The following is a 57,671-nucleotide window of genomic DNA, read 5'->3' on the forward strand; positions in this document are numbered from 1 at the left end:
GTGTTGGTGTTGGTGTTGGTGTTGGTGTTGGTGTTGGTGTTGGTGTTGGTGTTGGTGTTGGTGTTGGTGTTGGTGTTGGTGTTGGTGTTGGTGTTGGTGTTGGTGTTGGTGCTACTATCTGTGTTCGTGCTCATGTTGGTGTTCGTGCTCATGTTGGTGTTCGTGCTCATGTTGGTGTTTGTGCTGCTGTTGGTGTTTGTGCTGCTGTTGGTGTGCGTGCTCGTGTTGGTGTTCGTGCTGCTGTTGCTGCTGCTACCGCTGCCGTTGTGTCATTGTTGCCCATGACAGCAAAAAGACCGCCCTCTCCGTACCTGCCAGAGAGAGCGGCCTATCATTCTACCACTCTGCGAACGAGCCGTCGTCGTACGCAAGGCGAGGTGTATCCCAGTCGCCTGCGTAGCCGCGTTCAATGAGCGCTTCTTCATTAATTTCGATCCCAAGGCCAGGCCCTTGCGGGATCGCGACATGGCCGTCGATGACTTCAAACGGCATCTTCAAGTAGCCTTCGCCGAGATCCCATTTCTCCGCCATCGACGGATGCTCTTGGATCAAGAAGTTCGGCGTGCAAGCGTCGAGCTGCAAGCAGGCTGCAAGCGAGATCGGTCCAAGCGGATTATGCGGCGCGATGGAAGCGTAGTAAGTCTCCGCCATAGCGGCGATTTTACGTCCTTCGAAGATCCCGCCGGCATGGCACAGATCCGGCTGCACGATGGCAATCGCGCCTTTCTCCAACGCTTCACGGAAACCCCAGCGTGTGAACAACCGCTCCCCCGTTGCGATCGGAATGCTTGTCGATTGGGCAACACGCAGGAGCGAGTCTACATTCTCAGGCAAGCAAGGCTCTTCGATAAACATCGGATAATAAGGCTCGAGTGCTGCGGCAAGGCGAATCGCCATAGCCGGGCTGACCCGGCCGTGGAAGTCGATCGCGATGTCTACGCCGCTGCCCACGGCTTCGCGGGCCGCAATGAACTTGTTCACTTGGCTTTCCACGAAAGCCAGCGAATCGACTTGCCGCACCGGAGCGTCTACACCTGTCTTGATCGCATTGAAGCCGGACTCCACTCTGCGCTTCGCATTCGCTGCGAACACCTCAGGCGTCTCCCCGTGGCAATGGCAGTACATGCGGATTTTATCGCGTACTCTGCCGCCGAGCATTTCATAGACAGGCATGTTGTAGAACTTGCCTTTAATATCCCATAGCGCCTGCTCGATCCCGCTTATCGCACTGACGAGGACAGGACCGCCGCGATAGAACGTTCCCCGGTACATGACCTGCCAGTGATGCTCAATACGAAGCGGATCTTCGCCGACCAGGTAACGTTTCAACTCTTCAATGGCTGTAGCTACGGTAAGGGCACGACCTTCGACGATCGGCTCGCCCCAGCCGACAATGCCTTCATCCGTCTCGATCTTCAGAAACAACCAGCGAGGTTTCACATGATAGAGCTTCAAATCTGTTATTTTCACAGCTTCCTATCTCCTTTTCGTCCTATACTGGTTTCATTGAGCAGCTAGAAACTAATTGTTGCCCTTCTCTGCCCAGACCGGGAGCAATGCGCCGCCGTCCATAAACATGGTCGTTCCCGTCATATAACCCGCGCTGTCGGAAGCTAGGAATACAGCCGCTTCGCCGACTTCAGCGGGCGTACAGAACCTTCCCATCGGAATACGAGATGAGACCGATGCAATCGCCTTCTGAATGCGCTCATTGCCATCACCCCAGCCATTGTTCGTGTAGCCCGGCGCGATGCCGACAACCCGAATGCCATGAGGGGATAAGTCGAGAGCCATATTCTTCGTCAGCTTGTTCACAGCTGCCTTAGCCGCGGCATAGACGGTGGAGTTCGCCCATGTTCCTTCGGCATGGTTGGAGCTGATTTGAATGATAACGCCCCGCGTGCCGTTCTTGACCATCAGACGTGCCGCCTGCTGTGAGCAGAAATAGAGTCCCTTCAAATCGGTATTGAACACCTCATCGAACAGCTCCGGCGGCGTTTCAAGGAAAGGCTTCATCCGCGTGATGCCTGAATTGTTGACATGCACATCCAACCTATCGAAACGGCTGTTAAATTGCTCGAACAACGATTCGACGCCTTCGAGCGTGGAGATATTCGCCTGTACGGCTTCCGCCTTCACGCCGAGGGCATTAATCTCACGCACGACTTCCTGTGCCATCTCCGCGCTTGTATTGTAATTGACACACACATCATATCCGGATCGTGCAAAAGCAAGCGCAATGCCTCTGCCGATCCCCCGACCTGAGCCTGTTACCAGAGCAACTTTGCGATCCACTAAGTAAGTCCCCTACCCTTTCAAACCTGTGAAAGAAACACCCTTCTCGATGAGTTTCTGACAGGAAGTAATGATTAACATAAGCGGTATCGTCGCGATAACTAAGCTGGACATAATGACGTTGGACCCCATGCTTTGCCGCTGCTGGAAGTCATTAAGTGCAACGGTGAACGTCCAGACGTCTTGCGTCCGAGCAACAACAAGCGGCCAAAGGAATTCATTCCATACCGCAATAAACGTCATAACGGCAACAACCGTAAAAATCGGGGCCGACATCGGTACAATGATTCTCCAGAAAATCTTAAACTCGGAGGCGCCGTCGATGCGTCCCGCCTGCAGCAGTTCGCCCGGCAGTTGTTCGAAGAATCCTTTGAACAAGAAGATAACGATCCCCCACGCCGTATGCGGCAATATAATCCCCCACAGTGAGTTGACCAGATGGAGTTTATCCATCGTTAAATAAAGCGGAACGAGGATTGCGATTTCCGGAATCATAATCGTAGCAACGAAGAACAGCGTCAACCACGTACCCACTTTGCTCCGAACTAGATGTGCAAGCGCATAGCCTGCCGTTCCGCCGATCAGCAATTGCAGGATAATGGTTGACCCGGTTACAATCACGCTGTTCAATAGGAAATGCGGGAACCCGAAATTGGCGCCTTTGCTTTCGTCACCGGATTTTTTCCAAAGCACGATGTAATTGTCGAACAGCCTTTTCCAGTCCTTCACCTCAGAGATGGTGAGCACTTTACCTTTCACAACTTTCGATTCCGTAAGCCATTTCAGCGCGTTTGTCGCGTGAACCGGCAATTCCGCTGCAATTTCAGTGGAGCCCTTATAAGCGCCGCCGTCACCTTTGAAATCGAACGTTGTTAATTTCCCGTCACGAATTTTGGCCAGCTTGTTCTTCATAACCGCATGCGTAGCCACCATGGTCGGAACGATCTGCGGCCGTCCAACCGTAAAGTTATAAGCGGGCATCGATGCTTGATAAACGATGACGCCATCTTTCACGCCCGTTACCTTCATCGCGCCGACTGCTTCATTCTGCATTCGTTTCCAAGTGAACCAAATAGCCTCCATGGCATCCAGCTCATACTCTTCAGGCTTCGAAATATCCGCGCCATCGTAATTGAGCGTTACACTTACGGTTTTTGGCACCTCGGGAACCCATTTAGGCGGAAAGCTATAAATGGAAATGTTATCCTTCATTGATGAACTGATCATCCAGACAAGCGGAACAATCGAAGCTAGAATAAAAAAAATGGCAACTGAGTAGGAGACGATTTTGACGGATAATCCGCCTTTCTCCCTAATGCGTCCGCGTCCAGCCATGAGATACTCCTTTCCGGATCCTCTAAATGAGATGAATGCTGAGTTGACTGGAAGTCTCCTCAAACCAATCATCTTAATCCCTGTTGGACAATTTAAGCTGCAAGTAAGTGATCAGCGCGATGATTACGAACATAACGAGTGAGATCGAACCCGCAACCCCGAATCGGAATTCCTTAAAGGAGCTGTTGAACACGAGCATCGCCAGTGTCCGCGTGCTGTTCGCCGGTCCGCCGCCAGTCATAATGTACATCGGGTCAAACGTTAGGAATACACCGCTTATAAACGATATAAACTGAATCCCAATTACGAACTTCAAGCTTGGAAATACAATCGCGGTCATTCTGCGCCAAGGTCCGGCACCATCAATCTTGGCTGCCTCAACGTTCTCGCTCGGAATACCCTGAAGCGCCGAATAGTATATGAGCATCCCCATTCCGGTTGCAAACACGCCTGGCAGCACAATCGACCATTTGGACATAGCGGGATCGTTAAGCCAGCCATATGGACCAAGTCCGATGAAGCTAAGCAGGTAGTTCAATAACCCGTAATCCGGATTATAAAGCCATTTCCAAAGCAGGTAGCCTGCTACAGACGGAACGGCAGTTGGGAGCAAGTACAACGAACGCATCGTTTTGCTGGCAAATTTAACTTCGTTTAACAAGACCGCTTGGACAATCGGCACCCAGAAAGTAAGTACAAAATAAATAAAAAAGAAAGCAAAGGTGTTCCGGAGTGCGTTCCAGAACTCCGTTGAATGCCATAAATACTTATAATTATCCAGCCAGACAAACTTGCCTGGCGGGTTAATGACCTTGTAATCAAAGAAACCCATATATACGGCTTGCAGCAGCGGGTAATATTTAAATACCAAGAAACACACGATAGCAGGCGTCAGAAAAAAGATAGGCGTCCACGATATTTTAAAACGATAGGGCGTTCTCAATTGCACTTGCGGCTGCTGCTGGGTGGCTGTTTTCATCGCTTCCGCTTCCTTTCGGAATTGCAGGCGGAGCAGCTTGCGGCTTGGTTAGCCCGCTCACTGCCTCCGCCTGCGTCATATTATTTCTTCAAGGCTGCGTTGTAAGCATCTACAACCTCTTTTTGCGCTGCATCTTGTGCTTCTTGAAGCAGTTGTTTCGGATCGGATTTCTCATCCGTCAACGCTTTTTGAACCGCTTTTACAACATAAGGAGTAAGACGCTCTTTCAAGAAGTACTCCAGGTGAGTGTCGGAAGCTGCTTTGTTTACAGCTGCAACGAGCTCAGGCGAGATATCTTTGGCAAATTGGGAAGGATCCACGTCGTTACGAACCGACAGCAGGTTCGGGAACATACCGTTGTCTTGTTGGAATTTGAGAACTTTCTCAGCTACTTCTTTGGAGTTCATGTACGTGATGTATTTCCAAGCTGCATCTTGTTTTTCTTTGGATGTTTTAGGGTTAATGATCCAGTAAGCGCCGCCGATTTGACCTGGGCCTTTGCCGCCTGGGCCTACAGGATACGGAGCGAAACCTACATCATTCAGATCCATACCTTGTGCAACATAATCTCCGAATCCGCCGGATGCCGCATTGGACATCGCTGCACGGCCTTGGAAGATATCATTCATGTTGTCTTGGTAGCTTTGGAGAACGTTGTTTTGAACGATTTTGTGCGTCCATTTCAAATCTTTGTAGAATTGAAGAGCTTTAACGGAAGGATCTTCTGTGAATGCCAGTTGTACAGTGCCATCCGGATTCACGTGAGTCAGGTCACCGCCGGCTTGCCATACATAGTACTCAAACCACCAGTCAGCCCATTCCATACCAAGCAATGTGATACCGTATTGTTTCTTATCTACATTCGTCAGCTTCTTACCGAACTCAACCAGTTGATCCCAGTTTGCCGGAGGCGTATCACGGTCGAGTCCTGCTGCTTCGAACATTTTTTTGTTCCAGAAGAGACCTGTTACATACATATCGTGCGGCAAGCCATATACTTTACCGTCGATTGTGCCTGCTTGCATCGAGGATGGGATGAATTTATCTTTGTCCGCGTAGCTGTCCCAGTATGGCGTCAGATCCAGTGCAAGACCTTGGCCAACCCAGTCAGCAATGATCGGGAAGTGAGCTGCGTGGTAAGCATCCGGACCGTTACCGCCGGCCATTGCCGTTACGAATACTTCACGGTCATTCGTGCCTTGCGGCATCAATTCGTGTTTGACTTTAATGCCAGGGTTAGCTGTTTCAAAATCCGCGAAAATTTCTTCTTTAAGCGCTTTTTGCGTGTCTTCCGGTGTAGGTTGGTCCCAAACCGTCAGTTCCACGGTTGCGCCGGTATCTGTTGTAGCTGCTTCGTCCGTTGCAGCGTTATTCGTGCTGTCGTTTGTTGCTTCCGTCGTCGTATTCGTCGACTCTGTGTTCGTGCTGGTACTCGTGTTGTCTGCCGTTTTGTTGTTGTTATTCCCGCCCCCACAAGCTGAAACAATTAGCATCAAGACCATGACACAAGCTAAAACCGTCCATTTTCTAAGCCGTTTTGCGTTGTTCAATTGACTGCCTCCCTTGAATGATTTCGTCTACAAATGAAGTATATCTCCTAATTGATAGCGCTTTCTATGTAATATCCGAACATCCTATTAGCAAAATATTAACTTTTATCAAATAATTCAGAATGGCTAATAAAGGAAAAGTTCGGAAGTTGTCGAATACACGAGGTAAGCGCTGTCAGTGCCTGGAGGGATATTCCTTGAAGCAGATGTGGACTTTCTTTCAAAGCCTTAATAACCAATTCCGCAGCAAAATGATATTATCCTTCTTCATCGTCATCAGTCTTACGGCTTTTATTATGGGCTATTCGTACTACCGCATTATGAGCAATGAGCTCGAAGCCTCCACCTTGCAAGGGCTTGAGAAGCTGACGGAACAAACGGTCGATACCCTCGACCTCCATTTCAAAACGATCGGCAATATCGGCTACAGCTATTTCAGCGATACGTCGCTGCAGAAATTTCTAGATGCTCCTCTCAACTTTGATATCCAGCAGTATTACCGCAACAAGCTCGCCTCCCAGAAAGTACAAAACCCACTCATATCTTTCCTAGCCATCACCGACCTGAAGGGTGAGCAAATCAGCAGTTATTACTACTATAACGCCAGCGTAAGAACGCTTCTTGATCGGGAACAGGCGTTATTGAACAAGAAAGCGCTCGATCAGGATGGATTCCCCTTCTGGAGCGTGTCCTATACGACGATCAGCACAACCGTAACCCCTGTCAAAACAATCAGTTACATCCAGCTGCTCAAACGAATTACGATGAATGCCCAGCATCCCATCGGCTACATCAAGATCGATATGGACCCCCGCGTGCTGGAGAAGACTTTACTCGGCCTGCAAAGCGACGACGGCAGCACCTACTATATTGCGGATACGAGCGGCACGATTATTTTCTCCCGCAATGAGGACGAGATCGGCAAATCGATTGCCGGCACCCCATTATTCACCGGCTACCAGGAAGCACAGGTGAATAAGAAATATATGGATTTCCGGTTCGAGGACGACGATGAGAACACCAATATCGGCTTCTATCGCAAGCTTAGCGTCAGCGATTGGGTCGTCATCGGCAGCGTGCCGCTTGACCGCATTTTGCAGAAGGTGGATACGTTCCGAAATACACTCATTCTCATCGCTGCCATCAGCTTCCTGATCGCAATGCTGCTCGGTTCCATCATTGCCGCCAGTGTTACGCGTCCGCTTAAGGAATTGAATAAGAAGATGAAACTCGTAGAGATGGGCGACTTTCAAGCATTCATTGAGGTTAAAGGCGCGGATGAGCTCTCTACCATTCAGCACAGCTTCAATAAGATGACATCCGAAATAAGCACGCTTATTTCCAAGGTGTATGAAACGGAGCTGCTGAAGAAAGAAGCGGAGATCAAAGCGCTGCAAACGCAAATCAATCCTCACTTCCTGTACAACACCCTCAGCACCATCGACAGCATCTCTTCTATTCATGGTGATGAGCGAATCTCCTATATCTGTCTGGCACTTGGCAAGATGCTCCGATACAACTTGAACGGCGGGAACATTGCCACGATCCGGGAAGAAATGGATCACTTAAACCAATATCTATCGATTTACAAAATCCGCTTTCCCGAGAAGTTCCACTATGAGATCCATACCGATGAGCAAATCGACTCGTTTATTCTGCCGAAGTTTCTTATTCAGCCTCTTGTAGAGAATGCGATTATCCACGGACTGGAACAGAAGGTGGGCTACAAATTTGTCCGCGTTTCACTCATGAGCCTCGATGAGCATTCGCTGCAAATTATCGTCGAAGATAACGGCGTCGGCATGGAACCGGCAATTATAGAACTGTTTCATCGCAAGCTGAGCGATCCGAATGACATCATGTCCCGCCAGGTTTCCTCTCGAACGATGATCGGACTCGCCAACGTCTTTAAACGGATTCAAATGTATTATGATACGGACCCTCAGGTTGTCATCGACAGCAAGCCGGGATCGGGAACACGGATTTATTTTGTATTGCCAAAGCAAACGGCAGGAGGCGGTACCGATGAAAGTATTGATCGTAGATGATGAGCCGTTGCTTCGAGAAGGATTAATTCGCAAAATCGCCTGGGAGCCGCTAGGCTTACAGCTTGCAGGTGAGGCTGGGGACGGCTTCGAAGCCATGTTTCAGCTGGCGAACTGTCAGCCGGACATCGTCCTGACCGATGTTCGCATGCCGGGGATGGACGGGCTGCAGTTCATCAACTCTGCACGGGTGAATTTCCCGCGGACGAAATTCGTGATCATCAGCGGGTTTGATGAGTTCGAATATGTGCGCGAAGCGCTTCTCTATAATGTAAGAGACTATCTGCTTAAGCCGATCGACAAAGAGAAGCTGAACGTGCTGCTCGAAGGGATTTGCGAGGAGCTGCGGAAAGAACAGCAGGAAGCGGTTGATCGCAGCAAGCTGAGCGAGCTAAGCGATATGATACGCCAGAGTAATCTGCAGCCGCTCGACTTCCAATTGACTCATCTAATCTCGGAGCAGGAGCCCCGCTGGGACGGGATTCCCATGAGTCTCATGCAATGCACTTCCTTCGTCGGCGCATCGGTCAAGATCGTGTACCGCAACGAATCGTCCCGCTTTCAAGAGAATGAAGAGCCGCTTGCGAGGTTCGCGATTCAGAATATTATCGAGAACACACTCGCCGCTGAGGCCGGTATTCAATTTCTGGCATTCAAGCATGCTTACCACTCCGAGGAGATCGTTGTTTTCCTCGGTTCGCAGAGCGAGCTAGAGCTGCAAGGGCTGATCGAAACCTACCATCAAACCGTAGAGTGGATCAAACAACATCTCGGTCTTGTGATCTCAATTGGCCTTGGCGGCATCAAGCAAGAGATGACGCAGCTTCGCCTCTCCTGCATGGAAGCGCGCAAGGTGCTGCAGAATCGCCTGCTCTTCGGCAACGGCAACGTCTATACCGAGATTGAACCTGCCTCCTCGGTCGCCTCCGCCTACCCGCGCGTCTTCGTTCAAGCAGAACGCGGTCTCAGCGCGATGCTCGAGGACGGAAGGCATCAGGAGTTTCTGGATTATGCGGGCCAGCTGTTCCGCACGCTCGCCGAAACATCCGGCGCCAGATACGAGCAAGTGGAGTATCTCTACACGGATATCATTCATCTGCTGCGCAAGCATGCGGCCAAGACCGCGACTGATCTGCCCAATTGGAACTTGGGCACGCCAATTGCCAGCTTAGATAATCTCCGAAGCTGGAAGGATATTATCGACATTATCGAGCAGCAACTGCAGCGTCTCAGCGGCATGCTGAACCGGGGAACCGATCAATCCTGCGACGAAATAATCGAGAGCGTTAAACAATACATCGAGGTTCATTATGCGGAGGAGCTGTCCTTGCAGTGGGTGGGGGAAACGTATTTCATTCATCCGAACTATTTCTCCAAACGCTTCAAGACGGTTGTCGGCATCAGCTTCAATGACTATTTAACCAAGGTGCGAATTGAGCGCTCCAAGGAACTGCTGCGGACGACAACGCTCAAAATCGCCCGGATCTCGCAGCTCGTCGGCTACGAAGATCAGAACTACTTCTGCAACGTGTTTAAGAAAATAACCGGAACCAGTCCTTCGGTGTTCCGAAGCTAGCAGGACAATAAAAAGCATCGTCTCTTCTCACGAAGAAACGATGCTTCTTTGTTACCTGCGATATCTAGCGGCTGCGCAGCTTCGAGAGCAGACGCAAAATTTCGATATACAACCAGACAAGCGTCACGATCAAGCCGAATGCGCCGTACCATTCCATGTACTTCGGTGCCCCGCGTTCCGCCCCCTGCTCAATGAAATCGAAGTCGAGCACAAGATTAAGCGCAGCGATAATGACGATCACAAGCGAAATACCAATTCCGATCAAGCTGTTGTCATGCAAGTACGGCACCGTTACACCGAACATCCCAAGCACGATGCTGACGAGATAAACCAGCGCGATGCCTGCAGTCGCCGCGAACACGCCAAGCTTGAAGTTCTCAGTCGCTTTGATGATTCTTGTTTTGTACGCGAACAGCAGCGCGATGAACACACACATCGTAATTAACGCGGCTTGCAGCGTAATCCCGTTAAATCTTCCTTCAAAGCTGGCCGAAAGCGCGCCTAGGAAAGCACCTTCCAGCGCGGCATAGACCGGTACGAGATAGCGCGCCGTTGTCGGTTTGAAGCTGATCACGAGTGCCAGGATCAATCCGCCTATTGCTCCGCCAATCGCAAAACCCGTAACATTCTGACCATTGAAATACATCGACCATGTGGCGAACGCGGCCCCAAGCAGAATGGCTAGCGTAATAAAAGCTTTGTTTACCGTACCTTCGATCGTCATGCGATCAGCACCGATATAGTGGCCTGATTTCTCGAAGGACTTGTCGTTCAAAGTAGGATTACCGCTTCGACCTAGCAAGATCAATCACCTCATCCATAGATTTACACCTATTATAGCATTCTCACTATTATTCGGCATTAATCCAGCTTACGTCTTTATCTTTTAAATAAGCATGCCATTCCTTCGGCGCTTCCACGTCGCTGACGATGATATCGACATCTTTGACATCCGCGATTTTGTAGAATTGCATGGCACCGAATTTGGAGTGATCGGATAAAATAATGCTCTGCTTCGCATGGCTCATCAGCTGTTTCGCCAATTGACCACGCTCGGCATCGAAGCTCGAAATCCCCTTCTCGATCATAATCCCGTCTATCGAAATAAAGGCTTTGTCCGCGTAGAAATGCTCTACCATTCGTTCCGTCAAGGACCCGCTCACTCTAGAGTGTTTAGCATTCACTTTGCCGCCGAGAAAATAGATTTCGCCGGAGAAGAAGCCTTTATTCTGGTAATCAATAAGCAGATACATGATTGGGGCGGAGAGGGTGATTACCGTAATATTTTTACGATTGAGCAAATAATGAACCATCTGCAGCGTCGTTGAACCGTCCTCGATGAAAATAATATCGTTATCTTCCACTAGCGAAGCAGCAGCGCGTCCGATCCGCTTCTTCTCTTCCGCTCGAATGACCTCGCGTTTCAGGTGAGTAGGCTCTTCACGGGTTAAATTGATCTTCACCGCGCCGCCATACACACGCTTCAGTTTGTTCTGCTCCTCTAATTCTTCCATGTAGCGGCGTATCGTCTCTGAGGATACTTTCAACTGATCCACTAAATCCAATGTCCGTACTTTACCTTCAAGGTTCAGTGCATTTAAGATATAGTCCTTACGTTCCTCACCGATCAACGACATCTGTACGGGCCTCCTCTGTCCGAACGCTAATTATCTATTTCCATTATAGGAGATTGCCGAAAAGCTTGTCAGCAGGATTACAGCCAGAAGCGTCTCCGCTCGACAGCATCGATTAAACGTTCCATATCCGCAGCATGAACATCACCGATATTGCCGATTCGGAACGTATCTGCGGCTGTAATTTTACCCGGATAAAGCACGAAACCTTCTTCCTTCATCTCCTTGTAGAAACGCTCGAATGTGAACGATTCCGATTCCGGAAAACGGAACGACGTAATAATTGGCGAATGATGGTGAGCAGGCAGCAGCGTTTGGAAACCAAGCCGCTCCATCCCCTGAACGAGCATTCGCTGATTCGTTTCATAACGCAGCTGACGCGCTTTCACGCCGCCTTCATCCTCAAGCTCCAGCAAGGCTTCATGGAAAGCATGCACGACATGAGTTGGGGAAGTAAACCGCCATTTGCCGTTGTGCCGCTCCATGGAATCCCATTGATCATACAAATCCAGCGACAGCGACCGGGCAATCCCTTTGCACTGCTCAAGCTGCTCCTTGACTGCGATGACAAACCCAAATCCCGGTACCCCTTGAATACACTTGTTGCAGCTGCTGATTAAGAAGTCGATGCCCAGCTCCTGCACATCCATCTCAATGCCGCCAAACGTACTCATGGCATCGACGATCAGCACTTTGCCGTGACGTTTCACTGTGCCGGCAATGTCCGCAAGCGGATTTAACATCCCGGTAGTCGTTTCGCCATGCACCATAGCAACATGAGTGATGGAATCGTCTGCAGCCAGCACTTCATCCAGATGACGAGGGTCAGCAGGCTCTGTTTCACCAAAATCAAGCACAACCGTCTCAATGCCCAAAATGTTTGCCATCTGGACGATCCGCTGTCCATACGCGCCATTCACCAGCACGGCCAGCTTGCCAGCCTGCGGAATGACCGAACCGATGACCGATTCCACGCAATACGTTCCGCTTCCTTGCAGCAATACACTCGTATAGGATTCAGGTTGTTTTGTTGCCAATTGGACTAACTTCGCTCGAATGTCTTGGACCAAATCATTATACTCTTTGTCCCATGTACACCAGTCCCGCAGCATCGCCGCTTTGACTCGTTTGGTCGTGCTGAGCGGACCTGGTGTTAGGAGCAAATACGGGTTGTCCGGAATGTTTGTGTAGGTCATGGTTTGTCCCCCTGCTCCAATCGAGCATTGATTAATGCAATAACGGTGTCCAGCTCGCCGATGGAATCGATGACGTAATGCGCGCCGGCCGCCCGATATTTCTGTTCAACGGCAAGGAGCTTCTCGCTTAATTCATCCGGAGGGCATGCAGCCACTTCAGCTTCCGTCATGCCTAGCTCGCTGCTGCCTTTCAATATCCCTACCGTCCAAACGCCTGCATGGACACCTTCTTGAATATCGCTGATCGTATCGCCTGCTTTGACCATATGTTTCATCGGATAAAGATCCATACGAATGGCATTTTCATAGATCATCCACGGATACGGACGTCCAGCAGGTACATCGTCAGGCGTCACGAGACAATCCGGGGCATACCCTCTCTTATTGGCTTCTGCCGCTACAACCTTCATCATTTCGAACGTGTAGCCCGTTGTGGATCCGATCTTGATTCCTTGATTACGCAATCGTTCCATAAGCTCAAGCACACCCGGAATAGGCTCTGCATAGTTCGCCAGAATGGAGAAAAGAATGCGTTCGAAATCGGTATACATCTCATTCACATCGGCTTCATTTGGGATTCTGCCGTATTTGTCTTCCCACAGCCCCGCGATACGTTCCATCTCGCATAACGTTCTCAAATGATCGATTTTGAGCATCCCCATCGGCTTACGAGCTTCATCCATTGTAATTTCGATGCCCTTATTTGCGAATACTTCTATGAAAACCGCTACCGGCGCAAAACAGCCATAATCAACCGTAGTCCCTGCCCAATCCAAAATTACACCTTTAATCGTCATTATCCTAATTGCCTCCTTTAATTGTGAACCTGCCATGCTTCGGACTGTCTTCTTATCCGTTTAACCGCCAGTTCATAGAGCGAGCGGACAACGATGTTCGTCAGGACGATCAAGGTAGACATGGCAGCCGCAGCAGCGATGTCCCCGGCATCATCCATGTTAACGATGGAAACGGAAGCCAGATTCGTATCAGCGGATCTTAGGAAGATCACGGCAGATACGGTTACCATGGCATTAACGAAATAGTAGATCGCATTCTCGAGAATGACCGGCAGCGACAACGGTACCGTTACGCGCAGGAAGGTGCGGTAGAACGGAACTCGCATCGATTCCGAGACAAGCTCGAACTCTTTATCCAGCTTCTTCAGAGAAGCTGTTGCCGTAATGAACGGCACGGAATAGAAGTGAACGATATTAGCGAGTACAATAATCGCCAGTGTGCCATAGATGCCGCCAAGCGGATTGCTCGGATTGTTAAAGAAGAAGATATAAGCGAGACCCACAACCATGCCGGGCAAAGCAACAGGCAGGATGGAGAGGAAGTATCCGGCTTCTCGGATGAGCTTCAATTCCTTGGACTTCTCGATAAAATAAGCGAAAACAAAGGTAACGAGCGTACCGATGACAGCGGTGAAGAAAGCGGCTTTCAAGCTGTTCATATACGGTCCAAGTCCGCCTGCTGCAACTCTTGAAAAGTCGTAATGTTTCAATCCGAGACTCAGGTCATACGGCCAAACCTTGACGCATGAAGCGTACACCATCGTTACAAGCGGAATGAGAATGCCTAATGAAACGACAATGTTGAATACCGTAAACGTGATGTCTCGCGGTCGTTTCTTCTCTATGCGGTATGGTGTGGATTTGGCTGACAGCATCGAACGCTGCTTGCGGTCGACGATTCGATTCACCACGAACGCAATTACAGCCGGGACGGTGAGCAGGATGCCGACTGCCGCTCCCATGGACATATTTTGCTGACCTATGACCTGTTTATAGATGTCTGTTGCCAGTACATTGAACGAGCCGCCAACCGCCTGTGGAGCTCCAAAATCCGTAAAGGAAGCTGTGAAACAGACGAACACGGCGCTGATCAAGCCATATTTGACCGATGGTAACGTAACCGTGAAGAACCTTCTCAGCTTACTTGCTCCCATCGATTCTGCAGCTTCATAGAGACGGAAGTCGGTAATCGAAAGTGCCGTTAAGAAAATCATGTAGGCTTGAGGGAAGATATAGATAACCTCGGAGATGATAATCCCTACCGGGCCGTACAAATGAATGTTGATCCCCGGCAGATGACCGAATAAACCGGTTGTGATTACACCTTGATTCCCAAACAAATACGTCAAAGCAATACCATGCATAATGGTTGGTTCGAATAGCGGAAGCAAGGCCGCGTATTTGAAGAAACCTTTCCCCCACACTGCGGTTCTCGATATGCCAAAGGCATAGAAAAAGGCAAGCGTACCCGCGATAATCGTAGAAACGATAGAGATAAAGATCGTGTTCGTTAAGGATTGAGACAGTGCCGGTGTCGTGAAATAATGAACGAAATTATCAAGTCCGTTAAATTGACCATCCCGATTGAAGAAAGCTTTGCTGAACAGCGTGCAAAGCGGAAATAATACAATCACCATTAAGATGAATACGACACTCACGATGAAGATGCGGCGTATCCATTGCTCACGGTCTCTCATCCGAACACCAACTTTTCAGGCTGGAAGTGGATGCATTTATTCGCGGGCAATTCAAGTGAAACACTCGCGTTTCGAGTTAGCTGCATGTGAGCGGCGGCTTGTGACGATATGTCTACGAGCATCGTTTGTGCTGCAATTGTACCGCCTTGGAATTCCTGCTGCTCAACCTGCACGGTTAGGCGATAGAAGGAACCGCGAAATTCAATATGTCGCACAATGGCAGGAATTCCGCCTAAGGCAGGCAACGCGTGAATATGAACATGCTCGGGACGAATAGCCAAACCGCCTTGTGCGGCCGCAGCTTTCCCATGATTCATGAAATTAATCGCGCCGATAAAATGTGCGACAAACGGGGAGGCCGGCACATCGTAAACCTCTTGCGGCGTTCCAACCTGTTTGATCTCGGCATTGTTCATCACCACGATGCGGTCTGCCATCGTTAATGCTTCTTCTTGATCATGGGTAACCATGACTGTTGTAATGCCGAGTTTCTCTTGCAGCTCGCAGATTTGCTCTCGCAGCTTCTCACGAACCTTAGCGTCAAGCGCGGAAAGCGGTTCATCCAGAAGCAGAAAGTCGGGAGACAAAACAATCGCCCGAGCCAGCGCAATTCGCTGCTGCTGTCCGCCTGACAGCTGAGCCGGATAACGATCGCCCATATGCGCCAGATCGACGAGATCCAGCACATGTCTGACTTTCTCATCGATTTCCTTCTTGGCTAACTTCTTGCCTTGCAAGCCATACGCCACGTTCTGATAAGCCGTCAAATTCGGAAATAATGCATAGGATTGAAAAACCATTCCGAAATTGCGTTTCGCCGGAGGGAGCTTCGTGATCTCCTTGCCACCTACCAGGACACTGCCTTCAGTGGGACTTTCGAGACCCGCGATGATGCGCAATAGGGTTGTTTTGCCGCAACCGCTGGGCCCTAGCAAACAAATAAATTCACCCTTTTGAATCGTGAGATTGATATCCTTGAGTGCGGTAAACGAGCCGAACTGTTTATGAATATGTCGCAGTGACAGGTAAGCTTGTGACATAAGAGCCTCCCTTTATTTGACTTACACCTTTATTGTACAGTCTCATTGTTATCTCAGGGTTAAAAACACGTTAATAATGTGTTATTTATTTGTTTTAATTGTTTTTAGTTGGTTTTTGGTAAAGGAAAAGCTGCTCGGCAGCATACCCGCGCAGCTTCTTCCTTTTGACTACTAGTAGAGGGTCGGTCTATTACTCCGTTTTCGGTTCGCTCTTCGCGTTATAACGTTTATCCCACTCCGCCAAGATGTTGTCTCTGTTTTTTGCCGATTTATAGAAGTCATTCTTAATCAGCTGCTTCACCGGATCCTGCGAATACCCTTCAGGAATAACCGTTGTATCGGCTTTCGTTGCAAGGATCGCGTAGTTCTTGTTGTATTCCTTCATAGCATCGTCTGTAATGGCCCAATCCAAGAAATTCTTCGCCGTTTGCTTGATTGTTGCTTTCTTCATCAACGCATTCGCTTCAACATCCCAGCCTGAACCTTCTTTCGGGAACACAACCTCGACCGGTGATCCATTCTTCTTCTCTTCAATACCGCGGTAGCCGAAGGAAATACCGATTGGATACTCGCCTGTTCCTGCCATCTTTGCAGGCTTCGAGCCGGAATGCACATACATGGCAATGTTGTCGTTCAGCTTATCCATATACGACCATGCATCGTCTTGACCTTTCAATTGAACGAGGCCGGATACTGTAAGGAAACCTGTTCCGGAAGAAGATGGGTTTGGCATGGTGATCAGACCTTTATACTCAGGTTTAATCAAATCCTCATAGGATTGTGGAATGGGCAGGTTCTTCTTCTCAAGTTCCGTCTTGTTGACTACGAATGCGGTTTCCCAAGCATCGATGCCAACCCAGTGTGCCGGTTCATTCTTGTCTTTAAAATCCGGTTGGATGCGCTCCACACCTGCCGGCGAGTAACCTTCCAGCATTTCATTCTGATCAAGCACGAGCAAGCTTGTTGCTGCAACGCCCCAAACGACGTCAGCCTGCGGGTTGTCTTTCTCTGCCAGCAGTTTCGCTGTAATAACGCCTGTCGAATCACGGACAATGTTCAATTTCACATCCGGGTATTTCTCTTTGAAGGTTACCAGGTATGCGTTAATTTGGTCATCTTCAAGCGCGGTATAGATCGTCAAATCTTTGCTCTCTGTGTCTACGCCGCCGTTTGTCCCCTCGTTTGCCCCAGCAGATGTTTGCTCTGTATTTGCTTCCGGTTTTGCTTGTCCGCAAGCTGCCATAATGGAGATTGTCATCAGTGTTAACACGATAAGTGCGATAAACCTTTTCATTATTCGTTTTCACTCCTTGTTTGGTTCCGCTCGGTTTGACCAAGCTTCGATACTCTAAATATAGGGGCCAATTGTAATTTCAATATTAAATACAAGTTAAGAAATTGTTTTTGTTTATATATTAGTTGTTTTTAGTTGGGTTTTGGGGCGGAATGGATGCCGATCCATCGTATTGATGGCTAAAGCCATGCGGACGCTCTCCCACCACTTTATCTTGATCACACCTGCGCCTGCTCTTATTCTAAACAGCATCATGCAGCCATTAATCGCATATAAAAACGATGTCCTTCTGCTGGTTTATATTGGTTTTGGTTGTAGTTGTTGATGTTGAGCTGCGCGGGCCGAGCGAGTTGCACGAGCTGAACGGGCGCGCGGGCCGAACGTTCGAACTCGAACCCCGTGTGCCGCGGTAATCTAACGAATTGCTCTGCAGCGTTAGAGAACTGCCTAATTTCGAGGTGACCGTGATTCTAACGAACCGTACAGGCCTTATTCGGCCAAATTTCGGCGCTCCGAGAATCTAACGAACCGTACAGGTCTTATATTGGGAAAAACAGCTCCCGCTCACTCAAAAACCATCAAATAAGACCCCTACGGTTCGTTAGAATTTTTTGGGGGCTAATTTGGAGCAAATAAGACCTCTACGGTTCGTTAGAGCATTTCGCATTCGCATTTCGCATTTCGCATTTCGCATTTCGCATTTTGCATTTTCGCATTTCGCATCCCACATTCCACGTTCCACCTTCCACACATTCAGCGTCCATCATTCACACATTCGGTAACTTACATTCCACATTCCACTCTCCACAACCCACCTTCCACATAGCCCACATCCATCATTTCACACATTCGATAACTCACATCCCATACCGCACTCCACTTTCCTCGCATTCAACATCCCACTCTGCACTCCACGTACCACGTTCCACACAGCCCGCATCCATCACTTCACACATTCAATAACTCACCTCCCATTCCGCACCCCACCTTCCTCGCATTCAACATCCCACTCCACACTCCACAACCCACCTTCCACAGCCCGCATCCATCACTTCACAGATTCAGTAACTCACATCCCATACCGCATTCCACTTCCCTCGCCTTCCACAATCCACGTTCCACCTTCCACATGTTCCGCAATTCTAACGAACCGTACAGGCCTTATTTTGCCAAATTTCGGGGCTCCGAGAATCTAACGAACCGTACAGGCCTTATATTGGAAAAAACAGCTCCCAATCACCTGAAAACCATCAAATAAGCCCCCTACGGTTCGTTAGAATTTTCGGGGGGCTATTTTGAGGTAAATAAGACCTCTACGGTTCGTTAGAGCATTTTCCCAATAGGCAATCCTATCCAAAATGACAAAAAGAACCTCTCGCGCTCAAATGAAGCGCAAGAGGTTCTTTTCAGTTACACAATCGACCCTTAAAGCATCGGGATCGCCAGCTGGAAGTGGATATAGCCCTCTACCATATTCACATCGATGGTGCCTTTGTAATACTCGACACGTTCTTTAACGACAGCCAGCCCCAGCCCGCTGTGCTCCCCGCCGACTTTCGTGCTGAACCCTGTCCCGAACATTTGACTGACGCGTGCGGGATCGAAATCTTCATGCACCAGATTAGCAACGGAGAAGTACAGCATGCCTGCTTCCGACCAGCCTTTCACGATGACATGCCGCAGCTCCGGAGCCAGTCTGCTTACTTCGTCGAAGGCGTTGTCGATGAGGTTACCGATGATTTTCACGATATCCACCGATTTAACGCCAAGCGACAAACCGTCGAGGCCCGTAAAATGATGGTCGAATAAAATCTTCGTTCTCATCGCTTGTGCCATTTTTGCCTGAATCAATGCAGCGACAGCAGGATGGCCGATACGAATAATATCATTCACTTCATTGATCTCTTCGATGAGCTCCTCCATATATCGCAGCTGTTCTTCCTTCTTCCCCCTGGACAGGAGGGCATACATCGTTTGAACATGATTCAAGAAATCATGCCGCTGGCTGCGAATCTCCGTAAACATGACATCCATATTCTGAATGTACAGCTCTTGCGTGGAACGCACCGCGTTTTCCTTGCTCTTGCCGATAAACCGGAATACGAGATACATGCACAAAATGCTGAATATCGTAAACAGCACGACGAGCAGTGCTAGCCGAACTAACTGCATATTCAGTGTTTGCTCGATCGAGCTATAATCAGAGTCGATTACGATGACATAAGGAACGTCCCGCTGCACTTCCGCCACTCGCGCCTTGGCCTCGATATAAACGAAGGTTTTGAGAATGGTTTTACCCTGCCACTTCTCCAGAACGCTTACCGGCTTGTTCGTTTGAACGGCCTTCGTAAAGCTGTCCATGTCATCGGCGTGTTTGATCTCATAACTGCCAAATAGTACAGGACGATCATAGATGGAGATAAAAGAATTCCCGTTATTATCTTTATAGAGCTTAGGGGCCTTACCGAATGTAACCCCGTTTAAGCCTGCGATTTCAATAATATCATGATTCGCCGCGATCGTTTTCTTCACAATCGTGTCGCTGCCGACGATCTCCTGATATTTCAAAACCTGATCGGCATTCACAAATACGGTAATAATATAATCCGTCGATCCGTCATTATAGAAGCCGAATTTGCTGACTTCGCTTGCGCCGGAGGCCGGAACCTCTGCGATGCCGGACCAGAAATTAGGCAAGCTTTGACCTTCAGGTATGGTTACATTGTGTTTCGTTAGCAGCTGGTCGTACGCCGTAAACCAGTATCCAAAAGGCTTCGTGCTCGTAATCTTAAGCTCGCTGGGCTCAGAGGATTTACGAACTCCGATATCGTCACTGTTTGCCACTCGCTGCATAAGCGATATTCCCGCAACGCCGGCCTGCTTCGCTAGTGTACGAAGCTGTCCGTTCGTAACCTGATTCAGATCAGGACTAAGCTGTCCTTGGATGAACAATGCGGCCGTGCGCAGCTTCTCGCCGATCAGATCCTCCGTGTAGAAAGAGCCTTCTTTCGATTGCTCAATCGAGGTTCGGATTTGATTGGCAGTAGCTGACATTCGCGCGGACAAGTCATCTTTTAACAGCGACTTGGTATACCAGTAGTAGGAAGCGTTATTAATCGCAACCAATAACACGGCAATACCGAAAATAATATAGATGATTCTGGCATTAATCCGCATGAAATACACACTTTCTCTCTGGGACAAATTGGAACTCTCTTAGTAGTATAGTTGCATCGTATGTAAGCTGTCTATGTGCAGATTTGTCAAAAAAAACAAAGAGCCCCCGCGTCAGAGGGGCTCCTTCCGTTCATTCCACTTGATCCTTCCACGAATAAATAGGCTTCCAGTTTAATATCCGGCAGGCTGCCTCATTGCTGACCAGCGCTTCTCGCCCTTCAAAGCTTCTTCTGCGGTCACGCACCTCCGGATAAAATTCATCCAGCAATCGCTCCGTATTCCAATCGCTCAGCGTATCGCTGCTTGTAATGTTGAGCGACACAGCCCCGTAGCCATCCGTCTTCAGCGCGGCGATCGTGGCGGAGACGGCGTCCCGGATATCGATATAGCTCCACAAAATATGTTTGTAATTGATCGGCTCATTCATGCGTGCAAGGAACGACTTGAGCTCATCCGGCGTGGCAATGAGCGAATACCGCATCGCAGCCACCTGCATGCCGGTACGGCGGTTGAACGTTTCGCCCGTCTGTTCATTGACAACCTTGGATAGACCGTAGCATTCCTGCGGCAGCTGAGGATGCGCCTCATTAACGGGTACATAATGAGGATCGAATTTCTTCGGCGCCCAGCAGAAGCCATACGAGGATTCGCTCGAGCCGAATACGACCTTCTGAATACCCAGCACCGAAGCCGCTTCAAACACGTTGTAAGTCGAGAGGACGTTGTTCGAGAACGTAAACTCGTTCGAAAATTGGCCCGGTGACGGGATAGCTGCCAAATGTGCAATGGCATCTGCTCCATTCACACCGCCGATCACTTGCCCCAAGTTCGACAAATCCACTGTGATTTGCCTGCAGCGCAGCTTATCTGACTTCTTATTATCCAATGCAATAACGGTATAGCCTTGGGCCAGCAGCTCATTCACGACCCACACGCCAAGCTTCCCGCTTGCTCCGGTTACGGCAATTGTTTTCAACGCATTCGCCCTCCTTGCTTTATTGCGCTGACCGTTCTAAGGACGGACAAGCGTTCCATCCGGTCTGCGGTCCAGTTTATACGGAATATGATAGGCTGACCGGCTCCAGCCATCATCCACGAGCAGTGCTGCTTTCTCCTCATCAATGTCTACCCCTAGGCCAGGCTTCTCCGATAAATAGAGATAGCCGCCTCTGCGCTCAACATGACCTGGGAATGCTTCACATTCTGCTTCTCTGAAATGATTGATTTCCTGAATGCCGAAATTCCAGACCGCGCGATCCAGATGAACGGCTGCCGCTTGGTTGACAGGGTCGTTCTCCCCGCCTTCTTGCCATGCCGTCCGAACGCCGAAGGTTTCGCCAAGCGCGGCAAGCTTGCGGCAGGCGCTGATGCCGCCGCCCTTGGACACGCGCACGCGGATGAAATCGATGAGTCTCTCCGTAATGAGATCCGTCCATTCATGCGGACTGGTGAACAGCTCCCCAACCGCTTGCGGCGTTGAAGACTGCTGCCGCAGCTGACGGAACCAGCCGATCTGCTCCGGCGGCAATATATCCTCTAAGAAGAACAACTGGTAAGGATCCAGCCGTTTGGCCAGCTGTACAGCAGCGATCGGCTGAAGATGTGAATGGACGTCATGCGTAAACTGAATATCGTTGCCAAAAGTAACGCGCAGCTTCTCGAACATCGCCGGAATGGCATTCATATAGATCGCTTCATTGAACACATTGGCAGACCAGCTCGGAACAGGAACATTCGCTTGGTCTGCCGGCAAGAAGCCGCCGCCGCCATAGGAGCCAAGCTGACAACGGATAACCGTGTAGCCTTCCTCCTTATAGCGGTGAACCGCTTCGGTCAGCTCTTCTTGATCGCGTCCATCCGCATGGCCATAACAAGGGACAGCCGATCTGCAGGCGCCGCCGAGCAGCTGGTATACCGGCAAATTGGCCTCTTTGCCTTTAATGTCCCAGAGTGCCATATCGATGCCGCCGATAGCGGTTTGGGTAATGGAGCCATGCCGCCAATACCCGCTCGTATGCATCATCTGCCATATATCCTCGATCTGGCCTGCCTGTCTGCCGATCAGCAGCGGGGCAAACAACTGCTCCACGACCTGAACGACGGCTTCCGGATTAAACATATCCGTTGCCGAGCCGATTCCGTACAACCCGTCTTGATCTGTCGTTACTTTTACGATGGTCCAGCTGCCGTCATGCCGTGTTCGGATACATTTCACACCTGTGATCTTTGCCACTGTTTGCTCCTCCGATTCTTGGACCTATGAATGGAATTTAAAAACTCATAGGTGCATTTCGTTATAAATTGTGACCGTTCCCAAGGATGTCGTTCCGTTATAGCGCATCAGATTCATCACGTTGACCGAGCCGCTGTCCACCTTCACGGTGTATCCGCCTGTGCCGAGATTATCCGTTCCTAAGTTGAATGCGTTTACCGTTCCCGACTGCACAACTAACCCGTTCTTTGAGCCGTAGGCAAAAACGTTGACCAGCTTCTCATCGGAAGCTCCGTTCACGGTTACAAGCGTCTCATTGGGTCTCGTAAACGCATCGATGACCTGCGAGAAGACGTTGCTCTCCACGACCCAGCCGGGAATGTTGTAGCCGGTGCGGCATACGGCGTTGCCGTTGGTGAGGATGCCGGTGATGTAACCGGACGTACTGAGCCCTACAGTAATACCATTCTTGAACAAGGTCCCTTGTACCTTCTCCACATAGTGGTTATCATTACGATTTGTCATCAAATCGATGGCGTTATACGAGTTAGGCAGTCCCACATTGACAATGTATACGCTGCTGCCGTTGCCTCTAATCGTATAAGGGAACGCTTTTATTCCAGCTGCAGGATTGTTCTCCGGATAAAAGACACGCAATCCGCGCAAGCCGGCTGTGTTCCCATTCAGCGTAATAAACGCCGTGCTCGAATCCGGTGTGGCCGTATCTTTACCTTCATAAGCGAAAAACACCGTGCCAGCGCTTGATCCGCCTTGATCTCTCGTTGGCGATGAGGCTGAGCCGCGCAGCTCTACATTGGCCGGAACGGTCAAGTGCGTGCTGACCTTGAACCAGCCTGCCGGCACATAGACGACACCGCCGCCGGCGGTCCCCGCGGCATTCAGCGCGGATTGGATCGCGGAAGTTGCATCCAACGTCGGCAGCGCCGGGCCGCGCGAAGAGGTAAACGGCGCATTGTACGGCGCTTTGGTGACATCATACAGCACGGCTCGGCTGACCTTCGGCGTAGCGGCAGAAGGCGACACAACCGGCGATGTTCCCGGTCCGGAGATCGTTACGGTACCTGACGTGCTGCCCGTAATATCGGAATCGGTCACTTTCACATAACCAGCCGTGTTGTTCTGAACGGAGGCCGTGCTGCCCTTAAGCACACTGCGCAGGAACGATACACCCCAGCGGGTGTCGATATTGTCTACCTTCACCGCGATATTCGTGTTCTGGATATTCGCCCAGATAAAGGCGCCCGAGAACTGAATCCGCTGGCCTGTTACGATGTTGATTCCGATATTGAAGTCGGATGCCTCCATCGCATAGAACTGATCCCACTCCAAGTCGCCAAGCGTGAACGCAGTGGCGTTCGAACGCGTCCAGTTCTTGATCGTAGTCGCACTCGGAGCATTGTAGGACACTCCTGCATTGGCCCAATACGAGCTGTTAAAATTCACATGCTCCCATGTGCCGACATCTGCACCGTTATAGGCTTCCACGCCTCGGTATAGAATCGTGCCTTTCACGTTCTTCACTGTCGCTTGCTCATGCACCTGCGAACCGCCGGTATGGTCGGAGGCCATCGTGCTAATGCCGATTCCGCGATACGAGTTAAGCATCGTCACGTTCATGATGGACGCCGTCATATAATTCTCGTTGCTGATCCAAGCATTGCCCGGAATTTCGAAAGTGTAATTATAGTGAACCGGACTTGTCGCATTCTGGTTCGGATAATACACCGTCAAGCCCTGTACGGATGCGCTGCCGCCAATGCGGAACAGCACCGGCCCCGCATCGCCGGACGTCAGATTCGCAGCGATTACAGTGCCGTAACTCCCGCTTCCGCTGTCCGCATCGCGGTAATCGCCTCGGACGGAGCAGAACGCTCGCACTTGAATCGTGCCGGATACTTTGTAAGTTCCAGCAGGCAGCCATACCGTTCCTCCGCCATCGTTGTAGCAGGCGTCAATGGCATTTTGAATGGCGGCGGTCGCATCGTTCACACCCGTATTATCCGCGCCGAAGGCCGTAACGTTGTAGTCCGAAATTACAATATCGCTTGTCGGATAGACGGTGCTGACGATGACGCTGTTGCGGACAGAGCTTGTCGTCGTTGTATTGGAAATCGTAATATCGTCGATGTAGCCGCGGTAGTTGCCTGTACTGCCTGCACGGTCATAGGCGACCCAGATACGGTCGATCGTCTTTCCGGCATTCTGCACACCGAAGTTCGAATTGATCTGTGACCATGCATTGAGCGGAATCGTTCCGCCATGACCACCGGCCGGATGAACCGTATTCCCGTTTTGATCCACCGACCCGCTGTCGCGCAGCGTCGACCCATCCGTAAAATGAAAATCGACCGCCATATACCTTCCGTTATCCTGCTGCGGATAGATGAAATATTGCAGCTTGGACGCCGAAGTCACGGGAATGCTGACGGTGAACACCTTGAAATACGCATACGTTGTCGAGCCGCCGTTCGCGTTGCCTGAATACATAAGCGCCGAAGTACCGGTATGCGCCTGCTCGCCGGTACGCGGAGAAGCCTCCGGTGAAACGCCTGACGTTATACCGCTCACATTGGAAGAGAATTCGATGGTGTCCAAGAAATTCGGTGCGGTTTGACCGGATTCCAATCCTGTGGTGAACAGGACGGTATCTGCCGATGCCGCCAGCGGTAAGAACGGAAAACAGGATACAGCGAGTAAGATAGCCATGATGAGGGGAGAAAACCTCTTCTTCATAATCTACACCCTTTCCCACTTGTAATCGTTTACAAATAGAGTATAAGGAGTCTCGCTGCAGCTTGTAATGAGTCAATCCGATAGTTATCTGGGGCAACCTTAGCTGTTTGGCCGGCAAAAAATCCGCACCCTGTGAGAGGCGCGGATTTCTCGATTACTTCTTCGTAGCCAGGTAGGCATCGATTTGTTTTTGCGCTTCTGCCATGATTTTGTCAAGGCCGTTTGCCTTCTGCTTCTCGATGTAATCCGCTACTGCTTTATCGACGTCTTTGGCATTTCCGAACTCGATCGGTTTGTGGAATTCTTCGATCGCTTGATCGCGTTTCGCTACTTCGTTCTTGATGTTGTCTTCGGAGATGAACAGACCGTCTACCGGCGAGTTTACGTTAACCGGCAATGCTGCGAATTCTGCTTCATGCACCCAGAAGTCTTTGCCGTAAGCTGGGTTTGGACGCATAAATTGCGGTTTCCACAGCGCCCATTGGCCGCCCCACTCCATGTAGTTACTTGTAGTCGTTTGCATGCCTTCCGGATAATTCGCTGTTTCGCCGTCGATTACATAGGTTTTGCCTTCGATTCCGTATTGTACGAGGTCATAGAGTGTTTTGTCCGTTTCGAGCATATCCAGGAATTGCAGCACGCGATCAGCATGCTCGGAGTTGCGGTTAATCGCTACAACGTTAGCCAGTGCTGTACGGTTGACATATTTCTTGTCAGGGTAGAGCAGCGAGCTGGACAGCTTGTAGGAAGGATCCGCGAAGCCAGGGTTTGCGTTCACCCATTCATGCGAGGAGTCGGTGTAGAACATTTTGCCGTTTCTCCATTGTGCTGCGCCGTCTTCTTTATCGATCATGGCATCTCTGTTGATGATTCCGTCGTCGTACCATTTTTTAGCCATAAGTGCTGCTTCTTTGTAGAACGGTTGTTGTTCAACCGGTTGGATCTTCACGGCCGGATCGTTGAGGTAGAAGCCCATGCCATGGAAGCCAAGGTCAACCCACTCATCGCGCTCCATATAGATGCCAAGCGGTGTGGAACGGGACAGCTTATCTTTCGGGAATGCTGCTTTCAGCTTGTGCAGGAAAGCATCGAGATCTTCAATGGTTTTGATGGAATCCACAGCCGGCGTAATGCCCGCTTTATCTGTCAGATCCACCCGCCATACCGCATATTTACGTTGGTTCATACTCATCGTCCAAGGAAGGCCGACGATTTTGCCATCGACTGTTGCAGCTGTCAGCGTGCCTTGTTCTTGATATTTAGCATACAGGGTTGGTGCAAATTTCGGGAGCAGGTCGTTGAGCGCCATGTAGGAGCCTTTGGCAGCCATCTGCTTATAGGAGAGCCAGTCGCCGTCAAAGTTCATATCCCATTTATCGCCGGAAGCGGCCATAACGAGCATTTTGTCTTTAAAGTCGCCAAACGGGATAAAGTTGATATCGAATTTCACGTTAAGCCCTTTTGTTTTCACATAATCGCTGACTGCAGACCAAACCTCGTCCGTAGCCGCTTTCTTGTCACCGCCAAAATAGAACTTCAGCGTAACTTCCTCTTGCTCCTTAGCTGTGTTGTCCGTCGTTGCTGCCGCATTGTTCGTATCTTCTGTGGATGCATTCGTGGTGTTGTCAGCCGCTGCATTGGTTGTACCGGATGAATCTCCATTGTTTTTGCTGTTGTCATTGTTGCCGGAACTACATGCCGAAAGCATTAGGCTAAGCATAAGCACAATCGTGAGCAGCAGTGGAAGCTTGGAATGCATCTTCTTCATCGTGTACCTCTCCCCTTGAGCTTGTTTTTTATACTATCCAGCGCTACCGGTAGCGCCGTTATAGCTGTCCGTTATCCTTTCACTGCACCAACCATCAAGCCTTGGACAAAATACCGCTGCAAAAACGGATACAAGAAGACGATCGGCCCGATCGTTACTACCGTGAGTGCCATCTTGATGGACTCGGACGGCAGCTGCGCGGAGATGCGCTGCATATCGGCGGCATTGCTGGAGCTTCGGAGGAACTCCACGTTCGAAACGAGCGTTCGGAGCAGCAGCTGCAGCGGCTGCAGCTCTTGCTTATCGACGAACATGAGGCCGAGGAACCAATCGTTCCAGTACCCCAGTGCGACGAACAAGCCGACAGTGGCGAGAACCGGTTTGGATAAAGGCATGATCAGCTGGTAGTAGATGCGGTACTCGCTTGCTCCGTCCATTTTGGCGGATTCATAAATGTCCTCCGGGATGGAGAACAGGAAGTTGCGGATCAGGAACATGTTGAACGCGTTCGCCAGCGGTGGCAGAATCATCGCGAAGATCGTATCCTTCAGGTGCAGGTAGTTGACGCATACGATGTACCAAGGTACCAAGCCGCCGCTGAACAGCATCGTGATGATGACGTAGATCGAGAGAATGTTGCGGTATTTGAAAGAGCGCCGCGCCATTACATACCCGCCTAGGCTGGTCAGGAGAACCGAAAGCAGCGTGCCTGCAACCGTAACGATCATGCTGATTCCGTAGGCGTCCACAATTCGATTGGAGCCGAGGAGCAGAATCTCATACGACATGAACGTGATATGCCTTGGGAACAACGAGTAGCCGTTGTTTATAATATCGTTCTCCGTTGCGAGCGAGCCGGTAATAACCATGAGAAACGGCAGCAGACAGGCAAGGCTGAACAAGGAAATGATGACGATAATGATCGTTTGCGAGATGGATATACGTTTTACCGGCATGATGCCCCTCCTTATGTTCGTCGCGAAGTAAAGTTAGAAAATAGCTGAGTCCTTGTCGACCTTCCTTGCCGCATAGTTGCTGCCAAGCACGAGAACGAAGGCAACGACCGATTGGATAAATCCGGCTGCCGAGGCCATTCCGATATCACCGGACTTCCTTAAACTGCGATAGACCAGCGTATCAATAACATCTGTTGTCGGATAGAGGAGAGAAGCATCGCCGACCATGGCGTAAAACATGCCGAAGTCCGCATTCATGATTCGCCCTACTGCGAGCAAGGTGAGGATGATGATCGTCGGCTTCAGCATCGGAATGCTGATATACCGGATCTGCTGCCAGCGGGATGCACCGTCGATGGAAGCGGCTTCATAATACGAGCTGTCAATACCCGTGAGCGCGGCCAAATAGATGATCGTGCCATAGCCGGTTACTTTCCAGCGGATGGCGATGGTCAGAATGAGCGGCCACAGCCCTGCTTCGCTGTAGAAATCGATGGGCTGGAAGCCTAACCATTCTACAATGCGATTGATCGCGCCATTCTCGTAGTTGAGCAAGTTGTATGTGAACACGCCGACGACGATCCAGGAGATAAAGAACGGGAGAAACGTGATCGACTGCGTAATTCGTTTAAAATATTTGTTGCGCACCTCGTTCAGCATCAGAGCAAGTCCTACCTCGAAAATCAGCCCCACTGCGATGAACAAGCCATTGAGCAGTATGGTGTTTCGGACTGCGCGGGAAGCAGCATCCGAGGAGAGCAAGTAGTCGAAGTTGTTGAGAATGGGCTGCGCCCAAGGACTGCCGAAGATGCCTCTGGCGAAGTCGTAGTTCTTGAATGCGATGATGAGACCCGCGAGCGGCAAATAGTTGAAGACAAGGAGCAGGATGCCGACCGGGAGGAACATGACATAGAGCGAGTGGTTCCGCATGAGATCAGAGACGAAGCTCGACCTCTTGCGATAGACAGCTGCACGTATCGGTTTATTCACAACTTCGCTGCTTGGTTTCATTGGCGTCCTTACCTTTCCTGTTCGTGTTTGGTAGCTGCTTATCGTTGCTATAATCATCATAATGGATGGCCCGCAGACCTACTATGAGCCAAAATTAAACTTTGTGGTGTAAACTTGGCCTCTGCTGAGAAAGTTCCGCCTGTGTGGTGCTCCTCTGTGGATCAGGGCGGCAGACTCGAGGAGTAAGTGTTGCTCGGGGAGCTACACTTGCTCGCGTTTCGCCGATTTTCCGATGATGTGTTGCTCTGAGAGCTACACATACTCTCAATTAGCCAACTATCTGCTCATGTGTTGCTCTGAGAACTACACTTTCTCTCAATCCGCCGATATTCCGAGCATGTGTTGCTCTGGGAGCTACACATGCTCTCAATTAGCCAACTATCTGCTAATGTGTTGCTCTGTGAGCAACTCTTGGCTGCTTTTCCCACCTATATGCGGTAACTGCTACCTCTCTTGTTGCTACTTCGACGCTTTCCCGCCAATGCGCGGTAACCAATACTTCTCTTGTTGCTACTTCGACGCTTTCCCGCCAATGTGCGATAAGCGATACCACTTTTATCTATACTTCGACGCTGCAACTAGCCGCCCAAAGAAAAGGACACTTATTCCAACCGCGGAATAGTGTCCTCTACGTGTCCATCCCACAAACTAACCGTCTACGCTTACCCCGACTCTTCCTCCGGCTCTATAATCGGATGCCGCAGAACAATGCGCGTCCCGCTTCCTGCCCTCGCCTCAATTTGCAGCGTGTAGGCCTCGCCAAAATACAGCTTCAGCCGATCGTTCACGTTGCGGAGGCCGACGCCGCGGCGCTTGGCGACAAGGGCCGACTTCTCCTCCGGATTGGTCAGCTCCTGCAGCACCGCTTCCGGAATGCCTTGTCCATTGTCGCTCAGCTCAATGACAATATCCGTCCCCTCACGGCGGCCGGTCAGCATAATCTTCCCTTTCTCGGGATTGCTCCGGATGCCGTGATGAATGGCGTTCTCGACTAGCGGCTGCAGCAGCAAACGGAGGAACGGCGCATGCAGCACCTCTTCATCGATCGAAATCAAGAACCGCACCTGATTGCCGAGGCGGGCCTGCTCGATACGGACGTACGCCTTCACCTGCTCGATTTCCCTTGACACCGTCGTAATCTCCTTGCCCTGATTGAGACTCAGACGCAGCAAATTACCCAGAGAAGAAACCATCTCACTAATGTCCGGCATGTTATGATACTCCGCCTTCCACCGGATGGACTCCAGCGTATTGTACAGAAAATGCGGATTAATCTGGTGGCTTAGCACCTGAAACTCCAGCTCTTTCTTCGTCCGCTCGGCTTGCGTAGTCTGGTCGAGCAGCTGCTGGATTTTGCCGGTCATGTTGTTGAAGCCCCGATACAGCCAGCCGATTTCATCCCTGCGATCCGAAGGCGGCAGCATGAATTGGAATTCGCCGGACTCCAGCTTGCGCATGGAACGAACCAGCCTGTGCAGCGGATGGGTGAAATACAGCGTCATATAGATGACGACCCCGATGCAGCAGATCAAATAGATGATCAGGAAGAAAACAAGCAGCTTATCCATTTCCTGAATCGGATGCGTCAGCTGCTCGAGCGGCGTCGTACTAACGAGCATCCATTGCTCCGTATCCAGCTTCACATACGTGACGAGCTGCTTCTCTCCGTCGATCGTCAACGTCTCCGCTTTCTGCGTCGAGGCCGCAATGGAATCGACGAGCGGCTTGGACGGGATAAGCTTGCCGGCCAGCGCATTATCTGCCGTATCATAGAGCACATACCCGCTGCGCGTCATCAGAAACATCCGCTGCCCCTTCATTCGCTGCGAAGGCGTGAGATACCGTTTCAGCTGATCCTCCGTCAAATCGGTAATGACGATCCCCCGCGCAATTTGGTCATGCAGCCCGGTGAACCGCTTGATTTTGGACAGCATCGGTCGAAAATACGAGCTTTCCGCAGGCATAAACAGATGCCACGTCGGCGTAATCGTCATCTGTGCCGTTTTGAACCAATTGCTGGTCTGAAATCCCTTCTGTTCGTCCAGCGTGTTGATATACATCGGATGTTTGCTCGGATCGATCGGAAACACACGGACTCGAAAAGCATCCACCTGCGACTTGGACTGATCAAGCAGCAGCATCATGCCGGATATAAACGAGCTCTCATCCTTCTTCGGAACCATCGAGTCCTCCATCAGCTGCTGAAACTTCGCATTGCCGATGATGCCATTAATCTGCTCGTTCAGCTGGTTCAGGTAGCGATCCAGATTCCGCTTCGATTGGAGCATATAGTCCATCGAGAACGAAGCATTGGCATTCGAAATGCCCTCAACGGACTTGATATGCGCATAATAGGCAAAGAGCAGAAACGGCACAATGATGATCATGAAGAACATGCCAATCACTTTATTGCGCAAGGATGCCGCTTGCTGCAGCGTATAGCTACTCATCGATGATTCCTCTCAGCTTCCGATATTCTTTCGGCGTATGGCCCACGTTCTTCTTGAACAGCTTCGTAAAATGAACCGGGTCGCGGTAGCCTACCTCTTGCGAGACCTGATAAATTTTGTTGGCGACGTCACCTAACATTTCCTTCGCTTTCTCGATCCGCACCTCAGTGAGATATTCCAAAAAGGTCTGCTGCTTCTCCTTCTTGAACAGCTTGCTGAGCCACACCGGCGTAACATGAACCTCCAGCGAAACGGTGTGCAGCGTCAAATTATCGCCATAATTCCGCTGGATGACCTTCTCCGCCTCGGAAATAATTTGGCTTTGCGGCACCCAGTTTTTCCTGAAATCCGCGGCGATGGACACCAGATAGCTCTCCACCTGAATACGCAGCGAATCGAGCGTATCGTACTGCTCCAATCGGTCCCAGATGGCGATCGGATTGCGTTCCCAGCCGCGTTCTTTCCATCCGCCGGCGGCCGCTTTCTTGAATAGTTCGAGCAGCCACTCGAAGATTTTCTGCTGGATATCTTTAATGTTGGTCGAACCCCAGGTCCGTACAAATTCGGGGAATGATTGCATGACGGTCCGAATTTCCCGATCGGAGCCGTAACGAATGAGGTCGAACATTTCATTGACGTTGCCAATCGACAGCTCCGAAAACTCCGCATCGACCCCGAGATCCTGACGAAGCAGCAGCCGATTGCCGCCGTAAACTGCCTTTTGCTCCAAAATATCTGCTGCTTCCTGCCGCATATCGTGCAGCTGCTTAATGCCTCCGACCGTTGAAGCGAGCCCGATGCTGACCTTCACTTTGACATAGCCGTTAATCCGGTCGATGCAGGTAACCGCAATATCCTTGATGGAGCAAAGCTGCTCCTGATGATTGCAGCTGAGAACGATCACGAAACGGGATTTCGCATCGCTGTACATGCAGGCCGGATGCGCATATTCCTCCTGCAGTGTCTGCTTCACGACATTGCTGATGCCGAACAGGACTAACTCCTTTTCCTTGCGGTACAGCTTCCCTTGGTCAATCGCCTTCAGATCATCCACTTCGATGAGCATGAGCGCGAGCTTATGCTGCGTCAGCCACTCCAGCTGCAAATTGCCGAGTCTATGCATCATGCGCGATTCCCAGTACGGGTTATACTCGTTCTCCGCGGCTTCGCGAACGACTTCCTCCTGCATTTTGGGCAATGCAAAATGCACCTGATTCTCCAGCAGCAGCTTGTTCTGCTTGTCGAGCCGCTCCTCACGGATTTGGCTGATCGCCTTGTGAATGACCTGCGACAGCTCCTCGATATTAATCGGCTTGAGCACATAATCGATAGCGCCGAGCTGCATCGCATGCTTCACCAGATCAAAATCGTCATACCCGCTGATCACGATCGACTTGCCCGAGAAGTTGCCGCGCTGATGCAGAGACTGAATAAACTCCAGACCCGACATGCGGCTCATTTTGATATCCGTCACAATAACGTCCGGGTTTAACTGCTCGGTCAGCTCAAGCGCGGTTTCACCGTCGTCAGCCGTATATATTTCATCCAGATCGATGCCAAATTCCACCCAAGGAAAACGAAGCCGCAGCCCCTCCCTGATTTCCTTCTCATCATCTACAATCAGCACCCGATACATGTTCTCTCATCACCCTTTACCGAGTATGTATGCGACTTTAACATGAACGTACCGTTATCTTATCGCTCTTAATTCCAGGCAGGCAATGGGGGAATATTATCTTTAACAGGTCAATCGAAACTAACTTTGGAAGCGCTTTATTACAGTTCGACAGCGATTGTGCTTTCCCTTCCGGCTACTCCTTTTGAAGCGATTATGAATAATGTCGGGAGTGCCTCATTTACCTTCGATTGGAAAGACGGTAGAATAGGGGTGTTTGGTCCATCTGAATATCCCCCATCCCATTACGATAGCGAGGAATTACCATGAATCAAGAAACAATGGAACTGATGCGGACGTTAACCGAATTTCAAGCGGCATCCGGCTTTGAGCGGGAGCTGCGGAGCTTTGTTCGCGGTGAGCTTACGAGATATACAGATGAAATCGTACAGGATCGGCTAGGCAGCATCTTTGGCGTCATGCGCGGCGATGAGAGCGGTCCGGTCATTATGGCGGCAGGCCATTTGGACGAAGTCGGTTTCATGATCACGGGTATTACGGAGAACGGCATGCTCAAATTCCAGACGCTTGGAGGTTGGTTCAGCCAAGTGCTGCCTGCGCAGCGCATTCAAGTGATGACGGAGAACGGGCCGATCGTCGGTATCATCGGTACGACGCCAGTTCATCTGCTTGATGAAGCAGCGCGCGGCAAGCCGCTTGATGTGAAGGGCATGTATATCGACATCGGCGCGGACAGCCGCCAGCATGCGGAAGAAGTCGGCGTACGTATCGGCCAGCAAGCCGTGCCGTATTGTCCGTTCACTCCCCTTGCGAATCCGAAGAAAATTATGGCCAAATCATGGGATAACCGCTACGGCGTAGGCCTTGCCATCGAGCTGCTGAAAGAGCTGCACGGGCAGAAGCTCCCGAATGTATTGTACTCCGGAGCAACCGTGCAAGAAGAGCTCGGACTTCGCGGCGCCAAAACAGCATCTGCCATGATTAAACCGGATCTGTTCTTCGCTATGGATGCCAGCGCAGCCAATGACATGAACGGCGACAAATCCGCTTTCGGTCAGCTAGGCCAAGGCACCCTGCTTCGTCTCTACGATCCAAGCATGCTGACGCATCGCGGCATGGTGGAGTACGTGCTGGATATGGCGCAAACGCACAAAATTCCCTACCAGTACTTCGTATCCCAAGGCGGAACAGACGCCGGAGCGGTCCATACGCAAGGGATCGGTATCCCTTCAACCGTTATCGGCGTATGCGCACGGTATATTCATACCTCGGCTTCCGTCCTGCATACCGATGACTACGATGCGGCTAAGGAGCTGCTCGTGAAATTGGTGCAGCATTGCGACCGCACGACCTACCAAACGATCATTGACCATTCGTAAGTATGGTTATAAAGAAAAGACCAGTGGACCGTTCGCGTTAGCGGAACGTCCACTGGTCTTTTTGCTTCGTACTATTTTCTATTTCACAATCGAAACATTACGCTGCATCTATTCGTCCATAAAGTGAAAGCATAAAGGTAAGAAAGGATGATGGTAATGCAAACATATACTGGTAAGCATTCAAATGTTTGGTACAGGCTGACATCAGCCGTTCTCATAGCCCTCACACTCGTATTTTCCTTAGTTGGCTGCAGCCAATCGGATCAAGAAAAGAGCACAGCGGAGCACCAAGTTGGAACCCTACCGACCATCACGAGTCAAATAAAAGCCGGCACCAATCCGTTTGAAGTAGCCGGCATCGAGGATCCGCAGGCATTCTTCGACGTATTCAATGCGGTTAAGAAAGCCATCGCCGAGGATGATAAAGTGACCGTGGCCAATCATATTCTGTACCCCCTCAGAGTGAACAGCCCTTCTGGCACGCAGCTGATCAAGACACGCAGAGACTTCGTCGATCAATACGACGCCATCATGAACAAGTCGATCAAACAAGCGATCGCCGAGCAATCAGCAGACCAGGTATTCGTGAATTATCAAGGCGTCATGGTCGGCAATGGCGACATCTGGTTCGGCGGCAGCGCCGATAAACCTCAGGTGATCGGGATGATTGCCATTAACCACGATATCCGCTGACAGTCGGCGTTCGTTGATCCCGTGCGGTTTGCGCACTATTGAAACAGTTTCCGCTGGTAAGCAGCGATGCTTGCGTATTCTTCCGTAAGCTTCTCCGATAGGCGCAAGTAGATAGGCAGCAGCTCCTCATAGTGGGCTGCTGCTTCTTTATTTGGCGTAAGCTCGAAAGTGGAGCCCATCATCTTCGAAACGATCGACAATGAATCGGCACGGCCGATCGCCATCAATCCGAGCACAACTGCTCCTAAGCAGGAGCTCTCGAAGCTCTCCGGAATGACAATCCGCTGTCCCAATATGTCTGCCATCATCTGACGCCAAAGCGCAGAGCGTGCAAATCCGCCTGTGGCATGGATTTTGGCCGGCTTGCCGATCGTTTCCTCCAACGCATGCAGAACGGAATACAAATTGTAATTAATCCCTTCCAGCACAGCACGCATCATATGCTCCTTACGGTGATGCAGCGACAGACCGAAGAATGAACCGCGCGCATCCGGGTTCCATAGCGGCGCTCGTTCTCCTGTCAGGTAAGGGTGGAAAATCAATCCGTCCGAGCCGGGACGTACCTTCTCCATCTTTTGCGTCAGCACATCGTACGGGTCTAAGCCCATACGCCTCGCTTCTTCGGCCTCTTCCGAAGCCAGCTCATCTCTGAGCCAGCGGAAGATGACGCCGCCGTTGTTCACCGCTCCGCCGATGACCCATTTGTCCGCCGTCAGCGCATAGCAGAAGTAACGGCCCTTCGGGTCCGTAACGGGCTTATCTACAATCGTGCGAATCGCGCCGCTCGTTCCGATCGTAAGCGCCACAACCCCAGGATCAATCGCATTCACGCCTAGATTCGACAGGGGGCCATCACTCGCTCCGACAACAAAAGGCGTAGTCGGCAGCAATCCGATTTGTTCCGCTAATTCAGCTTTCAGCCCGGTAAGCACATGCGTCGTCGGGACAAGCTCCGACAGTCGGTCACTTGTTATGCCTGCAATTCGAAGCGCTTCCTCATCCCAGTCCAGCTTCTCTAGATTCATCATACCGGTTGCCGAAGCAATCGAGTGATCGACGACATAGCTACCAAATAGCTTGAAGAAGACATATTCTTTGATCGAAATAAACTTCTTCGCCAGACCGAACAGCTCCGGTTCATCATGTCGCAGCCACAGCAGCTTCGTAATCGGCGACATCGGGTGAACCGGTGTACCTGTCCGCAGATAGACCTCATGACCGCCCATTTCATGCTTGAATTTAGCCGCCCATGCAGCGCTGCGGTTGTCTGCCCAGGTCAAGCATCTCATGAGTGGTTTGCCGTCAGCATCGACTGGAATGACGCTATGCATGGCCGAGCTGAACGAAGCAAACAGCACATCCGCCGCATTCACACCCTGCATGATTGTCTTCATTGTCGAAACCACCGCGGCAAAGATTTCTTCCGGATCCTGCTCCGCTACTTCCGGTGTCGGTGTATAAAGCGGGTATTCCACATGCGCGGAGGTGACGACGCTGCCATCCTCCCGGAACAGTACGGACTTCGTGCTCGTTGTCCCAATATCCACGCCAATCATATAGCTCAGCTGCTCGTTCTTCATCGCTAATCCTTCTTCCCCGCTAACACATCCAAGTTTCGCGTGTTATGTAGAGTATGTATTTCAATGATCATCACTTTCCATGTAGTATATATTCCCTGCCCTTACAGCGCAATGTTGAGCGAAGCGGATTGCAGCAGAAAAGCCGCCCAGGCTCCCCTATGAAGAGGAAGCCTGGACGGCTCGCTATCTTGCGTTCTATCCTTACAGCAGATCCCAATCAAACATAACGCCAATCGCCGAAGTACGATCCTTCATCAGGAAATCATACGCAGCAGGTGCTTCAAGCGGCGAGTATGTATGAGTCATCAAATGCTCGAGGTTCATGCGACCTTGGAGCAGGTAGTCGTAGAATACGGCTGTCATTTGATCGCCGGTCACGCCGTTATAATTGCGCGTCATGCTGGCATGAACACCAAGAATGGCTACAGAGTTCGAAACGACGCGCGGTCCAATCACTTGCTTGGACGGCTGGGTGGTATCGCCCAGCAATACGACGCGGCCCATTTCCTTCGCCAGCAGCGTAGCAGGTGCCAGTACAGCCGGATGGCCTGTAATATCGTACACCACGTCGCACATGCTTCCGCCCGTAATACGGCGCACTTCTTCAGCCGCTACATCTGCAGCCGCACAGATTGTATGCGTTGCTCCGCTCTTGCGGGAGAACTCCAGACGTAATTCCGCCTGATCAATCGCAATAATATGTCTCGCGCCGGCAGCTCTCATATACTGCACGACCAGTTGGCCGAGCAGGCCTTGGCCTATAATAGCAACCGATTCGCCGAGCTTCAGCTCCGCGCGGCGCGTGCCCACTTGCGTAATTTGTCCAAGCGTCAGCCAGGAAGCTTGCTCATCCGTAATGCCGTCCGGAATCGGCTTCACATTGTTCGCATGGGTATTGAAGTATTGTCTGTGCTGCATATTCGATGTGACCCGGTCGCCAACTTTAAACCCTTCGACGCCTTCACCCACTCCAATAATTTCAGCCGCCATGGAATACCCCGGGTAGAACGGATACTGCACCCATGACTCCCAGTTCGTATTCGTATCGAAAATCCCGCGCAGGCAAAGGGTTTCCGTGCCGGTACTGATCAACGACTTTCTGGCTTTGCAGCGCACCTCGCCGGCTTGCAATGGAGCTAATTCTTCTTCGCGAACTTCAACGACCTGCGCCGCCGGAAAAATAACATTCATAGAATTCATTCGATCCATTCCCTCCCATTCGTCTATACGGACATTGTAGGAGAAAAGAGTGCGCTTACAATAGAGCAGTTTTATCGCTATAATGATCAGTTCTTTAGGTTATCGTTTCCTGCATGAACCTTCGGTACTGAATGGGGGCCATGCCGGTATATTTTTTGAACAGCCGCGTGAAGTTGGTCACCTCAGAGAAGTGAAGCGCCTCCGCTACCTGGGTAACGCTCATATCTAAATCGGTAAGCAGCAATGCCTTCGCCTTCTCAATGCGCAGTCTGCGCTGCAAACCAATCGGCGACATGCCATACAGCTCCTTGAACCTACTGCTGACATAAGCCGTGTTCAAATGCAGCTGCTGTGCCATCTCGGTTAACGAGAGCGGCTTCTCCGGCTGCTGCACGATTTGGCATAGAATGCCGAGGAAGCTCTGCTGCGCTGCGGCTGTATCCGAAACTGCCCGCTGTCCGATCGCCTCATCAAACAAGAGATATAACAGCTCAAGCGACTTCGCTTTCTGTAGAATTGCCGCCGGCAGCGATGAGGCATTGCTCCTCGACTCCATGAGCTGTTCGAAAACCGTCTCGAAGCGCTCCTTTTGCTTCAGCTGATAAATATACGGGATTTGAAACAGCGGAAGCACATCGAGAACCCGCTCCACTTTATACGTGAAATGCCACCACAAAATAACCGCTTCGTCATCCGTATCTTTATATTGATCATGGATCAGATGCGGAGGAATAAAGATGACGCTCCCCGGCACGATCTCATAGACGGCATCGCCGATTCGCAGCTTTGCCGTGCCCGATTTGTGATAGGACATCATGTATTCGCTCGTGAACGAGCGGTCGCGGAAGCTCATTTCCCTGCGCGTATGAATGGCAAACTCCGACACGTTCAGCTCCGCCTGTTGAAGGAGCTTAATCAAGTACTGATTCACTTGTAATCCCCATCCTGTTTATCTGTCTACCCGCCTAGCTGCATAGTCGCCGGTATCTCTCATTTTAGCACAGGGTTACGGGATCGCGGGATTGCCATTCTTTAAACGGTCAAATTCATAGATAGCTTGGAGCTTATACTCGCTGTTCTCATTATCCCTATGATAGAGGCCCATGTAGCCGACATCGGCGAAAATCATCGTTTCCACGTCATTCTTCTCATCGCTGCGGCTCGATTGCCAGTAGTAATGCTGCTCCCTCGGTGCATCGTACCAAAGCCAATCCAAATCCTTCATCGCTTGATTACGATGTGTCAGTACCCAAATTTGAAACAGCACGTGTGGATCTTTATTGTCGATTTCCGATGCAGGCTTGGCGTTCTTTAACCGTTCCGCTTCCTTCTGAAGCAGCTCATGAATCTCGGAATTCGCGGTAACGGTTGTTATAGATCGCACGTCATTGAACTGCGCAGCATATTGATCCGCCTTGGCATGCACGCTCAGCTCGCGGAACGAGATCGTAGGCAAATAGAAATTAGCCACAACCGTGACCAGGCCGAAGAGCAGCGCTCTTAACAAGAAGCCATGCTTCTTCTTGTTCATGTAGGAAAGTCCGATGATGAACCCTACCGGGATCAGCACCTTGCTAATATTGACGTAGAAATTGCATAAGCAATAAATTGCGACGATCATCAGCCACATTCGTATCGACATGGCTTTACGCTGATCGAGATAGGAAACCAAGAGCAATGCCAGCAGGCCAAACCAAATCAGTAGGTTCATGAACTAGCTGCTTCCTCGTACGGTGGTCGTATCGGCCGATACGAAAGAAACATTTTGCCGATAGCTAAGCTCCAGCTCTTGCTCCTCGAAACGAAGCTCAAACGTCACTATAAATGGCGCTTCAACGAAACGTACGGTTAGGATAAGTTTGTCTTGCTCCTGCCAAGTAAAGCTGGACATCGTACGCTGCTCGCCTACCGCGCTAGGTTCCGGTTGAAGGAGCCTGCCGCTGTCTTCCTTCCAAGTACCGCGTCCGCAATTCACGATATATTGGCCTTTGGATCCATCAAATGTAAGTACAGCCTCGTTTCCTCCAAAGCTGAGGGTAAGCGATTCCCACTGCTGCGGGTTCTCATCCAGCCGGTATCTTTTGACGGATACAAGCTCCTCCCGTGCAGAGCTCTCACTGAAGATTGGCGGATTAAGAGCTAACGATGCCAGCTGCGTGGATAGCTGCGCCGCTCGTTCGCCGTTTGCCCCCAGAGGAAGCGGTCGATCCTCGAGCACGGGAAGAATATGCGTCCAAATGGCATCCAGTACGCCCTGCATGTCATTCGTGCTACTTGTGATGGCGATTACCATATCTTGCTCCGGCATGACGATGCAGAATTGACCGAATGCGCCGTCCCCGCGGTACGCACCGAAGCGGCATTGCCAGAACTGATAGCCATAGCCCTGTGCCCACTCGTTGTCTCCGCCATCGCCATTATCGATTTGCTTCGAAGTCGCCTCGTCGATCCAAGCCTCGGAGATAAGTCGCTTGCCCTCCCAGACTCCTTTCTGCAAGTAGAGCTGGCCAAACTTGGCAACGCCTTCCGTAGTCAGCGCCAATCCCCAACCGCCGATATTGATTCCGCGAGGACATTCTCCCCATGTCGCCCCAATAATTCCCAGCGGTTCGAACAAGCGAGGCTGCAAATAATCGAGCAGCTTCTGTCCGCTTACCTTCTGAAGAATCGCCGACAGCATATAAGTCGCTCCGCTGTTATAGACGAAATGAGTACCCGGCTCCCGCTCCACGGGGGCATGCAGAAAAGCACGAACCCAGTTGCCGTCCTCACTAGTTAAGAGATTAACAATGGTGTCCGTTTCATTGCCGGTTCCCATCATGAGCAAATGGCGAATGCGCATCGCTTGCAAATTCGGTGATGGGTCCTGCGGTGTCTCCTCCGGAAAATAAGAGATGACGGTATCATCAAGGGTTAACAGCCCTTCCATCGCGGCCATTCCAATGGCTGTAGAGGTGAAGCTCTTGCTGAGCGAGAACAGCATATGCGGAAGCTGACGCGCGTAAGGCGCCCACCAGCCCTCGGCCGCTACTTGACCATCTCGCATTATCATTAGGCTGTGAATTTCGATCTGACGCTTCTGCCACTCATTCAGCAAATTCGTAATCGCCTGCGGATGGATGCCCAGCTCTTCCGGCCGGCTTCTAGGCAGGCGCAGCTCTGTTCTTGTCATTGTGGAACCGCCTCTCAACATTATGATTTATCCTGGTTATCCTTGCTGCCAAATTCGTTCATTTAGTTTCTATTCGCAGAATGCTCTAACGAATCGTACAGCGCTTATTTGCATCAAAATGGCTCTAAAAAAATCTAACGAATCGTGGAGGTCCTATCTCACGATTCGGGGGTCATTTGGAGCCGATTTTGCCAAAATAAGGCCTCTACGATTCGTTAGAATATCGGAGGCGAGAAATCCGACCAAATAAGACTCCTACGATTCGTTAGCCATGGTATAACGGCTGCAATTGGCTGCCCCAAGCTGCCTCAGGCAAAGCTCCGGACTTTTGAAGCAGCCATCCTTGGCCAACCAAGAGCCACTTTGATGCGCTTGGATATCAAGCTACTCAATTGGTATTTTATCCTAACTATTCCGGGTTCGCATTATTTTTCAGTCCGCCATATATGGACGCTCTCTGCTCTATGTAAGCTCATCCTTTACCTGCTTTGATCGTACGTATCCAGCCTTCCACACACAAATCCAGCCAGTACTTTCCTTCTGCCGCATCCGCCTCTGTCGCATCCAGCAGCCATTCCGGCAATTGCTCGCGAGCGATGCTGCCCAGCGCCTCCATTTGGACCGTCAACGGATCGATGTGCTGAATCATCTGCGTTTCGCCTTTACCCGCATGGCCAATTGGCATAGGTCCGGCATTATCCGGCGGATACACCACATATTTATCGATGCCCCCAACCTGGATCGTTTCGAATACATGCGGATTCGGCAGCTCCTCCATCGCCTTCCATCCCCAGGAATGCCCCCATTCCTGCGTTTCCTCACGAAGCAGCTCAGCCGCCGCTCGTCTAAGGCTAAGCGATTGCAGTCCTTCCATTCCCTGATGATGCTGCACGATATAAATCCGCTTGAAGCCAATCATTCTGAGCCGTTTCAACAGTTCCTTGGCATACGCATAGAAAGGCGCCGGGTCAAAATCGATCTCTCCGTCTTGCGGCCCGCCGGCCCAAGACAAGGTCGGCCCGAACGAAATCGGCGGCGCGACAACGCATGGGCACTGCTTCTCCACCTCGGTGCAAATATAGTCCGCAAGCATAACATCCGTTCCGATCGGCAGATGCGGCCCGTGATACTCCACCACGCCTGCTGCCATTACGAGCGGCAAGCCGTCTCTTACTGCCTCACGAATTTGCTCCGGACGCATTCTCGTTAAATACATCTTTATATCCTCCTTGACCGACTGTTGGCGTTTTCACTATTGATTCTTATTCGGCTTCACCTCTGTCGAAACCTGTTCGATGCCGATCCTCGGAGCAATAAAAAAGCAACCGCACTTCCCACAAGGGTGATGCAGTCGCTTTATACGGTTATTACTTATCAAGTCAACCAACTAACGCCCATCTCTTCCAACGAACCTCTCCATCCCGCAGGAGGCTCATGATTAGAGACGATGCACTGAATATCCGTCAGGTCGGCGATCTTCGCGACCGTTCGTTTGCCTATCTTAGAGGAATCGGCAACGACAATCGACGTTTCGGAACAGCGAATGAGCTTGCGCGTGAATAACGCCCGCTCGAAGTCGTAGCTCGTAATGCCATTCTCTAGAGAGACGCCATCCACGGAGAGGAAGGATTTGTGCACATAGAAATCCTCCATCACTTTCTCTGCGATCGGTCCCGACACCCGCATATGCTTGCTGTTGACTTCTCCCCCGATGAAGATCATTCTTCCGTCGAACAACCCTCTCTTCTGGTAGTCAATAAGAAGAATAAGCGTCGGAATGGAGCATACGAGAATGGTAAGATTGCGTTTGTCTGCCAGGTGGTGAAGGATCTGCATCGCCGTGCTGCCTTCGTCGATTACGATAACGTCATCATTTTCGATCAAATTTGCAGCCAGCATGCCGATTTTCCGCTTCTCTTCGGCATGAATAACCTCACGTTCGTGATAAGCAGGCTCGAAATCAGTCTGAACCTTAACCGCTCCGCCGTACACCTTCTTGAGCTTGCCATCCTTCTCAAGATCATCAAGGTCGCGCCGAATCGTCTCCGTCGTCACCTCGAACTTCTGCGCGAGCTCGTTAACCTGAACCTTCCCTTGGATGACCAACATCTCAAGAACGCGTTTCTTTCTTTCCTCACTTGCCAGTGACATGCTGCTCACCCCTCGATCGTTATAGTGCCATTATAGCAAAAGGGGATTCATTCGTAATAGCTTCCACTTGCAACCTCATGAATCGCTAGCTCTATCTGCTCAAGCGCCCAGCGCATTTGCTCGATTGTAATTAACAGGGAAGGCCGCAGCGTAATGACGTTGCCCTCAATAATCTTGAACGCGACGCCTCTTTCCATGGCCTTGTACATGACGGCCTCGGCTTCCGTGACTGCTTTCTCTTTGGTCCGCTGATCCTTCACCAGCTCGATGCCAAGATGAAGGCCCACCCCGTTGACGTTGCCCACCATGGAACAGCGCTCACGAAGCCCTTCGAGCCATTCCAATGTGAAATGACCGACTTTCTCGGCATGCTCAACAAGCCGATGTTTCTCCAGATAGTCAATCATGGCGAGGCCTGCCGCAGCTGACAACCCATTCTTCTCATGGGTAAAATGACCGATAGACAAGTGGCCCAGCACGTTGAAGCGCTCTCTGGTTACGATGCCGGCCATAGGCAGAAGCCCGCCGCCGAGCGACTTGCCAAGCACGAGAATGTCCGGCGTTACACTGTGCTCACAGGCGAACATTTTTCCCGTACGGCCGAAACCTTCGATGATCTCATCAAAGATGAGCAGTGTCCCGTGTTTCTCGCACAGCTCCTTGACCCGCTCCCAGAAACGGCTGCTTGGCACGATCGGAGTAGCCGAGATGGGCTCGCCGATCACGCACGCAATATCGCCTTCACGTTCGAACAGCAGCTCCATCTGGCGCAAGATCTCGTTATCGACAGCCTCATCCGAATCGAAGCCCCACGGATTGCGATAGTAATTCGGGAACTCCACATGAAGCGCTCCCGGCACCATTGGACCGTTGCCTGCCTTGAACAGGCGTTCGCCGCCGACGCTTGAAGCCTGGAATCCGTTCCCGTGGTAGGAATCCCAGAACGAAATCGTCTTCCACTTGCCTGTGATCTGCTTCGCCAGCATGACAGCCATTTCAATGGCTTCCGAACCGCCGGGTGCAAACAGCACACGGGCAAGCCCTGCCGGCGTGATCTCGACGAGCTTCTTAGCCAGCGCCACAGCATACGCGTTGGTATACCGCCTTGGCGTGAAGGTTTGCTTGTTCCGTAGAGCCGCGATCACCGCTTCAATCACTTCGTCATTATTGAAACCCACGTTGTGGACGCCGTTCCCATGCATGTCGATGTACGCCTTGCCGTCCATGTCATAGATATAGATGCCCTCCGTCTTCGACAACACGTTCAATACAGGCGTAGACAAGCTTTGATGCAGAAAATAGCGGTTGTCATCCTCGAAAACCGCTTGAGCGGCTGCCCCCAGGTTGCGTTCCCAATAACGGCTCCGCGCGTCGGTCCGGTTGATGTCTCCTTGCTCCCTGCTCATCTCCATTACCTTTATCCTCCGCTAATTGGAATCATCTATCGGTACTGCATCAGGTTGAGCCCGTTCGCCGTCGAATCAAAGACGTGGAATTTATCGTCACGGAATCGAATGTGAACGATGTCTCCGGAATGAACATCCGCCTCGTTATCGACTAGGAAACGAATCATGCTCTCAAGCTGGTTCCGCGTATCGATAACCTTCACCAGCTTGCCGCTGCCCAAATGCTCGATGAGGTCAACCTTCATCGGAATGCCCAGCTCGTCCCCCGGATCGGTCAACGTAATATCATGGGGCCGCACGCCCAAATGAACTTGCTTGCCAATATGCTTCACATCTAATCTGCGCGCTTCCGGGATGGCGTATTGAAACCCTTTCGTCGCGATCATTTGCACGCCGTCACGCTGTTCGATTTTCCCCGCGATCAAGTTCATCGGCGGGTTGCCCAGGAAACTGGCAACGAACAGGTTCACCGGATGATTGAACAGCTCCTCCGGAGGTGCGTATTGCTGGATCTTGCCTCCGTTTAGAATCGCGACACGGTCGGAGATCGCAAGAGCCTCCTCTTGGTCATGCGTCACGATAATCGTCGTAACACCCAGCTGACGCTGAAGTTTACGAATCTCATCGCGAACGTCCAGCTTCAGCCTCGCGTCTAGGTTAGACATCGGCTCGTCGAGCAGCAGAATCTCAGGGTCTTTGGCCAAGGCACGCGCCATCGCTACCCGCTGCTGCTGACCGCCGGACAGCTGCGACGGCTTGCGATCCAGAAGATGGTCGATCTGCAGAATACGGCCCATTTCCTTAGCGCGCTCATAGGCCTTCGCCTTCGGTATTTTACGCTCTCTCAGCGGGAAAGCGATGTTGTCGCGAACAGTAAGATGCGGATACAAAGCATAAGATTGGAACACCATCCCGATGTTGCGATCCTTGGGCTCCACGTGGTTGACCATCCGGTCTCCGAAGAAAATCTCACCCGAGGTTGGCTTTAAGAGACCCGCAAGCATCATCAATGTTGTCGTTTTGCCGCAGCCGGAAGGGCCGAGCAACGCAACGAATTCCCCTTTTGGAATTTCCAGATCGAGCCCATCCACGGCTCTTCCGCTTTCTTTTTTGCCATCGTAGGATTTGACGATATTCCTCATTGTAATCACGATTGTTTCGCCCCTCCCATATTGACCTTCATGAACATCTTCTGTGTGAAAATATAGAACAGAACTACCGGCAATGTATAGAACAAGCCAATGGCGGTGATCAAGCCATAGTTGATGATATGGTTCTCCTTCGTAACGAGCTTCGCCAAGTAACCGGCCAAAGTCAGCATTTTATCATCGAAGATAAGCAAGGTGAAGAGGAACCACTCGCCGTAAGCGCCCAGGAAAGCGAATACCGCGATCGCCCCAATGCCGGAAAACACATAAGGAACCAGCACTTTGCGGAACGCGCCGAATCGGCTTGAACCGTCTACCATTGCCGCCCACTCAATATCCCAAGGCACTTCATCGAAGAAGCCTTTCATAATATAAACCAGACCCGGAAGCGAACCTGTTGTTGCCACGAGCATGACACCGAGATACGTGTTGACCAGGTCCATTTTGACCAGAATGAAGAACGTCGCAATAATGAGCGTTATCCCAGGAAATGAGCGCATCAGGAACAGAAACTTCAAGGCCGCTCCTTTGCCAACAAAATCAAGGCGCGAGAACGCGTAGGCGGTCGGCACGGATATCCCAACCTCGATTGCGACAATCAGAAGGGCGTATACGATGGTATTTAGCACAATCGGCCAAATCATCGGCAGCTTCACGCCTGAATATTCAACCGGTTTGGTAAAGAAGGAGAAATTATCGAGCGAGAACTCCCCGGTCGTGAAATTCATCGTCGCTGCGAGAAAATACCAAACGATCATGCCAGCGATTGGGAGCGTAAACAGCGTCATATAGGTATGCACAAGCACTTTCTTAAGCGTGCTGGTCGACATCGGGACTCACCACCAGTCTCCTAGATTAGTCTTCGATACGAGAAGGCTTGATCATCTGATCAAAATCGAACAGGCGGATCAAAAGCAGCGTCAGCACGAAGGAAATGAAAACGACGATCAGCGATACCGCTGCCCCGTAGCCATAATATTTCAGATTAAATGCTTGCTGGAATGCGTATAGCGATAAGGTCGTCGTATCTCGCATCGGACCTCCGTTCGTAAGCAGCATTATGAAGAAATACGAGGATACGAAGCCGATCAAATCCGAGATCGTGATGTACATGAGCGGCCATTTGAGCGTCGGCAGAATGATTTTCAGAATAACGGACTTCTCGCTTGCACCATCGACGCGAGCTGCCTTGTACAGGTCCTCCGGAATCGAATTGATCGCCGAGGATAGCAAGATCATGCCGCCCGACACCGTCGATACAATTGTCGCCAGAATAACAATGGCCATCGCGCCTTTCGTGAACCAAGAGACCGGCTCCGAAATGATGCCCATATTTTGCAGGAATTCGTTAATCAAGCCGCCTTCGGTCGGGTCGAAAATAAACTTCCAGAAGGTGACGTACACGACAGAAGGAATGATGCTCGGGATAAGCCAGAACACTCTATAGATGACAGCCGTCACTTTGCCTTTAAGAAAGTATTGCGTCGCAATGGAAATCACAAGCGCAAAGAGCAGCGAGATGACCAAAGTAAGGATGGCGAATACGGCGGTATTACCTAGAATTTGCGGCAGGTTATAGTCCGTCAATATTCGCTTGAAATTGGATAAGCCAATGAAATGCGGTTTCATGGATGCGTTCAGATCCGTGAAAGCCATGCCTACCGTCGCAATGGCCGGCAAGACGAAGAACACAAAGACGAGTAAAGCAAACGGCATGATGAACAGATAGGGATAAATGCTTTTGCGAACAGGTTTCTTGTACGGCTTTGATTCGAGTGCTTGTGCTTGATTCATTTCGTTGCGGCCTCCATCCGGTATGCGGAGTTGCTGAGAAACAAGGTGAAACGGCTGTCGCCGTGCTATCGGCGGAGAAGCGCGTTTCATTCCGGTGAAATATAAGCATGGTATAAGGTGAAACTTATACTTTCTTATATTTTAGGAAAGGCGCCCTAATCGGGATTTGAGCGCCAATTCCTCTTAGGCTTTATTCCTCAATGATTAGATGATCCGCTGGTACGTTTTGCTTTACTTCTTTCTCGAACAAATCATATGCTTCCTCGGCAGTAGCGCCTTTGGTCAAGATTGCGTCGATGCCAAGCGTGTAGCCTTTCGTGAATACCGCGTAATCCGGAAGTGCCGGACGTGTCTTCGTGAATTCAACCAGATAAGCGTGATCCTTGTAAAAGGACATTTCTTTGAAACGTGCATCCTCTTGCGCTTCAGGCGTTACCGGCAGTTTGCCGCTAGCAACGGTATGGTTGACTTGCAGATCCGGAGCCAGAACATTCTCGATCAGACGCTGCACGTAAGGCATTTTCTCATCGTCAACGGTAGGACCAACGAAGATCATAGCTGGGTTACTGTAGGAAACCGGCTTGCCGCCTTTGGTCGCGGAAGGAACCGGAATCCAAACGACGTTCTGGTCGAACCATGCGTTGTAAGCTTGCACATCGTCTTTCATGCCGTTTGCTTCACGCATCATTTGGTAGAATTCCGTACGTGCGAATTGTGCGAAGATCTCGCCTTTCACGAACATTGGAGCGGACATGTCTGTGTCAACATCGCCGATATTCTCTGCGATAACGCCGCGTTTCTTGGCATCTGCCCAGAATGCGTAGACGTCCTTCGCTTTCGGCGTCAGCATCATTTTGTTCTGGGCTGCATCGTAGTTCACGAAGTTAAACGCATAATTCCAGCCTTCGAAACGAGTATCTTCTACAGCGAAGCCGACCTTCACAAGCTTCTTCTTCTTCGCTTCATCCGCCAAATTAACCAGATCTTGGAACGTAAACTCGCCGCTGTCGACCTTTGCTTTCAAACCGTTGATCTGGTCCTTCGTCCAGCCGATGCCTTCCAGCGCCTTACGGCTGATGAAAACAGGAGAAGCATCCATATCTTGAATCGCGCCATAGTAGTGGCCGTCGTAGCTCATGATGTTCGTGTAGGATTCGGGTACGCTCTTGAATACGGCTGAATCCTTCACCCAGTCGATATCGCGGATCAGACCTGCGTCCTTCTCCCAACCGATATCGACGCTGGAGTTGATAAAGACGTCTGCCACTTTGCCGGCTTGTGCTTGCAGGACGAGCTCGTCGTCGCCGATGCCAGGCCACCAATCGAGCTTCACTTGCACGTTCTCGGAAGCGAGCTGCTCGTTTGTGCGCTTCTCCGCTTCGATGAAGTTATCTTTTCGTGCTCCCCATGTATTCTCTCGAACTGAGATCGTCACGACCTTAGGTTCTTTATTTCCCGTTGCATTCGCGTTGTTAGCGGGAGCATTAGCGGTTGTGTTCGTGTCGTTGTTTGTTCCGCACCCCGCCAAGATCCCCACACCTATGACCATTGTCAATGCAATACCAGCAAATTTCTTCACAGCTAATACTTCCTCCTTCGAGTCTCTCGAATTGATACCTTACAAGATTGAGTATAGAGCTCGTTTGTAAACTCGCGATAAAAACAACGTTAAGATTTTGTTTATTGTTGTTTGTATTGTTGTTTTGTTGTTTTATGCACCAAAAACATGTTGAATCGCTTCTTCTACGATGTCCAAAGCGAGAACAAGCTGTTCCTCGGTTGCAATAAGCGGCGGCACCAACGTAAGCACGTTCCCACTGGAAACTTTGAAGCTGAGTCCTCGCTCCATACAGCGGTACATCACTTTCTCCGCTTCATCGCTTGCCTTTTCCTTCGTTTTGCGGTCCGAAACCAGCTCGATCGCAGCCATCATGCCGATGACTCTAACATCTCCGATTGGCATATAACGTGATTTCATATCGAGTAATCTCGCTTCAATAACCTTTTCCATCTGGCTCGCATGCTCTACGAGACCGTTTTGTTCGATATATTCAATCGTGGCCAGCGCCGCGGCGCAGCCGACCGAGCTTTTCTCATGCGTATAGTGGCCGAGTGAAATGTCTTGCGCGACGTCAAGGCCTTCGCGAACGATAATGCCTGCCATTGGGAACACGCCGCCTCCAAAACCCTTACCGATAACGACGATATCCGGCACGATGTCGTAATGCTCATGTACAAACATCTTCCCCGTTCGGCCGAACGCCGTTGGAATCTCATCTAATATAAGCAGCACGCCGTAGCGGTCGCATAGCTCCCGCAGTCTTTTGAAATACGCTTTTGGCGGAATCTGCACATCGGTGCTACGGACCGGCTCCATCACGATCGCGCCAACGTCGCTTTCCCGCTCCAGCATATACGCCAGGTAATCTAAGCATTTCAAGCCGCAGCCATCGCAATCTCCCATGAAACATCTGTAGCTATTGTATGGCATCATGTGCTCCGTACCCGGGAGCAGCGGGCCCATGGAGTTACGGAATACGCCTTCCCCGCCAACCGAGATCGCATCCAAGCTTGCTCCGTGGAACGAATCCCAGGTCGAGATGGTCTTGAATTTGCCTGTAGCTTTTCTGGCCAGCTTCAGCGCCATGCCTATTGCGCTCGTGCCGCCCGGCGTGAACAACACTTTGTTCAGATCACCCGGTGCGAGTTCCTTGAGCTTCTTCGCCAGTTTGATTGCGACGGGGTTCGTGAATCGGCGCGGCAGAAACGGCAGCTCGTCAAGCTGGTTCTTAACCGCATCAATAACATACTTGTTCTTGTAGCCGACCTGATGAACGCTGTTTCCGTGGAAATCCATATATTTGCGGCCGTCCATGTCGATGAGGTAGATGCCATCCGCATCGGTAACCACGTTAAGACATGGGGTCGACATCGATTGATGGATAAAATATTCGCTGTCTTCATGAAGCACATCCATCGTTTCCCGGCTTAAATGAGTGTCTTGCCAGAGCTTCCGCTCCGATGTCAGGTTGATATCCCCTTCCGTTTTCAAAAAGGCCTTCAGTTCCAACTGGTCGCTCCCCTTTCATATAGGTGCTATATAAGTGCTAGATGCTTTGCGCCAAGTTTTTGGCCCATTTATTCGATCGATACCGGAAAAATCCGATACAAGCTTTCGATACCTCTTCCAGAGCAAATACGAAGTAGACCCATTCGACCGGCCAATGAAAGATATAAACACCGGCAAAGACGAGCGGCAATGAAATGAACCAGGTCGTAACCAGAATCAGCTTCATCGTATACACGTTATCTCCACCTGCGCGAAACAGGCCGACAATCCATACATTATTGAGGAAATAGGCTGTAAGCACGAGCGATTGAATCAGCATGACATGTCCGAAAGCCGTCTTAACCTCCTCGCTCGTGTTGCCGAACAGCTTCACGATAAAGGGACTGAACACGGCGACAGCTGCACTAACCAATAACGCGAGCACGACCGTTATCTTCGTAAATTTCCTTCCATAGAGGATCGCCTCACTTGGGTCCTCATGGCTCAACTTCTGTCCAATCATTACTTTGGCCGCATACGCGAAACCGAAAATCCCCATCATAAAATAGCCATTAAATGTCCGTGACAGCTGAAAGGTAGCGAGCGCAGTCACGCCCATGTATCCGAAAGCCACCGCATATAGCATATTCCCGACTGACCAGAGTCCTTCGTGAAGAACAAGCGGCATTGTCGTTCTGTACAAGCTCTTAGCGAACGATAACCGGAACGAGAACATCGATTTGAAAGAAACATTGAAAACCGCTTTCCTAGCGTACACGTATCCGATAAGCGCGGCGGAGCTGATGATGGACGAAACTAGCGTCGCATAAGCCGCTCCCTCTACTCCATAAGCGGGAAACCCGAATTTGCCGTAAATCAACGCGTAATCGAGCGAAACGTTAACGGACATCGAGAGGATTCCCACGATGAGCATCGCTTTTACCAGCCCGATGGATCCGAGCGCTTGGCCAAACGTATCTTTCACCGAATTAATGAGATAGACCGCTAACAGAATGGTAAGATAGTGCACGCCGTAAGCAACAGCTTCCGGATCATTTATGAAAGCCGTTAAGATCCCATGACGGAAGACGAGCACGGCCCCTGTTAGCACCAGCGTTATGCCAATGCTGGAGGTAAGCATCAAGGAGAACGCCTTCTGCGTGGACGCCCGATCCCCTTTGCCATGAAATTGAGTGATGAAAGCGGTAATGCCATATACGCCTGACAAAATCATGCTCAGAATGAATCCGATCTGTCCGACAGCAGCGACGATGGCAATGGCCGTATCGCCAAGCCCGCCGACCATAAGTGTATTGACTAAGGAGAACGAGTTGCCTATCAGCATCTGAAGCACGGTCGGAATGACCAGCTTGATCAGATTTTGACGGAATTCAGTATGCACTTCTGCGTTACTCATAGGTGATGTCTACATCCATTCATCGGGGAAAATAGGATTGGACCAAGCGACATTGCCTTCGAAATCCACGCATTCCACGCGAACGTATCTCATCCCGGCGTCCAGCAGGAACGCCCCCTCTGTGATTTCAGAAGCATCGCGATTGAACACGGTACGTCCATTGAAAGGATGCGTAATAAATTTGATAAACTTCACAGGCGAGCATTGGATCTTCAAATAGCCATCTTCCACTCGCATGTCGTGAATGGCAGGGCCGTTCGAGGAGTAATAGCTACCGGTTTTCAAGGCCTCAATAATCTCCCCTTGCCGTAAGCGCTCGGCCTCCACCGAAATCCACCCACCGAAAAATTCCGAAATCGCACTGTCCATCGGCCCGCCATGCGCATCGTCCGCAGCGATCCCGAATACTTTGCGCCCATTGCTGAGCAAGTAATCCCAATGCCTTAATCCATAGCCGACCGCTTCGTCGAGCTCGGACTGATGATTATAGATTTCGACGGCAAAATAATGCTGAAGCTGGAGCAAGTCCTCTGGTTTGTTACGTGACCAAGTTGGATGATTCATGATGACTAGATTTCCTTTTGCCCTCATCTCGTCGATCAACTCTTGGATGGTATCGAGGCCTGTGTAATCCGGTTTCGGCTGTTCCTCGTCATGCTCGAATTCGGAAGCGGAGCCCAGCGATGGATCAAGCAGGCCATGGATATGATATTGCTGCCCCGTCTCTCTCCAGCTCATCTCGCATGCCATCTCGTACCCGCTCAGCATCAGGAATTGCTCATCGTCATACGCTTCCGATTTCCAGTAGATCTCGTGATCGCTCAGGCATATGAAATCGTAGCCCTTCTCGCGATATGCCCTAATTACTGTTTCCGGCTCGTATTGACCGTCACTTCTCGTTGAATGTGTATGAAGATTGCCTTTGTATTTGCGTTTGCTGCCATCCAGAAAAATCATCGATTTCATAGCAGATCCTCCACGAAGATCGGATTCGTCCAAGCCACATTGCCATCGAAGTCGACGCATTCCACGCGGATATAGGTCATGTCTTCTTCAATTTCCATCATGGATTGCGTAAGCGGCTCGCCGGACATAAAGTTGCCGAAGAACGGCCCACGCTGCGGGAATGCTTTGAACATGATGAACTTGCACGGGGAGCATTCAATCTTAAGCCTGCCGTTCTCTACACGAAGATCGTACACTTCCGGCCCGGAGCTGGAATAGAATTGACCTTTCTTGAGGCTTTGAATCACATCCGTATGCGTAAGCGAGTCCGCTTGCACTTGAACCCAGCCTCCACCGTACTCGGGAATTTTCCAATTCGGATCGTGGCTGTGAGAATCGTCCGCGGCAATGCCATATACGCGTTTGCCGTTCTGCAGCGCATGATCCCAATAAGCGGCACCATATGAGCTTGCTGTCGACCATTCCGTAGCGTGATTGTAGATTTCGACGGCGAAGAACCCATCGTACTTCACCATGTCCTCGAACCTCGTTAAGTGCCACTCCGGGTGATTGAAGACGACGAGATTACCGTGAGCACGCAGTTCGTCGATCAATAGCTGCGGCGAATGGTCGCCAACCCAAGGCACAGGCGTAGGGAAAGCATGCAGATGCTCGTAGCGCGGTTGTTCTGGTTCAACGGTTGGATCGTCCAATACCCCAAAGTGATACCCTGGATTTTTGTCCGGGACCTGGTTCAGCTCTCCCCGCTCCGTTCCCGGAATCGTAATGAAGTCAGGCGTGTTGAACTCCTCGGTACGTGTATAAATATCATGATCGCTCAGAGAAATGAAATGGTAGCCTTTCTCCTTGAAAGCTCGAACGACATCCGCGGCAGGCAACCGACCATCTGACCAGGTCGTGTGAAGGTGTAAGTTTCCTTTGTAGATCGGTTTGTTGCGGTCCAACAAGATGATATTTTTCATGTCCTGCCTCCGTTTGGTTTGTTGTTGTTTTAATAATTGTTTCTTGTGGTTTATAACTAGGATACATCGATAAATCATGCGGTTCAATCGATTCCAGTAAAATTAACACGGAGTTAATACTCTTTTACAAACGAAAACAAACAATAAACCACATGACAAAAAAAGCGATGGCCGCGCCGCTTAGGCGTACCATCGCTTCTTCTCTTTCATCAATCCTGCTCTATAAATGCTTTAATTTGTTCCTTCAACTTTAAATATCCCGCCTGATTAATATGTAAGCCATCTTCTGTGTATGTCGTACTTAAATTCCCATCTGTATTCATCAAGGTCGGGTGAATGTCAACAAAGGACAAGCCCAATTTCTTTGAAATGGATGCCGCAAACTTATTAAATGTATTAATTTGATCATTTGAATGTAGTTTTATATTTGGGTATTTTACAATGGCGAGTTTTTCATTAATTGGCAATAGTGATTCTACTAATATTTCCGTCCTGGGTAAATTGGATTGCAGTTGCTTCAGTAGGATCTCATATCGGCTCGTCACCTCCATTATCGGAGAGTACAAGACGTCATTGATGCCTATAAGTAACACTATTTTTTGTGGATTCAGAGCATAAATATCACTTAATCTGTTCATGACATCTTTAATTCCTTCACCAGCAACGCCTTTATTGACCGTGTTTTTATTCGGGAAATAATCATTCCACACGCCATGCTTCGTAATCGAGTCACCTAGAAATACTACTTTATCTGTCGGTTTCGGGATGTCTTTGAGATAAATCGTCTGCATCTTCGAGTCAATATTTACTGTTTCATGAAATAATTCAGCGACAGCTTTCAAAGGAACATAGGTAGTGCCATTGATGACTTTAATGTCAGCAATATTCACTTGTTTACCATTTAGAAACACATGGTAATCTGTTGAAGCATACACCCCCATCGAAAATGTAAACATAATTACAAGTACGGAAATAACTGTTTTTTTCCAACTTAACCTCAGTTTCATTTTTTCAATCCTCCTAATTAATATGTGACTTATGATACGGATTGTAACATTATCGACAATATTTCGCAACATTTTTTCCTACTAAAGAACTAATTGGAAAATTTGTTTATCTTTTATCCCGACTAGAAATTACATCACAGGGTAATTTGCACTAAATGATAACAAAGAAACGACAAAAAAAAGAACAGCCGCCCAGACAACTTCATGTCTGAGCAGCTGTTCCTTTGTCATTCAACAAACTTTATCCTTTCACGCTCCCAAGCACGATACCAGAAATAAAATAACGTTGTAAGAGTGGATAAACTACTAGTATTGGTAATGCAGCTATGAAAATTTGGGCAGCTTGCGTCGTTTTATTTGAAATTTGGCTTAGCATCTTCACCTGGTCCGAGGACACGCTGTTAAGCAGCGTAGAATCGAATTTAACAATAACCGTTTGCAAGTAGCTTTGCAGCGGATAATGCTGAGGCTTGTTCATCAAGATCAGACCATCAAACCAAGAGTTCCAGTGGCCTACGATGCTAAACAGTGTCAATGTCGCAATAGCCGGTACGGATATGGGAACAAACACCTTTAATAAGGTCGTATAGTGCCCTGCTCCATCCATAAATGCAGCTTCCTCCAGCTCTTTCGGGAGCTCCCGAAAGAAATTAAGGAGGAGGATACAATTGAACACCGGCACAGCCCCAGGCAATATTAACGCCCAGGTGGAATCAAGTATTCCCGTTTGCTTCACCGTCATATACCAAGGAATGAGCCCACCATTAAATAGAATGGTGATGAGGAAAAACCAGACAAATACACTGCGCAGCCGAAATTTATTCACTTCCTTCGACAATGGGTATGCAATCAGTATGGTTAGGATCATGTTTATGGGAACGCCTATTGCGACTCGTTTGACTGAGATAAAAAATGACGTAAAAAACTCATGGCGCCCTCCAACAAATTTATAGGAGCTGATTGTAAAATCAATCGGCCATAATCCGACTTTACCTGTTGCTGCAGATGCGCTGGAACTGAATGATACAGCTAGAATATTAATAATCGGCAGCAGACAGAGCAACGCGACGAAGAGCAGTACAACGGCGTTTATCGCAAGAAATACTTTACGGCCCATCGTAGGATATTGCCACATGATAAAGGCCTCCTAATTTAGAAAATGCGGTAGTTGGCAAACCGGAATGCCAATCGATAAGAGAGTACGATCAGTACAAAAGAGATAACGGATTTAAGTAACCCGACTGCCGTCGCTAATCCATATTGAGCATCAATCAGACCCGTCCGATAAACCAACGTATCAATAATGTCACCCGTGCCATAGACAACCGGACTATACAGGTTAAATACCTGATCGAAGCCAGCGTTCAATACGTTGCCGAGGCTTAGCACAGTAAGCAGAACAGTAACCGAACGGATACCGGGTAAAGTGACATGCACCGTCTGCCGCCATCTGCTCGCGCCATCGATCACTGCTGCCTCATAAAGAGTCGGATCGATGCCTGTTAATGCGGCCAAATAAATAATGGTGCCAAAGCCGAATTCTTTCCAAACATCAGATACGATAAGTGTATATGGGAACCAATGGGGATTACCTAGGAAGAAGATCGGCTTCATACCGAATGATTTAATGAGATGGTTAACAAGCCCGTCGTTTGGAGAGAGAATATCAATTAATATCCCGCTTAAAATTACCCATGACATGAAATGCGGCAAATACACAAGCGTTTGAATGCTCCTCTTGAAGAGGGTGTGTCGCACCTCATTCAGCAGCAGCGCAAAGACTAAAGGCACGATAAGGCCGGCAATGATCTTCATAACGGCGATAAACACCGTATTCCAGAACACCTGAAAAAAATTCGGAATATCAAGCAACTGACGGAAATTGTCCAGTCCAATCCATTTAGAGCCGAACATTCCTTTCGATGGGATAAACTTCTCAAAAGCGATTATGATGCCAACCATCGGTCCATAGCTATAAATCAGCACAAGAATGACGCCGGGCAGCAGCATAATCAGGAGCGGAAGCTCGAGTCTCCATTTTCTAGCCATACCAGCCCTCCATTTACGGCAAATCGGAATGAACAGGTAAAAGGGATTGCGGCAGCTAAACAGAAGATCGCCGCATCCCGTACCCGTTCTATTCTTCGTGATTACTGATTTTTGGCATACCAATCATTAACTTCGTCTGTGATCTTGTCTCCACCGAACTTCTTCCAATCGGACACGAACTTATCGAAATCATCAACGGGTGATACACCCATAATGATTTTCGTGTACGTTTCCAACTGCAGTTTATTTAATGCCGACATCTTCTCAACCATTGTCGGAGTAGGAGCGGAGTTAAA

General features: G+C 50.2%; 46 protein-coding genes (1 of these 46 running past the window's edge). 5 read left to right on the forward strand and 41 right to left on the reverse strand.

The features are described from left to right. Window positions 1-285 (forward strand): hypothetical protein (locus AC50Y3_RS17640; protein ID WP_494820046.1); only part of this gene is annotated, 285 nt, incomplete at its 5' end. Window positions 286-336: 51 nt separating this feature from the next. On the opposite strand, the gene dgoD is transcribed toward AC50Y3_RS17640, so the two are convergent. The 5 genes from dgoD to AC50Y3_RS17665 form a co-directional block, all read right to left on the reverse strand. Beyond that, window positions 337-1,470 carry a galactonate dehydratase gene (dgoD, locus tag AC50Y3_RS17645; RefSeq protein WP_494820047.1) on the reverse strand — a complete coding sequence of 378 codons (1,134 nt, stop codon included), beginning with the start codon at window positions 1,468-1,470 and terminating at the stop codon, window positions 337-339. A gap of 51 nt (window positions 1,471-1,521) precedes the next feature. Then, the gene (locus AC50Y3_RS17650; RefSeq protein ID WP_494820048.1) at window positions 1,522-2,295 is read right to left on the reverse strand and encodes an SDR family NAD(P)-dependent oxidoreductase; all 774 of its coding nucleotides are present in this window, start codon (window positions 2,293-2,295) and stop codon (window positions 1,522-1,524) included. A gap of 12 nt (window positions 2,296-2,307) precedes the next feature. Then, the gene (locus AC50Y3_RS17655) at window positions 2,308-3,630 is read right to left on the reverse strand and encodes a carbohydrate ABC transporter permease (RefSeq protein ID WP_494820049.1); all 1,323 of its coding nucleotides are present in this window, start codon (window positions 3,628-3,630) and stop codon (window positions 2,308-2,310) included. Between the two features lie 73 nt (window positions 3,631-3,703). Further along, complete coding sequence (locus tag AC50Y3_RS17660; protein WP_494820050.1) at window positions 3,704-4,609, reverse strand: carbohydrate ABC transporter permease; 906 nt, start codon at window positions 4,607-4,609, stop codon at window positions 3,704-3,706. Between the two features lie 80 nt (window positions 4,610-4,689). Further along, window positions 4,690-6,159 carry a sugar ABC transporter substrate-binding protein gene (locus AC50Y3_RS17665; RefSeq protein WP_494820051.1) on the reverse strand — a complete coding sequence of 490 codons (1,470 nt, stop codon included), beginning with the start codon at window positions 6,157-6,159 and terminating at the stop codon, window positions 4,690-4,692. 206 nt (window positions 6,160-6,365) lie between these two features. On the opposite strand from AC50Y3_RS17665, the gene AC50Y3_RS17670 reads away from it, so the two are divergent. Next, entirely contained in the window at window positions 6,366-8,207 is a 1,842-nt protein-coding gene (locus AC50Y3_RS17670; RefSeq protein ID WP_494820371.1) for a cache domain-containing sensor histidine kinase, read from the forward strand. Further along, window positions 8,185-9,780, forward strand: coding sequence for a response regulator (locus AC50Y3_RS17675; protein ID WP_494820052.1), 1,596 nt, complete (start codon window positions 8,185-8,187; stop codon window positions 9,778-9,780). The genes AC50Y3_RS17670 and AC50Y3_RS17675 overlap by 23 nt, the downstream gene beginning before the upstream one ends. A 64-nt stretch (window positions 9,781-9,844) precedes the next feature. On the opposite strand, the gene AC50Y3_RS17680 is transcribed toward AC50Y3_RS17675, so the two are convergent. From AC50Y3_RS17680 to AC50Y3_RS17755, 16 genes are all read right to left on the reverse strand, one after another. Beyond that, window positions 9,845-10,582: a Bax inhibitor-1/YccA family protein gene (locus AC50Y3_RS17680; RefSeq protein ID WP_494820053.1), complete on the reverse strand. Its 738-nt coding sequence runs from the start codon at window positions 10,580-10,582 to the stop codon at window positions 9,845-9,847. Between the two features lie 49 nt (window positions 10,583-10,631). Beyond that, on the reverse strand, window positions 10,632-11,417 hold the full coding sequence (locus AC50Y3_RS17685; RefSeq protein WP_494820054.1) for a DeoR/GlpR family DNA-binding transcription regulator: 786 nt from the start codon (window positions 11,415-11,417) through the stop codon (window positions 10,632-10,634). A gap of 77 nt (window positions 11,418-11,494) precedes the next feature. Continuing rightward, window positions 11,495-12,595, reverse strand: coding sequence for a 2-aminoethylphosphonate--pyruvate transaminase (gene phnW, locus AC50Y3_RS17690; RefSeq protein ID WP_494820372.1), 1,101 nt, complete (start codon window positions 12,593-12,595; stop codon window positions 11,495-11,497). A gap of 11 nt (window positions 12,596-12,606) precedes the next feature. After that, a complete protein-coding gene (gene phnX / locus AC50Y3_RS17695) occupies window positions 12,607-13,407 on the reverse strand; it encodes a phosphonoacetaldehyde hydrolase (protein WP_494820055.1) in 801 nt (266 codons plus the stop codon). 17 nt (window positions 13,408-13,424) lie between these two features. Further along, window positions 13,425-15,104, reverse strand: coding sequence for a putative 2-aminoethylphosphonate ABC transporter permease subunit (locus tag AC50Y3_RS17700; protein WP_494820056.1), 1,680 nt, complete (start codon window positions 15,102-15,104; stop codon window positions 13,425-13,427). Then, window positions 15,101-16,144 (reverse strand): putative 2-aminoethylphosphonate ABC transporter ATP-binding protein, encoded by a 1,044-nt coding sequence (locus tag AC50Y3_RS17705; protein WP_494820057.1) that lies wholly within the window; start codon window positions 16,142-16,144, stop codon window positions 15,101-15,103. Before AC50Y3_RS17705 ends, AC50Y3_RS17700 begins: the two co-directional genes overlap by 4 nt. Window positions 16,145-16,334: 190 nt before the next feature. Next, complete coding sequence (locus AC50Y3_RS17710; RefSeq protein ID WP_494820058.1) at window positions 16,335-17,438, reverse strand: putative 2-aminoethylphosphonate ABC transporter substrate-binding protein; 1,104 nt, start codon at window positions 17,436-17,438, stop codon at window positions 16,335-16,337. Between the two features lie 1,425 nt (window positions 17,439-18,863). After that, window positions 18,864-20,642, reverse strand: a complete 1,779-nt coding sequence (locus tag AC50Y3_RS17715) for a sensor histidine kinase (protein ID WP_494820059.1) — start codon at window positions 20,640-20,642, stop codon at window positions 18,864-18,866. Window positions 20,643-20,745: 103 nt separating this feature from the next. After that, entirely contained in the window at window positions 20,746-21,591 is an 846-nt protein-coding gene (locus AC50Y3_RS17720; RefSeq protein ID WP_494820060.1) for an NAD-dependent epimerase/dehydratase family protein, read from the reverse strand. Between the two features lie 36 nt (window positions 21,592-21,627). Continuing rightward, complete coding sequence (locus tag AC50Y3_RS17725) at window positions 21,628-22,848, reverse strand: enolase C-terminal domain-like protein (RefSeq protein WP_494820061.1); 1,221 nt, start codon at window positions 22,846-22,848, stop codon at window positions 21,628-21,630. Window positions 22,849-22,893: 45 nt separating this feature from the next. Further along, window positions 22,894-25,581, reverse strand: a complete 2,688-nt coding sequence (locus AC50Y3_RS17730) for a glycosyl hydrolase family 28-related protein (protein ID WP_494820062.1) — start codon at window positions 25,579-25,581, stop codon at window positions 22,894-22,896. A 154-nt stretch (window positions 25,582-25,735) separates the two neighbouring features. Beyond that, entirely contained in the window at window positions 25,736-27,349 is a 1,614-nt protein-coding gene (locus tag AC50Y3_RS17735) for a DUF3502 domain-containing protein (RefSeq protein WP_494820063.1), read from the reverse strand. Window positions 27,350-27,420: 71 nt separating this feature from the next. Next, the gene (locus tag AC50Y3_RS17740; protein WP_494820064.1) at window positions 27,421-28,305 is read right to left on the reverse strand and encodes a carbohydrate ABC transporter permease; all 885 of its coding nucleotides are present in this window, start codon (window positions 28,303-28,305) and stop codon (window positions 27,421-27,423) included. Between the two features lie 33 nt (window positions 28,306-28,338). After that, the gene (locus AC50Y3_RS17745; protein ID WP_494820065.1) at window positions 28,339-29,316 is read right to left on the reverse strand and encodes an ABC transporter permease; all 978 of its coding nucleotides are present in this window, start codon (window positions 29,314-29,316) and stop codon (window positions 28,339-28,341) included. 662 nt (window positions 29,317-29,978) lie between these two features. Continuing rightward, the gene (locus AC50Y3_RS17750; protein WP_494820066.1) at window positions 29,979-31,766 is read right to left on the reverse strand and encodes a cache domain-containing sensor histidine kinase; all 1,788 of its coding nucleotides are present in this window, start codon (window positions 31,764-31,766) and stop codon (window positions 29,979-29,981) included. After that, window positions 31,759-33,402, reverse strand: coding sequence for a response regulator (locus tag AC50Y3_RS17755; protein ID WP_494820067.1), 1,644 nt, complete (start codon window positions 33,400-33,402; stop codon window positions 31,759-31,761). The genes AC50Y3_RS17750 and AC50Y3_RS17755 overlap by 8 nt, the downstream gene beginning before the upstream one ends. A 305-nt stretch (window positions 33,403-33,707) precedes the next feature. On the opposite strand from AC50Y3_RS17755, the gene AC50Y3_RS17760 reads away from it, so the two are divergent. Both AC50Y3_RS17760 and AC50Y3_RS17765 read left to right on the forward strand, forming a co-directional pair. Further along, window positions 33,708-34,781 (forward strand): M42 family metallopeptidase, encoded by a 1,074-nt coding sequence (locus AC50Y3_RS17760; RefSeq protein ID WP_494820068.1) that lies wholly within the window; start codon window positions 33,708-33,710, stop codon window positions 34,779-34,781. A gap of 156 nt (window positions 34,782-34,937) precedes the next feature. Beyond that, a complete protein-coding gene (locus tag AC50Y3_RS17765) occupies window positions 34,938-35,474 on the forward strand; it encodes a hypothetical protein (protein WP_494820069.1) in 537 nt (178 codons plus the stop codon). 35 nt (window positions 35,475-35,509) lie between these two features. On the opposite strand, the gene gntK is transcribed toward AC50Y3_RS17765, so the two are convergent. The 20 genes from gntK to AC50Y3_RS17865 all read right to left on the reverse strand — a co-directional run. Then, the gene (gene gntK / locus AC50Y3_RS17770) at window positions 35,510-37,054 is read right to left on the reverse strand and encodes a gluconokinase (protein WP_494820070.1); all 1,545 of its coding nucleotides are present in this window, start codon (window positions 37,052-37,054) and stop codon (window positions 35,510-35,512) included. 201 nt (window positions 37,055-37,255) lie between these two features. Next, entirely contained in the window at window positions 37,256-38,254 is a 999-nt protein-coding gene (locus AC50Y3_RS17775) for a zinc-dependent alcohol dehydrogenase (RefSeq protein WP_494820071.1), read from the reverse strand. A gap of 94 nt (window positions 38,255-38,348) precedes the next feature. Further along, the gene (locus AC50Y3_RS17780; protein WP_494820072.1) at window positions 38,349-39,185 is read right to left on the reverse strand and encodes a helix-turn-helix transcriptional regulator; all 837 of its coding nucleotides are present in this window, start codon (window positions 39,183-39,185) and stop codon (window positions 38,349-38,351) included. A 75-nt stretch (window positions 39,186-39,260) separates the two neighbouring features. Next, complete coding sequence (locus tag AC50Y3_RS17785; protein ID WP_494820073.1) at window positions 39,261-39,965, reverse strand: hypothetical protein; 705 nt, start codon at window positions 39,963-39,965, stop codon at window positions 39,261-39,263. A gap of 3 nt (window positions 39,966-39,968) precedes the next feature. After that, entirely contained in the window at window positions 39,969-41,426 is a 1,458-nt protein-coding gene (locus AC50Y3_RS17790; protein WP_494820074.1) for a serine hydrolase domain-containing protein, read from the reverse strand. Between the two features lie 472 nt (window positions 41,427-41,898). After that, a complete protein-coding gene (locus AC50Y3_RS17795; protein WP_494820075.1) occupies window positions 41,899-42,642 on the reverse strand; it encodes a creatininase family protein in 744 nt (247 codons plus the stop codon). A 158-nt stretch (window positions 42,643-42,800) separates the two neighbouring features. Continuing rightward, window positions 42,801-43,577, reverse strand: a complete 777-nt coding sequence (locus AC50Y3_RS17800; RefSeq protein ID WP_494820076.1) for a DeoR/GlpR family DNA-binding transcription regulator — start codon at window positions 43,575-43,577, stop codon at window positions 42,801-42,803. A 47-nt stretch (window positions 43,578-43,624) separates the two neighbouring features. After that, entirely contained in the window at window positions 43,625-44,989 is a 1,365-nt protein-coding gene (gene pbfA / locus AC50Y3_RS17805; RefSeq protein WP_494820077.1) for a (R)-1-hydroxy-2-aminoethylphosphonate ammonia-lyase, read from the reverse strand. A gap of 29 nt (window positions 44,990-45,018) precedes the next feature. Further along, window positions 45,019-46,125: an ABC transporter ATP-binding protein gene (locus AC50Y3_RS17810; protein WP_494820373.1), complete on the reverse strand. Its 1,107-nt coding sequence runs from the start codon at window positions 46,123-46,125 to the stop codon at window positions 45,019-45,021. Window positions 46,126-46,130: 5 nt separating this feature from the next. Continuing rightward, a complete protein-coding gene (locus AC50Y3_RS17815) occupies window positions 46,131-46,961 on the reverse strand; it encodes a carbohydrate ABC transporter permease (protein ID WP_494820078.1) in 831 nt (276 codons plus the stop codon). Window positions 46,962-46,986: 25 nt separating this feature from the next. Beyond that, entirely contained in the window at window positions 46,987-47,925 is a 939-nt protein-coding gene (locus AC50Y3_RS17820) for a carbohydrate ABC transporter permease (RefSeq protein ID WP_494820079.1), read from the reverse strand. A 190-nt stretch (window positions 47,926-48,115) separates the two neighbouring features. Then, window positions 48,116-49,504 carry an ABC transporter substrate-binding protein gene (locus AC50Y3_RS17825; RefSeq protein ID WP_494820080.1) on the reverse strand — a complete coding sequence of 463 codons (1,389 nt, stop codon included), beginning with the start codon at window positions 49,502-49,504 and terminating at the stop codon, window positions 48,116-48,118. 132 nt (window positions 49,505-49,636) lie between these two features. Further along, complete coding sequence (locus AC50Y3_RS17830; protein ID WP_494820081.1) at window positions 49,637-50,995, reverse strand: aspartate aminotransferase family protein; 1,359 nt, start codon at window positions 50,993-50,995, stop codon at window positions 49,637-49,639. 37 nt (window positions 50,996-51,032) lie between these two features. Next, the gene (locus AC50Y3_RS17835; protein ID WP_494820082.1) at window positions 51,033-52,391 is read right to left on the reverse strand and encodes an MATE family efflux transporter; all 1,359 of its coding nucleotides are present in this window, start codon (window positions 52,389-52,391) and stop codon (window positions 51,033-51,035) included. A 9-nt stretch (window positions 52,392-52,400) separates the two neighbouring features. Next, entirely contained in the window at window positions 52,401-53,357 is a 957-nt protein-coding gene (locus tag AC50Y3_RS17840; protein ID WP_494820083.1) for a PHP domain-containing protein, read from the reverse strand. Next, window positions 53,354-54,319, reverse strand: coding sequence for a CehA/McbA family metallohydrolase (locus AC50Y3_RS17845; protein ID WP_494820084.1), 966 nt, complete (start codon window positions 54,317-54,319; stop codon window positions 53,354-53,356). Before AC50Y3_RS17845 ends, AC50Y3_RS17840 begins: the two co-directional genes overlap by 4 nt. A gap of 209 nt (window positions 54,320-54,528) precedes the next feature. After that, window positions 54,529-55,326 (reverse strand): GDSL-type esterase/lipase family protein, encoded by a 798-nt coding sequence (locus AC50Y3_RS17850; RefSeq protein WP_494820085.1) that lies wholly within the window; start codon window positions 55,324-55,326, stop codon window positions 54,529-54,531. 241 nt (window positions 55,327-55,567) lie between these two features. After that, window positions 55,568-56,461, reverse strand: coding sequence for a carbohydrate ABC transporter permease (locus tag AC50Y3_RS17855; RefSeq protein WP_494820086.1), 894 nt, complete (start codon window positions 56,459-56,461; stop codon window positions 55,568-55,570). 17 nt (window positions 56,462-56,478) lie between these two features. Beyond that, window positions 56,479-57,375: an ABC transporter permease gene (locus AC50Y3_RS17860; RefSeq protein WP_494820087.1), complete on the reverse strand. Its 897-nt coding sequence runs from the start codon at window positions 57,373-57,375 to the stop codon at window positions 56,479-56,481. A gap of 101 nt (window positions 57,376-57,476) precedes the next feature. After that, window positions 57,477-57,671: the 3' end of an extracellular solute-binding protein gene (locus tag AC50Y3_RS17865; protein ID WP_494820088.1), read on the reverse strand. Its footprint extends 1,530 nt past the window's final position; the window shows 195 of its 1,725 coding nt (coding positions 1,531-1,725); its start codon lies beyond the right edge, outside the window; the stop codon is at window positions 57,477-57,479.

Source organism: Paenibacillus sp. J22R98, from assembly GCF_059383835.1.

Excerpts from the sequence above, each read along its gene's own strand:
- AC50Y3_RS17655 (WP_494820049.1), bottom strand. The coding sequence starts at position 3,630 with ATGGCTGGACGCGGACGCATTAGGGAGAAAGGCGGATTATCCGTCAAA.
- AC50Y3_RS17660 (WP_494820050.1), bottom strand. The coding sequence starts at position 4,609 with ATGAAAACAGCCACCCAGCAGCAGCCGCAAGTGCAATTGAGAACGCCC.
- AC50Y3_RS17670 (WP_494820371.1), top strand. The coding sequence starts at position 6,366 with ATGTGGACTTTCTTTCAAAGCCTTAATAACCAATTCCGCAGCAAAATG.
- AC50Y3_RS17675 (WP_494820052.1), top strand. The coding sequence starts at position 8,185 with ATGAAAGTATTGATCGTAGATGATGAGCCGTTGCTTCGAGAAGGATTA.
- AC50Y3_RS17685 (WP_494820054.1), bottom strand. The coding sequence starts at position 11,417 with ATGTCGTTGATCGGTGAGGAACGTAAGGACTATATCTTAAATGCACTG.
- phnX (WP_494820055.1), bottom strand. The coding sequence starts at position 13,407 with ATGACGATTAAAGGTGTAATTTTGGATTGGGCAGGGACTACGGTTGAT.
- AC50Y3_RS17700 (WP_494820056.1), bottom strand. The coding sequence starts at position 15,104 with ATGAGAGACCGTGAGCAATGGATACGCCGCATCTTCATCGTGAGTGTC.
- AC50Y3_RS17705 (WP_494820057.1), bottom strand. The coding sequence starts at position 16,144 with ATGTCACAAGCTTACCTGTCACTGCGACATATTCATAAACAGTTCGGC.
- AC50Y3_RS17710 (WP_494820058.1), bottom strand. The coding sequence starts at position 17,438 with ATGAAAAGGTTTATCGCACTTATCGTGTTAACACTGATGACAATCTCC.
- AC50Y3_RS17730 (WP_494820062.1), bottom strand. The coding sequence starts at position 25,581 with ATGAAGAAGAGGTTTTCTCCCCTCATCATGGCTATCTTACTCGCTGTA.
- AC50Y3_RS17735 (WP_494820063.1), bottom strand. The coding sequence starts at position 27,349 with ATGAAGAAGATGCATTCCAAGCTTCCACTGCTGCTCACGATTGTGCTT.
- AC50Y3_RS17740 (WP_494820064.1), bottom strand. The coding sequence starts at position 28,305 with ATGCCGGTAAAACGTATATCCATCTCGCAAACGATCATTATCGTCATC.
- AC50Y3_RS17745 (WP_494820065.1), bottom strand. The coding sequence starts at position 29,316 with ATGAAACCAAGCAGCGAAGTTGTGAATAAACCGATACGTGCAGCTGTC.
- AC50Y3_RS17750 (WP_494820066.1), bottom strand. The coding sequence starts at position 31,766 with ATGAGTAGCTATACGCTGCAGCAAGCGGCATCCTTGCGCAATAAAGTG.
- AC50Y3_RS17755 (WP_494820067.1), bottom strand. The coding sequence starts at position 33,402 with ATGTATCGGGTGCTGATTGTAGATGATGAGAAGGAAATCAGGGAGGGG.
- AC50Y3_RS17760 (WP_494820068.1), top strand. The coding sequence starts at position 33,708 with ATGAATCAAGAAACAATGGAACTGATGCGGACGTTAACCGAATTTCAA.
- AC50Y3_RS17765 (WP_494820069.1), top strand. The coding sequence starts at position 34,938 with ATGCAAACATATACTGGTAAGCATTCAAATGTTTGGTACAGGCTGACA.
- gntK (WP_494820070.1), bottom strand. The coding sequence starts at position 37,054 with ATGAAGAACGAGCAGCTGAGCTATATGATTGGCGTGGATATTGGGACA.
- AC50Y3_RS17775 (WP_494820071.1), bottom strand. The coding sequence starts at position 38,254 with ATGAATTCTATGAATGTTATTTTTCCGGCGGCGCAGGTCGTTGAAGTT.
- AC50Y3_RS17785 (WP_494820073.1), bottom strand. The coding sequence starts at position 39,965 with ATGAACCTACTGATTTGGTTTGGCCTGCTGGCATTGCTCTTGGTTTCC.
- AC50Y3_RS17790 (WP_494820074.1), bottom strand. The coding sequence starts at position 41,426 with ATGACAAGAACAGAGCTGCGCCTGCCTAGAAGCCGGCCGGAAGAGCTG.
- AC50Y3_RS17795 (WP_494820075.1), bottom strand. The coding sequence starts at position 42,642 with ATGTATTTAACGAGAATGCGTCCGGAGCAAATTCGTGAGGCAGTAAGA.
- AC50Y3_RS17800 (WP_494820076.1), bottom strand. The coding sequence starts at position 43,577 with ATGTCACTGGCAAGTGAGGAAAGAAAGAAACGCGTTCTTGAGATGTTG.
- pbfA (WP_494820077.1), bottom strand. The coding sequence starts at position 44,989 with ATGGAGATGAGCAGGGAGCAAGGAGACATCAACCGGACCGACGCGCGG.
- AC50Y3_RS17810 (WP_494820373.1), bottom strand. The coding sequence starts at position 46,125 with ATGAGGAATATCGTCAAATCCTACGATGGCAAAAAAGAAAGCGGAAGA.
- AC50Y3_RS17815 (WP_494820078.1), bottom strand. The coding sequence starts at position 46,961 with ATGTCGACCAGCACGCTTAAGAAAGTGCTTGTGCATACCTATATGACG.
- AC50Y3_RS17820 (WP_494820079.1), bottom strand. The coding sequence starts at position 47,925 with ATGAATCAAGCACAAGCACTCGAATCAAAGCCGTACAAGAAACCTGTT.
- AC50Y3_RS17835 (WP_494820082.1), bottom strand. The coding sequence starts at position 52,391 with ATGAGTAACGCAGAAGTGCATACTGAATTCCGTCAAAATCTGATCAAG.
- AC50Y3_RS17840 (WP_494820083.1), bottom strand. The coding sequence starts at position 53,357 with ATGAAATCGATGATTTTTCTGGATGGCAGCAAACGCAAATACAAAGGC.
- AC50Y3_RS17845 (WP_494820084.1), bottom strand. The coding sequence starts at position 54,319 with ATGAAAAATATCATCTTGTTGGACCGCAACAAACCGATCTACAAAGGA.
- AC50Y3_RS17850 (WP_494820085.1), bottom strand. The coding sequence starts at position 55,326 with ATGAAACTGAGGTTAAGTTGGAAAAAAACAGTTATTTCCGTACTTGTA.
- AC50Y3_RS17855 (WP_494820086.1), bottom strand. The coding sequence starts at position 56,461 with ATGTGGCAATATCCTACGATGGGCCGTAAAGTATTTCTTGCGATAAAC.
- AC50Y3_RS17860 (WP_494820087.1), bottom strand. The coding sequence starts at position 57,375 with ATGGCTAGAAAATGGAGACTCGAGCTTCCGCTCCTGATTATGCTGCTG.